Raw genomic sequence first — 50,867 nt, 5'->3', positions numbered from 1 at the left:
GGGGGGCGGAGGGCCTGACGGCTCTTCAGTTGGCCTGGCGGCCAACTACGGGCCTGACGGCCCGTTAGGTTGCTGTCGCCGTGCCTGGCGGCACGGCTGTGTATGTAGTGCGGGGGTTGGCCCTGGCGGGCCAACTTGTTTGGTTTCTGGGGGTGTTGGCGGGCCTGACGGCCCTCTCTCTCAAGAGAGAGTGTTCTGCCTGGCGGCAGAACAGGCGCCTTGGTGACGGCCCCTCCCCTGGCGGGGAGGGAAAAGTGGACTGGGTTGAAGGTGCCGGCGCCTGTCGGCGCCGTTGATGTCATAACGAGGTGGTTGCACAGATATCCGGGTTGGCTACGCTCCCCTGCCGGGGAGCCTGGGATGAGTGGTGTCAGCGCCCTTTCACATGACTGGGTGTCTGTTTTGTTTAGTAGGTGGGGAGTTCTCTGTCCCTTGCCTTTGTGCCGTTTGTGTACACGCCTGACGGCGTGCTGGCTAGTCGGCTTGGGCCCCTGGCAGGGGGACCAAGACTGCTCTGGTATGTGGTTGATGCGTCAGGGTGCGGGGTTCTGGGAGGGTGGGGTTATGGCTGGCGAAGGTTTGGTGTCTATGACGGTGAAGGTGTCGCTGGGCACGCGGTCTCGGCTGGAGGCCGTGGTGGCGCGTCATCGTGCTCTGCGGCGAGAGCTGGCGCGTGATGTCCGGTGGAGTGTTGAGGGTTTGAGCCGGCGTGAGGCTGATGTGGTGCGTGCCCGGTGGCGCGCAGAGGTGGTTGGGTTGCGTGCGAAGGGGCGGCTGCTGGACACGGTCGACTCGTTTGCCCTGTACGGGGTTCGTCACGAGCTGGCTGTGCGGGGGTGGGTGCGGGAGTGGCCGGAGGCAGGGGGTGGGGGTATGGGTCGTTGGCCGGGGGCTCGGGACGGGGGGTATCCCGAGGCTGTGTCGTTGCGGCTTCCTGCCGGAGTGGCCCAGCTCGTTCGAGCGGGGTGTTGGTCCGTGTCGGCCGAGGCGATCTGTGTGCTGAGGGATTGGCGCGACCGGAATCCGGGGGTGGTGATCACCCGGGCGGGGCGGGATTCGGGGGCGACGGAAGCCTTGGCGGAGTACGAGCGGTGGGCGGATCAGGTTGTTACTGTGGGTGACTTTCTGCGGGCTGGACTGACGTGGGGGCTGGTCCAGCATGGGCGGGATTCTTAGTTTGCAAACTTGAAAAGTGCTGCTCACTGGCTATTTTGCGATTGCTGGATCCTGTCCTTGAGGGCTATCTTCAAGTCTGCTGGTTCATCACATGCTGTGAGGAATTGGGAGGTTGCTGATGACCGCCTTGTACGAGGACTGGGGGCAGGTGCCATGGTCCATGGCATCGAAGACTCAGCTGCTGGCAGCTGATCTCCCCCGGGAGCCTGCGGGAATGGCGAGCGGCCGGGTGCGGGCCTATCGCCGCGGACGTCGCTCGGTGGTGGACCTGTACCGAGTGGAGGCCACTCAGCCGACTGCTGCATCCGCGCGGCAGTTGGAGGCTGCGGCATGCCGGCGCACCGGTGTGGCCCACGTGTGCGGCGAGTGTGGCGCTCTCGGCGATCGGCCTCTCGTCGGCCGTGACGGGGACAGGCTGTGCCCGATGTGCCAGCGGATGCGTGACGTGGCAGCGTTCCAGGTGTCGTTGAGAGAGCGGCGTGGGGTGCTGGCCCGGTGGGCACGGGGCGTGCTGGAGGATTCCCGGCTTGCGGTGGTGTGGGTGGAGATGCTGGAGGGCGGCCGGACGGCATCGGGGCGAGCGCGTCCTGCCGCTGCGGCTCATGTCACGGCAGTGGACTGGCAGGGTGCAAAGCTGGTGGACGTGGTGGTGCGGCTGGCTAGCACCAGGAGCCGTGAGGTACCGGAGGGAGCGTGCCCTCCTGACGCAGGGGTGAAGGCGCTGGAAAGTGCGCTGGGAGGGTTGCGAGTGCTGGCCTGGACGCAGGCGCAGGTGTCGGCGCTGACGCGCCGCTTGGACTCGATGGGGTGCCCGTTGCCGCTGACGGTAGTCAGCGATCTGCCAGGAGCCGACTGGGACGGGTGGCAGACGTCGCTGCGCGATCGTGTCGCGCAGTGGCGGGGCCAGTTGGACCCTGCGTCGGGGGTGTTGCTGCCGGCGTGGGAGCCAGGGCGGGCTGACCGTCTGTGGCTGCTCCTCGCGCGCATGGCGGTGTCCCGTGAGTTCGCCAATTCTGAGGAGACTTCGGCGGTGAACTGAAAGCCACGCTACAGACGGCCACCGACAATCACCGACCGTTTCAGGAGCCGGGGCGAACTCGCGGGATCCCGCAACGGACTAGGTGCTGGCCCAGTAGTCCTTCAGCATCTCGCCCGGCCATTCAGGCTCGCGCACATCGCCCCGGGGCCCCATCTCCTGGAAGTAGGGGGCCAGATCGTAGACGGGGGTGCCGTCGACCGCGTCCAGATCGGCGACGTGGAGGTCTAGGCCGTCAACCTTGATGAGCCTCGGGAAGGACGTCGCGAGCTGGTTCGGCCGCCGGTGGTTGCGGTGCGCGAACGTACCCGAGGGCTCCCAACGCGGATCGTTGCGCGGGCTGCGCGCGTGCAGGGCGACGTCGTCTGGGGAGGCCTTGCTGAAGTGCCAGGTGACAAGCAGGTGGGAGAACTCTTCAAGGCCCCGGACGACATCGAGGGGGTACGCCGCGTTGAGTCGGATGATGGACTGGACGCCGCCCCAGTAGTCGTCTGCTACTTCCGTACGGCCTCCGACAACCATGCCGATGGGTTCGATCTGCAGCGTCATCGCGTTCCCCTCATCCCTGGTGGCGTGATCAATCTACGGTGCGCAGGTAGTCGGCCGCCCGGGTTTCGAGCTCGGCAGCGACGGGGATGCCGCGGCGCCGGTACGGGGTGAGGAGCTGCCGCATCTCCACCACGCGCTGCCGGGCGCGACCGGAGTAGATGCCGTCTTCCATCGCATCAAGGGCCCGCGACCATGTCGCGCACGCCTCTTCCACGTTGCCAGCGGATATCTGAGTGGCTCCCAGGTATCCGAGCGTCACGGCGTGCGTGCGCTTGAAGGCCGGCCCGCGGGTTCGGACACTGCGCCCGAACTGGCCGACCGCGCCTTTCTTGTCCTTCAGGTCGCGCAGCGCGCAGGCCGTTTCGTGGGCCAGCGACGCCTCTCCGAAGAAGAACGTGCGGTCTGGCTCCTCGATGCCGTCGTGCGCGCTGCGCAGGTCGTCCTCGGCGCGAAGCAGCATCTTCGCGGCGGCCTGTTCCTGTCCGGTCGCGGCGAGAGAGCGCGCGTGGACGACGCCCAGCAGGGCCCGCTCGCGCGGGGTTGCCGACTGGTACCGCTGGCCGGCGACCGACGCGGTGGAAAGCTCCAGTGCTTTGTGGGGCAAGCTGAGGTCGAGCGCCTGGTGTGCCATGGCGCGAAGGATGTGCCCGGACAGGGGGGCGTCGCCTGCGCGGGCGGCGAGCTTCAGGCCAAGGGCGAAGTAGGGCTCGGCGAGGTCGTGTTCCCCGTTGTCGAACGCCATCCAGCCGACGAGGTAGGCGGCTTCGCCCGCGGCGCAGTACATGGCGCGGCGGACGCGGTCGTTGGGGAAGGAGCCGACGAGGTAGCGGTTGACGTCGGAGTGGAGGTACTCGACGAGTGCGGTCCGGCCGTGGCCGCCGCCGCGCCGCTGGTCGATGCGGGAGAACGCGAGGGTCATCTCGCGCACGCTCTCCACGTCGCCGCGGCTGACCCGCTGTCCCTTCCGCTGGCCCTGTGGTGGCTCCTGCGCCATCTCGGCCCACCAGGCGTCGGCGGGTAATGCCAGGGCTGTCACCGAGTACACGCCGCCACGGAGCAGACTGCGCCGGTCCGGATCCAAGTCGGTGCTCCCCAGGTCGTTCAGCGCGATCACAGGATCGACGCGCCAGTCCAACGCCCCTTGCGCTGGTGAGGCGGGCGCTGCGAACCCGGCTTCGGCGGGTGTGACGACACGCTTCAGGCAGCGGGACAGTGCCTCACACATGATTATGGGCGCGCGCCCGGAGGGCTGATGGCCGGCCACCCAGTGCTGGACGTGCTGCCGCGTGAGGCTGGTGTACTCCGTCGCGTTGTTCTCGTGTGCGACCCGCACGAAGGCGCTGGCGGCCTGAGCCCGTGACCAGCCAGCTTCCTGCAGTAAGGCGTCGAACCGTTCATTCCGATTGCGCGCCATGATGATCCCCCGCCGCACTGATGATCTTGAGTCACGTTTGTCACCTGGCTCGCGGTACTCCCGCGCCCTACCCAACCTATGGCCCAACTGCCCGGCAGGTGAGGGCAACTGGCTCAAAGTCCCCGCCCCCGGGGAAATAGCGTCACCCGGACGTGAAAACGATCTTGTGTCACGTTTGGCAGTCGCGCCACCCCCGACCGGTACCCGCGGGGGCGTAATCACGGTTCGCTTTACGTAATCACCTAGTGACTCATCCAGGGGGCCTGACTGCCGAACCGCCCGCCCCGGTGGGGCCGCTCGGCAGCCGACGGAGCCCCCGTCGTAAAGCAGGGAGCCACCCCGTGAACCGCCCAGAACAGTCCCCCGCCATCGAGCCGCAGGTGGCCGGCACCGCGACCGAGCTCCCACCGATCGTGGTCGACGCGCCCCGCCTGGAGCAGCGCTGGGCGCTTGCCGCCAACGCGGGGGCCGGGCCGAACGCCCGGCTGCGCATGCGCCCGTGGCTCACGGTCGCGCGCTGGGACGGCAACATCGATGCGGCCGCGCGGGTCGCCGACAGGCTTGTCGACAACGCGGTCCGGCACGGCGAGCCCCTGCCCGGCGGCATCGTGCTCCTGCGGGTGTTCGTTCTCCCCGAGACCGACGAGCTGGCCATCGAGGTCCAGGACGGGCGCCCGGAGTTCCCCGGGTTCGAGCAGGTGGCCACCCAGAGCGGTGAGGCCCGCAAGGCGCCGCCGGGACTGTGGTGGGTGCGCCACTACCGCGGCCAACTGGCGTTCGACGTCATCCAGGACGGGGACCTGACCATCGGCAAGACGGTGCAGGCCATCATGCCCACGATCTGGGACGGTGCCCGGTGACGCATACGCCTCTCCCCCAGCGCACAGCGAACCGGCGCGGCCGCGTATCGGCGGAACCCGTGGAGTTCGCCGTTCAGCGCCTGGACGCCGGGGACGTCGCGCAGGACATGCAGGACCTGGCCACTCGGGTGCGGAGCCTGATGGATCTCCAGCAGGGTCGGCGGCTGCGCTTACCGTTAGGCGGCCGGTTCTTCGACGCGGTCATGACTGCCTCCGGCCCCGAAGCCCACGCCGTCGTGGACCTCTTGGACGAAGTCCAGCGTGTCTGCGGCGCACGCTTCGGCACCCGCTCCTGCGGCCCGGTGATCGACGACCCGGAACGGGACCGGTTCATCTGGCTCGTGCAGCCGGGCACGCACGCGGTCTGGGACAACGACTTCGGCATATGCCGGGGCACACCCCACGAACTCACCCTGCCTTCCATGCAGCAGACAGGGCCGCCCGGCCCGTATTGGCTGCGCCCGTTCCGCGGTGACCGCCTCGTGCCGCACTGGCCCCTGGCCGATCTCCTCGACCGGTTCAAGCCGGGCCCGGTCCCGCACGAGGCGCTCCTCAGGACCATCTCCTGATCCCCGCGTGCGGCGGCGCACGCCCTGAGCCCGCCGCCGCACGCGGTCCAACTCCCCTGCCGGCGGGCCCAGACCTGTCCCCCGGCGGCAGGGGCCCGACCGTGAGGGGGAACGACATGCGCGAGCTCGTCGCCACACCGTTCGCAGACCGCCGGCTCGTCCTGCGTCGAGGCAGCCCGAAAGCCGTACAGCTCCCCCACTCCAGATTCGAGGAGTTGCGCGCGCTGGCCGCCGTCCCGGGCAGCGTGCCTGGGTGGCTCGCCGATGCCGTGGCTGCGCAGTGGCAGATGGACGTTTCCGGGCAGGCCCTCGGTGACGTCCTCCTCGTCCGTGAGCCGGGACCGTACGCGTTCAGCCGGGCGACGTGGGAGATCAATCTCGGCTGCGACTACGACTGCGAGATGTGCTACCTCGGCAAGAAGCGGTTCGAAGGCCTCGACATGGACGGCAAGCGCACCCTGTTGACGGTGATGCGGGACGCCGGGGTGATCTGGCTCCAGATCACTGGCGGGGAGCCGCTGATCGATCCGGACTTCCCCGAGTCCTACCGGTTCGCCGCCGAGCTGGGCATGCAGCTCGAAGTGCTGTCCAACGGCTCACAGTTGCGCAGGGACCGCGTCCTGGACATGCTCCGCGCCTACCCGCCGACCAAGCTGACGCTGAGCCTGTACGGCGCGACCGCGGACACGTACGACGCGGTGACCCGCCGGCGCGGTGGCTTCGACCGGTTCTGCGAAGGCGTGGACAAGGCTCTCGACGCCGGGCTTCGCCTCGACCTGAGCCTGATCATCGTGCAGACCAACGCGCACGAGGTCGACGCCATGCGGGCCTGGGCCAAGGATCTCGGGGTGCCGTTCCGCGAGTACGCCAACATCTCGCCCACGATCCACGGCACCCCGGAAACCCTGCCGTCCCAGTCTCCCGAATACCTCACCGACCGGAAGCCGTTCACCGGCTGCCCGGCGGGCGTGACGTTCTTCCACGCCGACCCGTTCGGCCGCGCCTCGATCTGCAAGGTCGGCCGCGAACCGAACATCAGCCTGACCGCCGAAGGCGTGCCAGGCCTTGCCCGACTCGGCCAGATCGCCGAGTCCCTCATGCTTCGCACTGGAGGATGCAGCGGCTGCAAACTCTCATCCTCCTGCCGCGTGTGCCGACCGATGGCACGGGTCTTCCAGGAGGCGAAGGCACCACTCAGGAACTACTGCCAACACGGAATGAGGTCGTCATGACCGCTGTCCTCGTCGAGATCACGCCCAAGACCGCGCCCGATGCCCCCGACCCGGCCGGGATCGTTCTCGTCAGCGACGTCGCCGAGCTGACCGCGAGTGTGGAGTCCGGCTGCAACGACGACAACCCGTACAAGTAGCTCAACCCGTTGGGGCCGCGCTCCGCGCGCGGCCCCAACGCCCGTACCTCTGGAGAACTCATGCCCACTCCGCGTATCACCGAGCTGCCGGAAGCAGTGCGCTCGCTGATCGAGAAGGCCGGCGGCCGGATTGTCGACGTCGGGACCGTCCACGGCGGTCTCAACAGCTCCATCGCCGTCATCGTGCGGACCAGCACACGCGCCCTGTTCGTCAAAGGCCTGCCGCTCTCTCACCCCCGCGTCTGGACGCAGCAACGGGAGGCGGACATCGCCCCGTACGTCCGCGGCATCGCCCCCGAACTGCACTGGTTCGTGGAAGCCGACGGGTGGAGCCTTCTCGGCTTCCAGCATGTCGAGGGAGGGCACGCCGACTTCGCTCCCGGCTCGCCCGACCTGCCGGCCGTCTCCGCGGCCATGGCGCAGCTCGCTGAGATCCCGGCCCCCAACATCGAGCTGAAGTCGATGCCGCACCGGCTCCGCGGCTACGTCGAGGACCGGGCCGACCTGATGTGGTTCGAGGGGAACAGCCTCCTTCACACGGAGTGGAACCCGCAGAACGTCCTCGTCACGGATGCCGGCGCCCGGTTCGTCGACTGGGCGTGGGCATCGACCGGCGCGGCGTGGATCGACCCCGCACTGTGGCTGCTGTGGCTGATCGCCCACGGCCACACCGCGGACCAGGCCGAGGACGTGGTCTCCGCGCATCCGGCGTGGAAGCTCGCCCCGTCCCCTGGGCTCGACGCCCTCGCCCGAGTCCAACAGCGGCTGTGGGACTCCATCGCGGCCCAGAACCCTGACGAATGGGCACAGCCGATGCAGGCCGCAGCCCGGGTCTGGAACATGCACCGTCAGCACCAGCACTGACTCGATACAGCCCCGCTCGACCGCCCCCGAGGCGGACGAGCGGGGCTTTCCGCTGCCCGGAAACCCGCGCGCACGTGTGGATCGTCGCTGCAGAGATCAAGGTGCCGACGCCCGTACGAGGACGTCTGACGAGCTCCCGCGCCGAACCCGTGCGCCTCTATCTGCGGTGGCGCAGGTCCGCGTCACTGCCGGACAGCCCGTGGTGCTCCCGCGCTGGAGGGCGGTGGTGCGGCAATCGGCGCTGGCATCGAACGCACTTGGGCTATTCGCCGCAACGACCGCCTACGCACCGCCCGCCAGGTCGTGGACGGCACCCCCTGCCCGTCTCCAAGCCGGAGACGGGAGGCGGCTTTCCATGCGGTTCCCTGACGATCAGCGGCCGGTGCCGTCTGCGCTACCGCACCACCGAGGCGGTGACCTGTGATGCACATCTACCGGACCGCCCTCCTCGGCGTCGGCCGTGCGGGCTCCCTTGACCCCGATGTCCGCTTTGCGGCGCGTGATGCGGTCATTCTCCTAGCACTGTTGGGGTACGGGGCGAACGCTTGGCGGCTGTCGCGTGAAGGGGCTGGCTGTGGTGTCCCGATGCGCGCCGCTGCAACTCGCGCTCCAGGGCGGCGCCGGGGGGACGTGTCCGTGGCGGGCTGTGGACGCGTTGGGGCAGGTCACTGGGGGTTACTGTTCAGTTCGTCAGGTGACTGTCAGTGGCGGCCTCTACCGTGTGGTGGGTGAGTCTGACACAGATCGGCCCGGTGTATTCCGGGCGGGCCAGTGCGGTACGTGCTGGCGAAGTGGTCCTGAGCCTGGTGGCGTCGGGGTTGGTGGGGATGCGGGGCTGGACGGGGGTGCGGCGGCTTCAGCATCCCTATGACCGCAGTCTGCAGTTGGGACTGGACCGGCTGGCCGCCCTGTGCGTGCGGGCGGGCAGGGATGCTCCCGTCGGTGTGCAGGATCTGGTGGGAGTGTGGTGCGCCGAGCGGTCGATGAACCTATGGCCGTTGGAGTTCGATCCCGATGCGCAGGTGGATGGGGAGCGGCTCCTGATCGGTGGGGAGCCGAGCGAGTTCTGTCTGGAGTGGGCGGTATCGGCCCAGGATGTGGTGTCCGAGGTCCACGAGAGCGCGCTGGTCAAAGAGATCAAGAAGATGGCTGCCCAGTTGGGGCGGCCGGAACTGTACGCGCGGTGGCGTCTGTTCGTCACCGAGCATGCGGTGCTCAGGCCGGACGCGTTCGTGGCGGCGAAGAACGCTGTGCTGGAGGTGCCGCAGTGGGCGACCTGGGTCGAGGAGTCCTACGGGCGGGTCACGGCCGAGATGACGGTCGGCGGGCGGGTGGCCGTGTGCGGCGGCTGCGGTCAGTGGATCTCCCTGCGGGCGGACGGCCGGGTGCGTTGCAGGGTGTGGCGTTGCGCTCGGCGGCCCGATCTGCCGGAGCCGAACTGGGTGGAGGCGCAGGGGGCCTGGCGGCTGGAGCCGGAACTGGTGCGGTTCGTGGCGCTGCCGGGCCGGCCTGAGCTGGATCTCGCGCGGCAGCTGGCGGCGCGGGGGGCTCGGGTGGTGCTGTATCCGAAGCTGGACGCGCTGGACCTGGTCGCGGTGTGGCCCGACGGCTACAGCGTCGGGGTGGATGTGAAGGACTGGCGCAGCCCTTATCTGCTGGCCAGGCGGATCAAGATGTTCCCCGCGTGGGGTGCTGATGATCCGCACGCGTACGGCCGGGGGTGTCTGGTGGTGCCGTACGACCGGGTGCGTGCCAATCCCGGCTACATGAAGATCCTCGCGCGGCGCAGCGAGGCGTTGAGGGCGCAGCCTCAAGTCGAGGTGATCTCGGACAGGGATCTGGTGACGTCCTGCCCCGATCTGGGTGTGATGGGGGAGGTCGTCTGTGGCCCGTGATCGCAGTGGCTGGTACAGGGGGCTCGGGCAGAAGCTGAAGCGGGCGGCCAGGAGCAACGGCCTGGGCCGTGTGGATGTGCGGCTGGTGGCGTCGGTGGAGCTCGGGCTGTTCGCGCTGGAGTCGTGGGCGGCGGGTGCGGCGGCCGGGGATGCGTGGGCGCTGATGGGCGGCTACGAGTTCCGCACGCGTGAGCAGCGGGCGGTGGCGAGTTCGGCGGCGTTGCGGTGGCTGGTGAGCGAGCTGAAGAGCCAGAGCGGCTGGGGCAAGGCTCTGCGGTCGTATCAGGCGTTGCCGGAGATGCTGCGGATGTTCGATGTGAAGGACCCGTCGCAGCCTCCTGAGCGGCGGGCGTCGCTGTCGGTGGTGTCGGACCGGGAGCAGGTGTATGCGCAGGCTCTGGCGGGGTTGCCGGAGCATCGTGACCTGCGGGTGGCGGTGGCCGAGGAAGGTGTGCGCTATCGCATGGGGCGTGCGGACGCCAGTGTGGTGGTGCCGGAGGGGGTGACCCCCGCGCCCGCGCGGCGGCATCCCGTGGGGCGGCGGCGCAAGCAGGTGACCTTGCGCTGGTCGGCGCTGACGGCGACCGCCGATCTGATGGACGCGCAGGACGTGCGGTTGGGGCTGCGCAACAACTGGCGCGGTCGGATCGACGATCTGTACCTGCTGGTCCGTCAGAGCGACGGCCGGCTGCGGAAGTCGAAGAAGCTGGTGCTGGCGGATGTGATGCACGTGGTGGGCATGCCGGCCGTCGGCAAGACCACGCTGATCACGGTCGCGGCGGTGTGGGCGGGTGCCGAGCCGCACCGGCGGCACACGCTGACGGTGGTCCTCGGGGATGTCGTGGCCGTTCTCGACATGGTCACCGCGCTGTGCCGGTACGGGGTGAGGGCGGCGCCGATCCTGGGTGCGGCCAACCGCGGCCGGCATCTGCAGCAGGTGCACCGCCCGGCAGACGTGCAGGCCCGGGGACTGGTGCTGTTGGAGGATCCGCGGCTTCGGTGGATCTCCACCCAGTGCGTGCTGCAGGGGCTGGCGGAGCTGACCGAGCCGCTGGCGCTGAAGGACGCCCCGTGTGGGCGGCGACTGTGGCCGTGGCACACCGAAAACGGTGAGCAGCAGCGGGAAGCGGCGGTGGACTGTTCGCTGCTGCCGGTGTGCGGGCGGCACGAGGCTGCGCGGGAGTTGGTGGAGGCGGCGGTGTGGGTGGCCACGCCCGCCAGCCTGATGCACTGCCGGGTGCCCGGGCAGCTGTCGCGGTACGACATGCGGTACCTGGAGCTGGCGTGGCAGCGCAGCGACGCGTTCGTGGTGGATGAGGCCGACCGGGTGCAGATCCAGTGGGACCAGGCGTTCAGTCCTTCGCAGGCGCTTGCGGGGCCGGGTGAGGATGCCTGGCTGGACGAGGTGAGGCCGCTGTTCGAGCGGCACATGCGCCATACCCGGGGCCAGCACCTGTTCAGCGAACCGGTGCGGGACTGGTCCGTCGACATCAGTACGGCGGGGCTTTTGGTGACCCATCTTCGTGGTCTGCTGGCCGAGCACAGCCATGTGCGGGAGTGGCTCGGCCAGGGCTACTTCAACGAGTGGCGGCTGGCGCTGGGGCTGGCCGGTGAGATCGCACACCGGCCACGGAAGCAGGACGGTGCGCCCCGGCGGGAACAGCCGGCGTTGTGGGAGTCGGACACGGAGTGCTTTCAGCGATGGCGGGCTGTCTTCTCGGCGTGGCTCGACAACCCGGCCGGCCGTTACCAGGGGAAGGATGCGTCGGTTGCGTTCCTGCGGGACCTGACCGCACGCGGCTACCAGCGGCCGAATCTGGTGACCCAGGACCTGGTGGAGTGGCTGCGCGGACTCGAGGACGTCGTGCTAACCGGGGAACAGGCGCTGGAGCGGCTGGCGGTGCGGTTCCAGGTGACCATGGTCGTCGCCCTGCTCGCCGAGAAGCTGGCGCTGCTGACCCGTGCCTGCTGGGAGGTGGAGATGGAAACCGGGCTGGAGGCGATGGGCTCCAGCCTCGTGCACCGTCCGCCAGCCGAGTACCTGCCGCTGGTGCCGGATTCCCCGATGGGCAACCTGCTGGGCTTCCAGTACCGGGAGCACGAGGGCGAGCTCGAACAGATCGGGACCCTGTCGTTCTTCCGCTGTTCGGGGATCGGCCGGTGGCTGCTGCTCAACCTGCCGCACCTGTATGAGGGCGCGGCCGGTGAGGGCGAGCCGGGGCCGGCGTGTCTGCTGTTGTCGGCGACCAGTTGGGCGGGGAACTCGCCGCGCTATGACGTGCAGGTGCCCGTTGCGGGCGTCCTGGCCTCCCGCACGGGCGACAGGGTGCCTTTGCACGAGCGGATCATGCTCAGGTACCTGCCGGTCAGGATGCCGTCCTCCAGCGGGGCGTCGTTCGCGGTGAGGGTGTCGGGCAAGCAGGGCGAGGAGCGGCTGGAAGCGCTGCGGGAGCTGCTGGCGGGGCTGTGCCAGCGGCAGCAGGGGCTGCGCGGGCCGCGTAAGAGCCTGCTGGAGGAGATCCGGGACGAACTGCCCGAGGGTCGTCGGCGGGTGCTGCTGTTGGTGGGCAGTTACCGCGAGGCTCAAGCGGTGCTGCAGCATCTGCTGCGGATCCAGCCCGAATGGGCCGACCAGATCCTGCAGATGGTGCCCGACGACGAGTCCGGCAGTCATCACTGGAGCGGGCAGACCATCGCCCGCGGCAAGGTGCACGCGATGGCCCGGCAGAAGGATGCATGGATCCTCATCGCGCCGCAACTGGCCATCGAGCGTGGCCACAACATCCTCAACGACGCCCACGTCGCCGCCCTGGGCGCGGCGTTCTACCTGGTCCGCCCTCACCTGCACCCCGAGGACCTCGGCTACCACGTGCAGACGATGAACCGGTGGGCGGTGGAGGAGATCCGGCGCTCCGTCCCGTCTGCCGGCCCCGACACGACACTGGGGGAACGGGCGGCCATGTTCCGCGAACTGGCCCGCCGTGCCTGGCTCAACCTTTTGGAGGGCACGCTGCAGTACACGGCAACCGATCCCGGCTCGGCCCAGCGGCGTGCCATGGACTGGACGAACATCGTCCCGCTGGACCAGATCATCGGCCGGATGCTGCGCGGCGGGGCAACGGCCCGGGTGTATTTCTGCGACGCCGCCTTCGACCCCGGACACGACGACAGCATGCTCGTCGGCATGCTCGACGCCCTCGACGAAGCCCTCGACGGGCCCGACGCGGCAATCGCCGGACCGCTGTACCAGCCTCTTCGACAGTCCCTGCACACCCTCGTGGAGCAGCACCGTGCGCTATGACTTCCTTCAGCCGCTTTCTCTCGTCCTGCAGTCCTTCGCCGGTCATGAGCTGGCGCAGTACTGGACGTGCGAGTTTCCCGCGAAATGGGCGCAGCCCCTGCGCGAACACGTCTTCCGGCCGGCCACCGCGGAGGGTGAGGCCGAAGAGGAGAAGCGGGCCATCCCCCTGTGGGCGGTCAACAGTGCGATCGCTGCGCTGATGCCGCAGGTCCTCACCCACGACGCCCGGGCGCGGCGGGGTCAGATGTGGCTGGCGTGGTCGGCGAATGCAGCCGAGAAGACGCCGGACCGTGCTCTGCTGGTGGAGTTCGTCAAGGGCGGGCTGATGGCAGCCGCGCAGCACCGCAACGAGCTGGCGCGGCGCCGCGGGCGCCCTGAGGTGATCGAAACTGCGGTCCTGGCCAGGATTCTGGACACCTTCAGCGGGCAGGATCTGACGTTCACGCGCAGGACGCTGGACCTGGGACCGGGCCTCGATCTGCAGAGTGCCGACTACACCCTGGTACCGCACGCGCTGGCCACCTATCTGTGCCTGGCGGACTGGCACGTCGTCCACGGCGAGCCGAAGAGCGAACCGGCCGGGGACGAGGGCGGTAGGGACGAAGCCAGCGGAGAGGAGGCCCCGGACGGTGTGCTGGTGCGGGCGGTGCACACGACCCGGTGGCGGCGCACCGCCGCCCGGGACGGAGCGGAACTGGTGTCCTGGCCGCCGTATGTGTACGAGAGCAAGGGCGGGCTGCGGTATCCCTGGTCCTACACGCTGCGGCTGTCGGTGCAGACCAGGGCTCTGGAGGATGTGGTGCGGCCGCGGCTGCACGTGCGGGTCGGGATGCGCCGCTGGGCCCGGTACAACGTGTTCGACCCTAAGCGGACCATCGGCCTGCACCTGCTCTCCCCCTCTCCGTGGGCGGATGCCAGCAGCCCGTTCGGGCTGGCTTCCATGACCTGGAATCCCGGCCCGGCGGGTAAGAAGCAGGGCGCCATGGAGTGGGCGGACGGCCTGGTGCCCACGCTGAAGCGTCTGGGCTCGTTCGGCTTCCTGCCCGACCCCGCGAAACTGGCCCGCGACCCGCTGGGCTTCCTGGAAACGGGCACCGGCGACGACGGACTGCCCCGGGATCCCGTCGCGGGTGTCCCCTACCGGCCCGGACTGGGAAAGAACACCGGGCACGCCGTCGGCGACGGCGTCTCCGCCAAGGACAAGTGGCGCATCTTCAGCCAGCTGGTGCCCGCACTGAAGGGCTTCGCGACGGTGGACGAGCCGCACGTGCGGGTGCCGATCCCCGCCCGTACCCGTCTCAGTGCCGAGGCGTTGCTGCGCGTCGACCGCGGCGCGCTCGCTGCGGCCGCCGGGCCCCGGATCGAGGTCGTGCTGTGGTGCGACACCACCACCATGCGCGACGAGGCCCTCGCCGCGCTCGCGCTCGCGCTGGACCTGCCGCTGGATGCGGCGGACCAGCCCGGGCAGGTGGAGGCGTGGCAGCAGACGTACGCGCTGCCCGAGCTCGAGGTGCTGGTGCGGGTCGAGCCGGTGGGGGCGCTCGCCGACGACCTCGAGGTGAACGAGAAGATCAAGCGGCGCAACGACCGGCTCAAAGACGCCGGCATCGGCCGACAGGTGCAGGTCCGCGGTCGGCTCGGGCAGCCCGGGCCCGGGGTGACGTCCCGCTTCGTCCTGGTCGAGATGCGCGGCGCCGACGGGTTCACGTCCGCCGACCATGATCCGAAGATGGCCGTGCGGGCCGGTGCGGCCGGCTGTGATGCGGTCACCCAGAACCTGCTGCCACCTTCCGTGTCCGCGGCCGAAGCCGGCCCCGGTGAAAACGAGGATGCCGGGGGCGGCACGCCAGAGGAGCAGAAGAGCGCCACGAGCCAACGGGAGCGCGCCCGCAGGGCTGTCGGTGACCTGCTGATCCGGCAGAGCGGGCTGATCCGGCATCCGGACCGGCAGGGCACCACGGAACACGAGCTGACCAATGTCGCCTGCCTAGGGCTGTGGGTGGTGCGCCGCACCGGTGACTTCAAGGCCGTCATGCCCCTGGCCGTGGCGAGCGTGCCGGACCGGCCCCACGTGATGGTGCGTCTGCCCCATTCCAGGTGGCTGACCCACCTCCAGGCATCCGTCCAACTGGCCGCCTGGAGCAGCACACGCACCTTCGAGAAACAGGAGATCCAGGACTTCTTCACCGACTGTGTGGCCGAGTCCAGCGACGGCGGGGATCTCGCGCTGTTCACCCTCGCCCAGAACATCCGCACGGCGTGCCCGGCACTGACCAACCCGAACCTGGTCGCGGACCGGCTCGCGTTCCACCCCGATCGGCCTCTGGACGCCGGACGGCACAAGGGGCTGCGGCACGTCCGGCTGCGCACCAACGTCCGTAACGAGAGTGCACAGCACTTCGCGTACGGGGCGAAGGGCCCCAAGGAGCGGGTGGGAGTGGGGGGCGGACTGTGGGCCAGCAAGGACAACGACCGGTTGTTCTTCGCCACCGCGGACAAACCCAAAACTGCGGGGCCTGGCAGCCCGGGCGGCTCCAGGCTGGAGTGGCACCATGGCAAAAATCGCGACAAACAGATCGTTGCGAAGATCGACACCTGCAAGGACGTGTGGAATCCGCAGCTGCTGGAACTGCTCGTGGCAATCAAGCGGGATGACGACCCTGCCGAGGCCTGGGCAGCCTTGGCCCATCAACGGCGTTCAGCGGCCGCGCACTTCGCCGATCCGGTGACGCTGCCCATCGAACTGCACCTGGCCTACAAGCTCGGCAGCGCGCTGTTGCCCTCTCACCAGCTCGAACCGATCGATCAGCCGGAATCCTCGTGACACCGCCGCCCGCACCGCCCACGCCGCACGGCGAGCAGCCGGGCGGGGCGGGCGGCCGTCCGCAAGGTCTGAACGAGCGCCAACGGACCTATCTTGAGGTGCTGTTCACGATCGACCAGGACAACGAAAGTGCGCAGAACCGCCGCTGGCACGCCGCCCGGGAACGCCAGCCGGCCGAACAGTGGCGGTGGATCACCTACGGCATCGACCACCCGGCGGCCGAAGCCACTGCGGTCCAGCAGCAACTGGGACAGCAGCATGTCCTCGACGCAGGCGCCGGAGCGACACTGGCCGCACTACAGCGGCGAGGACTGATCGAACTGCGGCGAGTGGCGGTGGACGGCCCCGCCGGCCCGCTCTGGCACACCCAGGTCCGGCTCACCCGCTCCGGTCGCGCCGCCGGACGATCCTTGCAGCCGGCGCCACCCGAGCAGGCCACCGGTCCCTCACTGCTACCGGCATGGCTGCAGGCGGCGCTCGAAACCGTCGCGGCCGCCCCGGGACAAACCCTCGCCAAGATCACGATTGGCCGTGTGGCGGCCCGTCGGCTGGGCCCGGCCGGGCACGGCTACATCGAGGACGCCAGTGCCTGGCAGTACCGCCTCACCCCGGCCGGCCGGGCGTACCTGGCCGCGTCCTGGGGCCGTACAAAAGGCTGATCAGCTCCTTTCCGTCGCGGGCCAGGGGCTGGTCATCGCCGAAAGCGGCATCCTGGCCTGTCCAGAACAGAAGTCGCACAGTCTGTAATGAACCGTTCGACGATGGCCGGGAAATTGTGCAGAAGGCCTATACCGAGGGCCCGGTGGCATCCGGGACGGGCGAGAAGTGCTATCCCGCCCCGGAGCCTGGGTGAAGGTGTTATGCGACCGGGCGGCGAACGTGGACCTGCCTTGATCCCGCTCAGGTGCGGGGGCCCGAGGAGCGGCCGAGAAGCACGGCGAGCGCGCGGAGGGCCGCCTGCCGGCGACTGTGCGTGCGGGCGTACGCGGCGGTAAGGGCGAGCCAGGTGATCGGGAAGGCTCGGGTGGCCAACAGTGCAGTGGCGAACGGGCTGTTAAGCAGGGTGAGCAGGTGATGGGACATCGGTGTGGCCTCCTTGGGCGCCAGTGGGGCTTCGGTGGCCCTATTGAGTTGCGTCCGGTGGGTTTCCGGCGATGTCCTGGCCTGTGGATGGGAGCCGTCTAGGCTGGTCAGGGATGGTCTGGCGAGTTTTCCGGCGCAGGGGGCGGCGGACAGCGTGAAAGGGATTTCGGGTGGAGCGGGGCTCGGCGATGCAGGCTTTCGCGGCAATGCTGAAGAGCCTGTACGAGGGCGCGGGTTCACCTACGTTGGCGGCGTTGGTTCGGCAGGGGAAGCGGCATCGGCCAGCTGTGGCGTTGAGTACGTCCTCGCTGAGTGCGTGGCTGTCGGGCCAGTCCGTTCCGTCGCAGCGACCGGTGGTCGAGTTCTTGGTCGCCCACCTGAGCCAGCAGGCTCGCGAGGCGGGTGGCGTAAGGGCTCCTGCCGGGTGGAGGAAGCTGTGGGAGGGTGCGAACGAGGAGCGCCGGCAGCGGCGCGGCGGTCGTCCTTCCCGGCCTGTTGCGGGCGGTACCGAGGTGCAGGTGCCTGTCCTGGGCCGCTTCGTGGCCGAGTTGCGGGACGCGGACGCTTTCGGTGAGTGGGAGGTGCACCGTCCCATCGAGGTGACGGCGACGGTGCCGGGGGCGCTGCCTCTGTATGTGCGGCGCCCTCACGACGAGGCACTGCGTTCGGTGGTGGCGCAGGCGGCCGGGGGCGCAAGCCGGATGGCAGTGCTGGTGGGTGAATCCTCCTCGGGCAAGACGAGGGCGTGCTGGGAGGCGGCGGCGGAGCTTCCGGCCGGGTGGCGGCTGTGGCATCCGCTCAATCCGTCACCGGCCCAGTCGCTGGTGGACGGGTTGCGGGAAGGGATCGCCGCGCGCACCGCGATCTGGCTCAACGATCTGCAGTGGTACATCGGCCCGCAGGCCGGCGCCTTGGGCGAACAGGCGGCGGCCGGTCTGCGGGCGCTACTCCAGAACGGTGCCAGCACACCGGTACTCGTCCTGGGGACTGTCTGGCCCGAGTTCTGGGCCGTGCTGAGCGATCAGGGCAGACGGACGGAACATCCGCAGGCGCAGGCATTGCTCGAGGGTAAGGGGGTGTTTGTGCCGGCCGCGTTCGGGGCGCAGGAGCTGGAGGATGCGCGGACGGTGGGCGGCCACGATCCACGGCTGGCCGACGCGCTGACCCACACGGTGGACGGGCGGATCGCCCAGTACATGGCGGGGGCTCCTGCTCTGCTCGAGCGTTACCGGACCGCGCCGCCCGCGGCACGGGCAGTGATCGGCGCGGCCGTGGACGCCAGCCGACTGGGCGGGGCAGGGCTGGTGGGCGGGGATTTTCTTCAGGCGGCCGCCGAGGGCTATCTCGGGGACGACGACTACGACGCGCTCGGTGAACAGTGGCTTGAGGACGCCCTGGCCTACACGCAGCAGCCCGGCAAGGGAGTGCGCGGGCTGCTGAGCCGGGTGCGGGCCCGTCCGGGAACGGGTGGCGGGGACGGGTGGCGGCTGTCCGACTACATGGACCACGTCGGCCGCAGCGAGCGGCGGTTCACCGCTCCCCCGGCCTCGTTCTGGCGTGCCGCACGCGAGCATCTGCCCCAGCCCCACGTCGTGCGGGCGGTGGGGCGGGCTGCTGAGGCGCGCTGGCGTGATGCCGAGGCCGCCAGCCTGTATCAGCGGGCGCTGGATCTGGGCGATCTGAAGGCAGGGCAGTATCTGATCTGGCTGTGGCAGGAACGCGGTCGGGCCGAGGAGGTTCGCCGGGTGCAGGAGCAGGCCGCGCTCGCCGGGGACGGCGAGGTCCTGGAGGAACTGCTGGAGCCGATGCTGGAGCAGGAGCAGTACCAGCAGGCCGAGCAGTTGCTGCGGGAAGCCGCCGGTCGTGGGAGCCCCGCCGCTCAGCTCCACCTGGCCCGCGCGCTGGTGCTGGACGGAGAGAGCGCGGAGGCGGAACGCTGGTACGCCGAGGTCGCCCAGTGCAGTGATCCGGAGATCTTGCGTGCCTATGCCGGCGACCTGCGCGAGCGCGGGAATCTGGACGGTGCGCGGGCGGCACTACGAGCGGCGGGCGACCGCCACGCCATGAGCGAGCTGGCCACCCTTGCCACAGAGCCGGCCGAGGTCGAGGAGACCGCCCGGGAGGCCTTCGCCGCCGGCGAGGCCACTTTGTTGAAGGACCTGGCTGAACGGGCCGAGGCCGACGGGCGCGCCGCTGACGCGACCCGGCTGTACCAGGACGCGATCGGCATCTTCGAACGCCGCCGTAGCCAGCGGGAGGAGGGCATGAGTCTCATCGACTTCGAAGCAGGTCCTCACTCCCTGCTCGACTACCTCGACCCTGCCGTACTGCCCATGCCGCCCGGGGAGACATGGGCACTGCGCCAGCTGGTGGCCCTGCTGGACGCGACGCAGGGCGCGGCTGCAGGCGACGCCGCGCTCGGTGAGGTTGCGGACGCCGGGAATTCTTGGGCGTTGGAACGGCTGCTGCGACGACTGCGCGAGCGCGGACATACCCCGGAGGCACAAGCGCGGCTGGACCGTGAGGTCGAGCGGGGCAACCCGTGGGCGCTGTGGGTACAGGCTCACCGCGCTGTGCAGGATGAAAAGGTGGCGGACGACGTTCGCCGTGTGCTGCTGGAGCGTGCGGCAGCTGCCCGGGTGGGACAGGCTGTACGGGCGCTGATGGAGCGAGCCGAGGAAGCCGGGCGAGCAGAGGAAGCCGATCAGTGGGCGCTGCACGGCGCTGCCCGCGGCTACACCGCCCCGTTGTGGGAGCTGGTCCGAGGCCGCGAGCAGACAGGACGAGCCGAGGAGGCCGAGCGGCTTGCCTGGAAGGCCCCGGCCAGCCAGCGGTCGTGGACGCTGCGTCGCCTGGCACAGGGTCGTAGCCCTGAGCAGGCCATGCCGTTGCTGCGGCGTGCCTACGACGAGGCCCTTGGATGGGCGCCGGGACTGCTCGCCGAACGGCTGGAGAAGACAGGCGAGTTCACACAGGCCGAGCATTTCGCGCGGCAGGCTGCCGATACGGGTGACCGGCAGGCGCTGGAGGAACTGGCCGGACGACGCAAAGACGACGATCCCGGCCGGCAGTGGCAGACGATACTGGCGAACGGGCTGACAGCCGAGGGGGCTCCCTCCGTCTCATGGTGACGTGTCCGGCTCATGTACGGCCCTATGCGAACAGGGACGAGGCGAGCCGAACCACGTTAGTGGTGGCCATTCGTGGTTACGTGCCCGCTGGAGTTCTCGTGCTGGCCGATCGTTCCCATCACGATGAAGACATGTGGTCACGCTTCGCATTCGCAGTGGTGCATCGTCACAGTTGCCGGTTCGAGATCGCGTAGCCGATGCCTGCCAAGGCTGCATCCGCAGCGGATCCTTCCTGGACCACAGGCGCTGCCCGCGGAACCGAATCGCTACGGGAATCCCCCTGGACTAGAGCCAAATCAGCTTGGTGAGCAGACGGCTGGGCCGACCGGGGATAATCTCCGAACCGTGACGCAGAGAGATCCTTCAGCCGAAAACTTGCTCATCGCAGACTGCCCGGTGTGCCGTAAGAAGGTACTTGCTGAGGTCCACGGCGAGGTGGTGGAGCCGCCGGACGATGAAATCGGCCGAGAAGATCCCTGCCGGGTGCTGTTGGTCGCTTGCACTCTGTGCCGGACGGCCATGGTGTTGGCCAGCGACTACCTGCACGGGCCGAACGAGTGGGAGAGTCCGGAGAACGTCTGGCCTAACGGTGCACCCGCGGTGGACGCGCCGTATCGGGTCGTACGCGCGTTCCAGGAGGCGTACCGGTGCTTCCATCAGGCCAATGCCTACGCGGCAACGGCCACAATGGCCCGCAGGACACTGGAGTTGGTCTGCAAAGACCAGGGGGCAACCGGTGGCAACCTGGCCCGGATGGTCGAGTGGCTGCAGCAGAACAACAAAATTGAGGGCCGGCTTCTGGACTGGGCCACCGCCTTGCGATTCATCGGGAACGACGGGGCCCACGGCGACACCGTCAACCGCCAGGATGCCGAGGACGCCCTGGCTTTCACCGAGGCACTGCTGGAGCACATCTACGTGCTGACCGTCCAGTACGAGAAGTTCTCAGAGCGCCGGCAGAAGGCAACGGACCGCAAAGCAGCCCGGAAGGCGACAGCGCCTGTGCCTCAACCGGTGGCGGGCTAGCCGAATCCCGGGACTGACAAGCCACCTCAGCCGGTTCCTGGCCAGGCCGTTCGGAACGGACCTTTCCAACGGCGCGGGACGGGAGTCAGTGCCCGTGGCAAGCCATTCAGAAAACGAGCGTAGCTCGGATCCATCACCAGCCAAGTGAGTCCAGTGCTGCCCGCCGCTGCGGGCTGAGGTTGGAGCGGCGGCGGCGCAAATTACTTAGCCACTGCCCCAGCCGTACGTTTTCGCCGTCGATCTCCTCGATGTGCCGCTGGGGAACGTCGAGATGGCCTTCGCGCGCCCGGAAGGCACGTGCGGCGGCGAGCCCGCGTTGGAAGGTCCGCTCGCGAGCTGGGAGGCGGTCCTTTGCGGGGGAGGTGGATGTATCGGCCAGCCCCAACTCTGCTAGCAGTGACGTCTGTTCAGGGTGCATCTGGCCGGAACGGGCGCGTTGTGACTCCAGCCAGCTCTCTGTTTCGGCGGCGGCCTTGTTGGCTGCCAGGCTCTGACGGGCGGCGTGGTAGGCCCGTTGCCAGGTGATCGGCCAGGGCGGGTTCCACCATCGGTCCAGGGCGGTGAGGGCGGTGGCGCGCTGGTCGGTGAGGGTCTCGGCGCGGGTGCGCTGGGTGGCCAGCCAGCGGCCGAGGGGGAAGCCGTCGTGGATCTCGTCGACGGGTGCGGCGAGGTGGCCGTGGTCGGCGGCATAAGCAGCAGCGTGGGCCAGGCCGCGGTCGAAGGCCTGCTGGCGGGGGTCCCAGATGATACCGAGGCGTTCGAGGACATGGACGCGTGCAGGGTCGAGGGTGCCTTTGGCGTGGAGGTGGCGTTGCCAGGTCAGCCAGCGTCCCAGGGGGTAGCTGGTGGGGTCTTCGTAGGCCTGAGGGACGTCGAGGTGGTGGTGGGTGTGGTAGTAGCGGCGGGCTGCGGTGAGGCCGCGGCGCCATTCGGCGCTTTTGGGGGCGAGGACGCGTAGGGAGAGGGCGAGGGCGACTTCTTCTGTTTGGGTGGGGCGGTCGAAGCGAAGCCAGGCTTCGGGGTCTTCGCCGGGCATGGTGGGGCGGTGGGTGCGGGGGTCTGACAGGCGGGCGTCGAGGCGGTCGTCGTGGGCGCGCAGGGCTTGGATGGTGCGCCACAGCGGGGTGTAGGCGTCGGCGCCGAGGAGGTCGTCGGGGTCTTCGTCGGGGGTGAGGTAGACGGGGACGACGAGGGTGGCCTTCTTGCCTGCGCCGGGTTTTTGGCGCAGGGCGCGGCCAACGGCCTGGACGGTGTCGACGGGACTGTTCTTGGGGTCGGCGAAGACGACGGCGTCGATGTCGGGGACGTCGATGCCTTCCCCCAGGACGCGGGCGTTCGACAGGACGGCGGGGGTGTCGGGGCTGGTTTGGGAGGTGAATTCGAGGAGGAGGCGGCGGCGGACCTGGGGGGCGTGGCTGCCGCTGATCCAGTCCGCCCACAGCCCCTGGGGCCGCAGGTCGGCGGGGAGGGTGGCGGCGGTGTCGGTCAGGGTGGTGGCGAAGGCGCGGGCGTCGGCGACGCGGTGGTGGAAGGTGAGGATGCGGCGCAGCCGGTGGTCGTGGATGGCGCGCAGGACGGCGACCTGGCGTCCGGCCAGGCGCAGTCCGTCGACGCCGGCTCCGGCCCCGGTGGCGAGCCAGTCGCGCAGGTCCGTGTCGGTGACGACGGGGACGAGGATCTGGTAGTCGGCGAGCAGACCGAGGTCGATGGCGTCGGAGAGGTTGAGGTGGTAAGCGACGGGACCGAAGAGGTCTTCGTCGTCCATGGAGGCCACTGCCTCCGCCCCGTCGCCGTCCGAGGCGTCGTCGGGGTCCCAGATGCGGGGGGTGGCGGTCAGGTAGAGGCGGCGGGTGGCAGGGACCTGGTCATCGTGGTGGACCGCGGCCCACGCTTTGCCGAGTCGGCCGGCCGTGCGATGCGCCTCGTCGATGACGATCAGGTCCCAGGAGGGCAGTTGGTGGTCACGGTGCGCGGTGACCACTGCGGTCAGGGAGGCGTAGGTGGCGTAGACGGTGACCGGGCCCGGTCCCGTCGTGCGGATGTGGGCGGCCAGTTCGCCGGGGTCGGTTGTCATGGGGACGTCGGCGCTGACTGGTTCGTGGTCGAGGGCCTGGCGGGCGGAGCAGACTGCGATGGTGGTGCCTTTGCGTCCCACAGTGCGCCAGGAGCGAATCGTCTGGGCCAGCAGGTCCAGTGTCGGCAGCAGCACGAGAACACGGCCGCGGGGAGCGGTGCGGGCGGTGGTGCGGGCGGCGATCAGGGTCTTGCCGGTGCCGCAGGCGGCGATCACGCTCGCGCGAGGGTGCTGGGCGAGGGTGCGGACGGCTGCGCTGACGGCTTCCTTCTGGTGGGGGCGCAGTTCGAGGTGTGTGGTGGCCATGGATGGACGCCGCTCCGGGGCATGAGCTGGTGAGGGGGTCATTGGGTGTTGCGGGGAGATCTTCTTTGCAGTGCGGGGCAGTTGGTGGATTCGCGTGCGGGTGTCTGCGGCTCAGCCTGCTGATGCCACGCGTAGGGCGCGGCTGAGCAGGACGGGGTTGCCCAGGTGGCGGCGTAGTTCTCTCTCCAGTCCGGCGACCGGCACCAGGTTCTGCGGGGCCCGGGTGTCTTTGTACTCGATGCTGGCGTACCGGGGCAGGACGACCTGGGAGAGGTTTGCCAGTTCGATCGCGTCAGGGATGGTGATGTCGGCGGCGCATTCCAGGCGTACGACTCCGGCCCATGGTGCGCCGGGTGTGCACGGTAGGCGCAGGTACCAGGCGTGGCGGACCCAGGAGGTGCCCATCAGGAACACTGGGCTGCGTTCGCTGGGCGCCAGGGTGGAGATCATGGCGTGGAGGTCGGGCGGCAGGTAGGCGGTGCGGTGGGATTTGATGAATCCCAGGGCGCGTGGCAGGTGGGTGCGGCCGCGCAGGGGGCCGTCCACGACCAGTAGGTCCGAGCCTTCGGGGACGCCGTGGCCGGTCAGGGCGGTGCGGGCGTGGGTGGCGACGAGGACCTCGAGATCGGCGAGTTGGCCTTGCAGCGCTGTGGAGAGCAGCACTGCAAGGTTCTGGTCCTGGTCGTCAGGGGTGATGTGGGCTTTGTAGGTTCCGGCTGCGGTGGGCACGTCGAGCGCGTTGGTGGCGGTGGTGAACAGGCCACGTCGGTAGTCGATGGTCAGCAAATGTGCGCCATGGTCGGGGCAGCAGCAGACGGTGCCTGCTGCGTAGGAGGCGCACAGGGCCATCAGGGCGTGCCGGGCTGTGTTGCTGGGGTGTGCGGCTGGTTCGGCGGATGGGGGCTGTTCGATCCAGATGCGTGCCTCGACGCGGCGCACGCCGTCGACGAACAGGACAGCGCCGGGGGTGGATACCTGGGAGGGCGAGATGGGTTTCCAGTCGGCTGGGGCGAGTTCGATGTGGGGATTGACTGCGGCTGTGGAGTCGCTGATGCCGTTTTCGGCGTTCTCGACGCTGGAGCCGTAGGTGGGGTCCCAGCCGTCGACGTGGAACCGCATGCGGGAAGCCTGTGCTGTGCTGGTCATGTGCCCTGCCGGGTGATCACGGAGGTGTGGGCGTCGCGCTGGACGTGGAACTGGACGGGAATCTGTTCGGCGAGTGCGGTGACGTGGGTGATCACTCCGACCATCCGGTCTCCCTGGGAGAGGTTCTGCAGGGTGTCGGCGACGGTCTGGAGCGAATCGGCGTCGAGGGTGCCGAATCCTTCGTCGAGGAAGATGGATTCCAGTTTCGTGGCGCCGCCCAGACCGGCCAGTTGGTCGGAGAGGGCCAGTGCGAGGGCCAGGCTGGCCTGGAATGTTTCGCCGCCGGAGAGGGTGCGCACCGATCGTGAGGAGTCGGCGTCGAAGTGGTCGATGACCTGGAACTCGCCCTTTTGATGGTGGAGGTCGAAGCGGCCGTCGGACAGTTGGCGCAGCGACTGGGAGGCGCCAACGACCAGGGTGTCGAGGGCTGAGTTGGCGAGCCACTGGGGGAACTTGTTGGATCGCATCAGTCGGGCGAGCTCGGCGGCCACCTGTTGCCGGGTGCGGGCGGCGTCGATCTTGTCTCGCATCGAGGCGGCGTCGGCGCGGCTGCGTTGGATCATTTCTACCTGCCCGCGGGCGCGTTCGGCTGCGACCGCCACCATCCGCGGGGCCTGTACGGCGCGGTCTGGGCTGTCGCCGAGGTCGTGGGGGTCCAGGCCGTCATCGCGCAGCAGCCCCTCCAGGCGGCTCACGAGTTGTTCGGCTTCGTCGTGGGCGCTCTGGGCGTCGGTGCGGGCGCGCTCGGTGGCGTCTTGTCGGTCGCTGACCCCGCGGTCGGCCCAGGCGGTGAGGGTGGACCAGGCGGCGGCGAGGTCTGTGGTGTCGAGGCTCGGTGGGTTGAGCGTCGCCACTGCATCCCGGGTGGCTGTCAGCTCGGATCGGGCGCTCGTGGTGCGCTCTTGCCACTGCTTTTGCTCGGTTGCCGCTGCCTTGGCTGTCTCGCGTGTGTGGTTGGCGTCTTCGGTGGCCGTCTTGACGTTGTCTTCGAGACGTGTGCATTCCTCGAAGAGTGCTGGCAGCTCGTCTTCTGGAGGTGCTTGGCCCAGGAGTGTGTTCAGTGCGCTCAGGCGGTCGGTCAGGGTGGCCTGCTCGCGTTCGGCGGTCGCGGCGTCCCGGACGGCTGCGGTGTGGGCGGTCTGGGCCTCGGCCTGCGCGCGGTCGGATGTGTCCAGCGTGGTGGTGGCGTCCGCGTGGGCCTTTTCGGCGTCGGCAGTGGCGGCGGCGGCAGCTGCGAGGTCGTGTTTCCCGGTGGAGATCTGGGCGCTGGCCCATGCCTCCAGTTCGGCCCAGGCCGCGGTCAGGTCATCGGTGTCGACGGCCGGCGGGCCGAGAGCCGCCAGCGTGCCCAGCGTCGAGTGCAGGGCGCTGCGGGCCGTCTCGAGTTCTCGTTGCAGCGCGGCGGCAGCCGATGCGGCGGAATCGTGCGCGGTTTCGGCTTGGTGTACGGCGTCGCGGGTCTGCTGTTCGTCAGCGGTCAGCTGGGTTCGGGCTGCGGTGAGTTCGGCGAGACGGGCTCGGTCGGCATCGGTGTCGCGGTCGCTGCCGACGGGGCGGTCGGGCAGGAGCGTGCCCAGCCTCTCATCGAGCAGGGCGTGCTTTGTGGCCAGGTTGTCCACGGTCCGTTGTTTGTCGGCGAGCGTGGCCTTGGCGTTCTCGTATTGGGCCTGCAGGTCGCGGTGTTCGGCTTCGGCGGCAGCCCGCGCCGTCTCGGCGGTGTGGACAGCGGGGTCGGACAGCGGCGGCGGGAGGGTGGTTACGTTCTGCTCGCAGACTGGGCAGTCGTGGCCCACCTGAAGCTGGGGGCGCAGCTGCGCGGCACCGGCGAGAGTTCGGGCTTCATCGACTGTGGAGGTGGCCGCGTTCAGGCGCGTATGCGCTCCGGCCGCCGCCTCCTCGGCCTGGCGGGTCCTCTCGAGATGCCTGTCCCGTTGGCTGGTGGCGTCCGCGAGCAAGCCGGTGACGTCGAGGAGCTGGTCGAGCGTCTGGTGCGCCTGGACGAGTTGGCTGCCATCGCCGGCGGCGGTCAGTGCGCGGGAAGCTTGTTCGTGCCGGTTCCGGGCTGCGGTCAGCTGCCTGGCGGCGGCTTCGGATTCGTCGGAGTGAGCTGTTGCGCGGCTGGTCAGGTCGGTGACACCGCCGGGGGTGCGGACGGCGGTCAGCGACTGTTGGCGGTGCTGCAGTTTCTCGTGTGCCTGTCGGGCCTGGTCGTGGAGTTCCCGGGTCTTCTCCGTATTTCGGCGGGCCGCGGCGACGGCGTCGGCTGACACCTTCAGCCGGTCTTGGCACTGCGCCAGCTTACCTTGGGCGTGCTCGGCAGCGGCGATGACGGTGTCGCGGCGCCCGGCCAGGGTTGCCTTCTCTGTGTAACGGTCGCGGGCGAGGGCCAGGCTGGCTCGCTGGGGGCCCGACTGGGCCGCCTTAGCGGCGTCGAAGAGCGTCTGCGCTGCGGCGTCGGCGGCGTCACGGGCCTGCTGGGCGACAGTTTGCGCCTGGGTCGCTTGGCGCTGCAGCTCTTCAATGCCCTCAGGGGTGTGGATGGAGGTCAGCAGACCTGTCTCGCTGCGCAGCTTGCCGGCGCGGGCGTCGGCTTCGTGTGCGCGAGTGCGTACTTCGGTGACACGGGGCACGAGTTGGTCGACGGTGCCGGCCAGCCGTTCAAGAGCGGCAAGACGGGCCTGCGCGGCGGCTTCGGCTTCGGGGGTGGCATCGGCGTGACGGCCTAGCTGGTCGTCGAGGACCTCGATCTCCTTGGCCGCTTCGACCGCCTGGGCGCCGGCACGCTTGCCGATGCCTTCGTACTGGGCGGCGCCCAGGAGCTTGAGCAGGATCTGCTGCCGGGCACCGGCGTTGGCGGACAGGAACCGGGCGAAGTCACCCTGGGGCAGGACGACGCACTGGCAGAAGTCATCGAAGGACAGCCCGAGCAACTGTTCGATAGCAGTGTTGAGTTCCTTGATCTCCCCGGCCAGCACTTCCGGCTGCGGCCCGTCTGCCTCGACCGCGACGACCGTGGGGTCGGTGAACTGCACCAGGCTGACGGACTTCTGCTGGATCTGCTGCCCGATGCGGCGGACCTCACGGGCGACCTGGTAGCGCTGCGACCCGACGTCGAAGGTGAGCGAGACCGTGCAGCGGTTGCTCGTGGGGGCGAGCGCGTAGGAAATGGCGTTGATGCGTCCCCACCGGTAGGCCGACCCGTACAGGGCGAAGGTCAGCGCGTCGAGGATGGTGGACTTACCTGACCCGGTGGGGCCGACGAGGGCGAAGTAGTCGGTGTCGGTGAAGTCGACGACGGTGTGGGTGCGGAAGCCGGCGAAGCCGTTGAGCTCCAGACGAACGGGACGCATCTGAGGATCCTTCGGGCAGGGTGGAGACAGGCCAAGGCTTCAGGGGCGGGCGATGGAGCGGGTCACGTCGTCGTGGAGCTGGTTGAACAGGGCTGTGACCCGGTCGTCGCTGACGCCGACGCTGTGGCAGTAGTCGGCGAAGAGCTGCGCGGGCGTTTTGACGGGCTGGTCGACGCTGATCCCCGCCTTGGCTCCGGTGTCCGCGTGATCGGGATGGATCAGGATCTGCAGGGCGTTGGGGAGGGCTTCGTACAGGTCGTCTCTCATGCCGGCGTAGCCGGGCTGGGTGACCACGAGTCTGAGGTAGTCCTCGCCGTAGCCGGCGGGGTCGGCGGTGAGCTGGGCGACGGTCCCTTCGACGGTGCGCAGTCTGCGGCCGGCGGTGACGGGAATGTCGGTGGTCTTCGCGGGGGTGCCGGGGGTTGCCTCGACGAGGCAGACGACGTGGGTGTTGTTCTGTTCGCCGAAGTCGATGGCGTAGGGGGAGCCGCTGTAGTGCACTGGGCAGGCGGCGGGGATGTGCTGTCTGCGGTGCAGGTGTCCCAGGGCCACGTAGTGGGCTTCGACGGGGAAGATCGCGGCGGGTACGTGATATTCCATGATCGATTGGGCGGGCCGCTCACCGCCGCCGAAGGCGCCGCCGGTGCAGGTCAGGTGGGCCATGACGATGTTGACGGCGTCCGGGGTGAACGCGGCTGTCAGATTGGTCAGGACGTCTCGGACGAGCTGGTCGTAGGCGCCGACGTTCTGCGACGGGGTATTGGCGATGATCTCCGCGGCACGGACGGCGTAGCGCTGGGACAGGAAAGGCAGGACGGCGACGTTGACGCGCTCGTTGGTGGACTTGGCGCGGAAGGTGTGCACGCCGCCGTCCGCGGCTGCTCTGGCCTGACCGTAGACGTGGATTCCGACGACGTCCATCAGCGGCTTGTAGGCCTCGAACGTGGCGCCATGGTCGTGGTTGCCGGCGATGAGGACGACCTCGATGTTCCGCCTGGCCAGATGGAGCAGGGTGCGCACGACAAGCTTCTGGGCGTCCGCGGTCGGTGCGGCGTTCTCGTAGAGGTCTCCCGCTATGAGGACGGCGTCGACGTCGTTGTCGACGGCGATCTGGATGATCTCTTTCAGGACGCGTGTCTGCTCCTCGAGCCGATTGCGGCTCTTGAGGGTTTTGCCGATGTGCCAGTCAGAGGTGTGAAGGAACTTCACGGTGGGTCCTTTGCGGGTGGCTGAAGCAAGAGCAGCGGGTCGCGCGGGCGTGCCGAGGAGTGCGGTGGCGGAGGTCAGTAGGGCGGTTCGTCGATGGCGCCGTCGTCGGTGTCGCCGGGCCACGGATCGCTCTCGGGCCGGGGCAGTCTGCTGAACGGGTCCGGGCGGGCCGCGCTGCCGGTGGTCTGGCCGGCTGCGGGGGCACCGCTGGTGAAGGCGGGGTCGGCGACCTCGGAGAGCCGGGTGGCCCAGGCGGGGAAGGGGAATTCGACGGCCAGGGGCACCGGGATCTCCGGCTGGGAGACGAACATGGTGCCGGGCCTGGCGAGGGTGGCGCGCTGGCGTTGCGAGGTGGGCAGGAAACCGTATTCGGGGCGGCTGGCCTCGGCAGGGTCGAGCCGTCCGACGATCTTGATCGAGGAGTTCGACACGATGCGCCGTTCCACCTCGGAGGCGGTCTGCTGGGCACCGATGAGGATGATGCCGAGCGAGCGGCCGCGTTCGGCAATGTCGAGCAGTACGTCCTTGATCGGGGATGATCCCTCGCGGGGCGCGTATTTGTTGAGCTCGTCGATCATCGTGAACAGCAGCCCGCCGGGGCCGGCTTGCTCCTTGCGGTCGGTCTCCGCGGCAAGGACGACACCGACGACGAACCTCTGGGCCCGCTCCGGCAGGTTGTGCAGGTCCACCACCGTGACCTGCTGCTGCGAGGTGTCGATGGAGTGAGCGGCAGGGCGGTCGGTGTCTGTGGTCAGGTCGCCGCGGAGCAGGGGCCCCAGTGGTCTTTGGGACGACCGCAGGCGGCGCACGAAGGCGTTCACCGTGCCCATCCCGATCGCCGGCCCCGCCCAGTCTGCGCGGGTGAGGTCGTCGGTGACCTTGCCGGAAATGAAGTTGATCATCTCTGCCCAGGTGCGGAGGGTGGTTCCGTCGATGACGACCGCGCCGTCGTTCCCCGCAGGCCGGGCTTCCCGACGCAGCCGGCTGGTGACCTGGTGTACGACGATCGTGTACTGGTTCTTCTCGTCTGTGACATCGGCGAACACGTACGGGAGCAGCTCTCGTTCGCAAAACTCGGCCAGGGTCCACCAGAAGGCGGTGACGCCGCTGGTCCTGCCGGTGACGTGGGGGCGGCCGGTGGTGTCGCCGGGCAGCGGCGGGGCGTAGAAGCCTGCCGAGGCGAAGGGGCTGGCAGACAGACCGAGTTGTGTGTACGCGGCGCGCAGCGTCTCGTCGAGGCGGATGTTGGGCTGGTCGACGAACAGCAGGTCCTCGCCCTTGACCGAGAAGATCAGGGCCTTGGCGTTGACCGCACGGGGTCCAAGGGCGCCCGAGGTGAACAGTGAGTGCATCAGGAACAACGCGAAGCTGGTCTTGGTCGCCACGCCCGAGATACCCGAGATCGATACGTGGGCGCCGCGGGTGCCGTCAAGGAACTCGAGGTTGAGATAGATCGGTGCGCCGTCACGGCCGATACCGACGGGGATACGCGCATCCATCCGGTCGAAGTACAGCGCGGCGTCCCGGGCGGCGCCCGCCGCCCGGATCGCGACTGCGCCGGGCCGTGGCGGGACGTAGCACTCGGGGTCGATGCGTGTGGTCGTGACTTCGGCGATCTCCTGCACGTTGGCCGGCAGGATTCCGTCGGCGATGAGGAACACGTCCGAGCCGAACGCGGCACCCTCGTGGCGGGCGACCACCTCGGTCACCACGCCGGAGGTAACGACGGTTCCGCGTCCGGGGATCTCCCGGCGGGTGCTGACCACATCGTCGAGCTGCAGATAGGCGTCGGGGGAAAGGGCGACGTGGAACTTCAAAGGAGTGGAGTCCTCGGTGCCTGCTACCTTCCCCACCTCGTCCTCGGCATCGTCGCCCGTGAACAGGCCTTCAGACGGCTGCCGTCCGGTCACGGGTGTGGAATCACGGCCGAATACGGTGCTGTCAGCGTTGGAGGGCTCGGAGGCGGTGTCGGTCATCGGCCGTTCCCTGCGTTCGGTCCTACGGTGTCGAGGCAACCCCGGCGACCGGCGGTGAAGCCGTACGCCGGAGCGCCAAAATTCCTGGGCAGCTCTATGAGCACAGACCGTAACCAACGGGCTGCGCGTTGCGGGCGGTTTTTCCGATAACGGAGTGAAATCAGAGCAGGCCCAAGGGCTGAGCACCGTGGGCCGGGGCGGAGAATCTCGCGCTGGCGGCAGCAACCAGCAGCGAGGCTACGCAGCACCAGACGTCGTACCCACACCTGCCGACACGGCAGGAGCCAGCGAAGGCTTCCACGACCCTTGAATGCCCTTCGAGTGAAGACGTCGCGGCCTTGGGCTGTACACAGACCCTGGCGTACGACCGCGGTAACGGAACAGCACGCGTGATCACTAGCCACTATTAGCTCACTCTTGTACCCCCAGCCCGCCGTTTTCGATGCCACCGGCATGACCGCACACGCCTGCAGCCGGATCACGTCACAAGATGGGTAGCCCCCTCGCATAGAGCCCGGCGAGTAGGTGGACTTGATAGTTCCTCCCGCCGATCGGCGCCAGCAGGCCGACGTCGACCAGGCTCTCCAAAAGTTGCTCTGTTCTTGCCTCACCGCGATCGAGGAGACGGGCCGCTTCAGGCAGGGGTACGAACGCGTGAGCAGAGGAGCTCAGCCGTCGGAAGGCACGGGCCTGTTCCGTATCCAACTGGCGATAGCTGTGTTCGATGACGGGTTTCACGGCCAGGTCGCCCGCCTGCAGTTCGTCCAGCCGGCTGTCCTCGTCCGCGAGCTTGTCCCTCAGGTCCGCGACCGTCCAGGTCCGACGTGCCAACAGGCGGCAGGCGGCGGCACGAATCGCCAGCGGCAGAAAGCCACAGGCCGCCACCACATACCGAGCGGCTCCGTGTTCCCCGACCGCCCGTCTTTGGCCGACGATTTGCAGGAAGAAGCGGAGTGCTTCGTCCGGGGACATCACGTCTAGCTCCACCAGGTGTGCACCGGTCAAGTCGATCATCCGCCTATGTGAGGTGACCAGTACGGCGCAGCCCTGGTCTGCGGGCAGCAGCCAGCGGACCTGCGCTGCATTCTGCGCGTGATCCAATACGACAAGCACGCGGCGGCCGTGCAGGGCAGAGCGATAGAGCCCAGAGCGTTCTGCGAGGCCTGCTGGAACAGAATGCTCTGCGACTCCGAGGGCGTTCAGTAGTGTGGCAAGGGCGGCGGACGACTGTATTTGGCGCAAGTCGATGTAGAGCTGGCCATCCGGGAAGTACTGCTCAACTGCCTTCCCAGCCTGCACAGCCAGGGTTGTCTTCCCCACGCCACCGGTACCGGAGATGGCGGCCACCGGCAAACTCGTGCCTGCTGCCGCAGCAGCCAACACGTTGACGAGCTCCTCGAGTACGGCTGACCGGCCTGTGAAATCCGAAACGGCAGGCGGCAGCTGCGCCGGGCGGATGAGGGCGGGGCTCATTCGAACTGCAGCGGGCCTCGATTCTGGCGTAAGACCGGGATCCGCCTGCAAGATACGCCGCTGGAGATCGGCAAGTGCCCGGCGTGGTTCGACTCCCAGCTCGTCGGAGAGCAGTCTGCGTGTGTCTGCGTACACCGCGAGAGCTTCAGCCTGCCGACCGCAGCGATAGAGCGCCAGCATCAAAAGCTCACGCAGCCGCTCGCGCAGCGGGTGCGCTCCCGTAAGCGCGGTGAGTTCGGAAACGGCCTCCGTGTGGAGGCCGCACGCAAGATCCAGGTCCACGCAGCTTTCAAGCATCTGCAGCCGCCACTCCTCCAGACGCGCGCGTTGAGTTTCCGCGTAGGGCCCAGGTATTCCGGCAAGTACTTCCCCCTCCCACAGGCCAAGGGCATGCCGCAGCAGGATCCGGGCACGGGGCAGATCTCCGTGGTCACGTGCTTTCTCCGCCCGCCACGCGAAATCCTTCGCTACGGCAACGTCAACGGCTTGGGCGGGCAGGCGCACGGCGTATCCGCCAGACTCACTGATCAGCGTCCCCGACCCCATCGCCTTGCGAAGTCGGGAAGCGTACGTGCGAACGGCGGCCATAGCCTGGGATGGCGGCACATCGCCCCACAACGCATCGATAAGCTCGCTTGCCGTGACAGTCCGCCCCTCCGCCAGCAACAGGACAGCCAACAGCGCCCGTTGCTGGGGAGAACCAGCTGGCAGCGGCTCGCCCTCCTGCCAGACGCGCACGGGCCCGAGCACCGCGGCATACAGCCCCGCAGCAGGAACCGAAGGCCGCGAGACGCCAATTGGCTTCACCTGCCCGCTCACCACCGGTCTCTCCAGGGGGGCAGAGAAAGGTTCTGCCGATTCCTTCCCTAGAGCACGTTGCCACGCAGCCACCCACAACGGATGGTCAGCCGATGCGACCAGGCACGCGGTAAGGAATCCGGTCAACTGGTGGACATCACGCGGCACCGTCCGGCCGAGCACGATGCGGTGGGCTGTGCTGTGAGGTAGTCGTCCCGTACCAGCGCGGCCCTCCATCGCCCGTACCGAAGGCCGCCCAGCAGATTCGTACAGCTCTCTCAGTCCGGCCCTGAGCATGTCGATGCCGTCGATGTCTTGCGGATCCGGCGAACCCCCGGCGGCTGCACCACGAAGGTTCCCCCTGCGGGCTTGGCGCCATAGCTTCATCGCCTCTTCCACCGATGCGCCGCAGGCCAATGCGTACGCGCGTACGCTCCGTTCACTGGGAACGGAGCGGCCAGAGGCCGCCCGCTGAAGCGTGGTCGTATGACAGTCCGCGCGGACGGCCATCTCGGCATAGGAGCAACCGCTGTCCGACCGTTGGTCACGCAACCACCGCGCCAACTTGACCAGTGCCCTGTTCGACGAGGCGATCGGCCTCTCCTTGCGCCCCACTGTCTTGTGGCCTCAGAAGGCAGCAACAGCGTGCGCAACACGCATTACCGTGCGGCCCAGGCGCCGGTCCCCTTCACGCAGAACAATCAGCGTGCTCGCCGCTACCAGACCGGCGCCGCCCAAAACGGCCAAGACCGACGACAGCTCCAGGCCGTATACGGACAGCACGCAGGCCAGGACCGCGATCACCACGATGACCACGGCATCGGGGAGTGCAGGCTTATGCCGGCACGACGAGTCGTGCACCACACAGTGCGCAGGAAGGAACGTTCGGGCCATGGTCTTTCTCCTGAGTTCAAGTACGCCCCACATGTAGCGGGCGGGTTGCGGGCTCCAAGATCCGTGCAGTCGATACGGCGTTTGCCGACGCCGAATCGCGTCTGCATCGTGCCACCCACCCCACCGTTCAGGGGATACCCTGAAAAACGTTGATGCGTCTCCGTCCACGCCGATGTGCACGATCGTCCAGGCACTGCAACCAGCAAAAACCCTGCCGACCAGCCTGATTACTTCCGGAGACAGGCTCCACGGACATCAGGCCGCATTTAAGATGTCGCGTCATCCCAATCGCGTTCAGCCGTCGTTCAGGACAACCCGGCACTCTTTGCGGAGCCGGATTGCTCCGGCGTCTCCTGAGAGTTGCGGGCTCCACACAAGGCGATCAGGGACTCAGCGTGATCACGTTGCCGCGTGAGACCGCCCAAGGCCGGCACTCTCCAAGAGAGCGCCGGCCTCGCCATTGCCAGCCATCAATGGGTACTGCCTCGAGCAGCATGCGGGCCGCTTGACGAACACCGCACCAAGCCCGACATCACAACCCGCGGCTGCAAACGGCAGAAGGGCGTACGGACGGCAGCGCCTGTCGGCTTCCAGGACCGGGCGCGCACCTCGACTCACTGCACCGGGCGCTCAGTCGTCGCGGTCGCGCCAGCCGGCTGGGAACGCCATCAGTCCTGTGCTGGGACAGCCTCCGCGTCCCGCGGTCGAAGAGGGGCCGAGCAAAAGACTCCAGCGATGCGTTTACGTCCGAAGAATGGCTCCGAGATTTCGGCCTGTTCGCTGAACAGATGCACGGCTAAGTCGGACATACGTTGTAGCATCTGCGGCCCGGCAACATCCGAGGACCGGACCATGCGGTCGGCTGGCTGGGACGACCGGTCATGGTCGCAGGCTGTGGCTACCCTGTCTCAATCATGCGGGCCGCGATAGCGCGAAAGGTCCAATGAGACGGAGCGTGCTAGCTGTCGTCAACTCGGCACTCTGACCAGGAGTTTTCTGGGCCACGGAGCACGGCAACTGTCGTCAGATTCGCATCGTTCTTGGCGTGTACCGCGCCTATTACAGGCAAAGTTGTCGCCCCCGCCTGCGAGGCGAGCAAGGTCAGGACCGCGCGGTCCTGAACGCGAGATACCGGCTGAAGGCTTCGTGGCTGTCGGGGGTGAAGCGCCACTCCAGCAGAGCCGACCGCAGCTCCGGCTCGGTCAGCCAGCCATGCCAGGCGACCTCATCAGGATCGGCGGCCACGGTGTCCGGCACCACGGCTTCGTGCACGCCGAGCCAGTGAGGGCTCAAACCGCTGCGGTTGATGAACGTGAACAGCAAGCGCGGCAGCACACGAATGCCCAGCTCTTCGGCCAGCTCCCGCGCGGCTGCCTGTTCATAGGACTCACCGACATCCACGGCGCCACCGACCACGACCTCGTAGAGCCCGGGGAAGCGCGACAGCTGCTCCGACCGCCGGTGAACGAGGATCCGCCCACGCTCATCACGGCACACCGTCACGGCGACCCGGTGCAGCCAACCCTCCCGGATGGCCTGCCGGCGGCTAACCGCCATCCCCAGCACACGATCTTGATCGTCGACACGCTCCACCAGTTCATCCACGCCCCACACCCTGGCAGAGCCCACCGACAACGTCGCCTCCCGGCGACTCGCGGAAACCGGACCGAGAGCGCCTACGCAAGGAGGCCGGACCCGGATGACGGCAGTTGTCATGCATATGCGACACCTATCGTGCTCTGGCTCATCCAAGTGGACCGCGCCGTCGTCGGGGTGCTGGAGGTCGCCTCACGCCTTGCGGGCGAAGGGGACCAGGTGGGTGGCGAGTTGGGTATGCAGAGCATCAACGCCCGTCGACCGCTCGCCCTCTTCGGACCCGCGTGCGCGTACAAGGGTCAGGCAGTGAAAAGCGGTGAAGGCAGCCCTTCTTGAAAGGCCTGCATGAGGCGGATAGGACAGAGCTGGGCCACCCGTACACAGGGCGGACAACGCACCCGGGCAGATCACCGCATCCCGCCGCACCCTTCGATGACCTGCAGGCCACTAGCCGGGCGGAGCTTCCAGTGCAGGTCTTCCGAGTACGGGCAGCCCCGCCATGCGGCAAGCATCCCGGCCGCCGTCAACTGATCCAGCAGGTCAGGGAGTTGTCCGGGCGAGAGACCGCAGCCCCGTGCCATCCGGCCAGGTTCGCTCCAGCCGTTGCCGGACGTGTCGGTGTGCGCCGCGAGGCAGGTGACAATCAGTTGCTGCAACGGGCCGCCCACTCCGGTCCGGGACGGATTGCCTGCACGCAAGGCCCAGTCCGCGGCCCGGCGCCGGTCCGGGCGGGCTGGTTCCTGACCGAGCAGAGCGGTATCGAGGAGTCGGACGGTGATCTGGCGGGATGCGTTCGGGGTCGCGATGTGTAGCCAGTGCGCCCGTTCCAGGTCGCGCCAGGGTTCTGGGGCGTCGAGGCGGAGGCCGCGCAGTACGCCTCTGGGCAGCCGAACGTGCAGGGTGTCGTCCGCACGGAGCGCACATTGGAGGGCGAGCAGGCGTGCTGAGGGTGACGCGTTGTCGGGGAGGGTGGCGGCCAGGTAACTGAGCATGTTGCGGACGCGGGTCTTTTCATCCGGCCCTCTGGGCGGCCGGTTGCGGCGTCGGGGCGGGCTGGGCTGCGGTGCCTGGGCGAGGGTTGTGTCGGGGACGACGGCCGCCCGCTCCGTTGCCGCGGCGCAGGCGGTGCAGGTGTCGGCAAGTCTCCAGATTCGTCCGCCGCGTTCGCAGGCGAGGAGGAGCCGGATGAGGCCGGCGCAGCCGCGGTGGCGTGGGTGCCAGCGGCAGCCGTGTTCGCGGCACTGGCAGGTGCGCAGGTGGGATGGTCGGAGGTCGCCGCGGGCGTGGCGTGCGAGGTGGGCGAGGGCTGCTTGGCGGGCGGAGCCGGTGGCGACCTGGCGGCCGGGATGCGGGCACTGCCGGCAGACGAGGGCGGGGCCGTCGGGGTGTGCGTGCAGTTCGACGGTCCAGGTGCCGGGTGGCGCCGGGCATGCTGTGCGCGGCCTCATGGGCGCGTGTTCCTCCTGTTGTGCTCGGCGCGGGCCGGTCTTGTGGCGGGGTGCGGGGCGGCGGCCACCCTAGTGCAGAGCTCTGCCCTTCTCGGGGTGTGCGCGACCTGCGGAAATAGGGCAGAGGTCTACACTGCCAGGGCAAGGGTCTGCACCGTCGGATGGACGAGTGACGATCTTGCCGCCCGACCCGGACCTCAACGCACTGCGGTTGGAGCTCGCGCGTCTGCGGGCCGCACGCGGGTGGAGCTACGACGAACTCGCGGCCCGTACTGGCCTGGCCAGACGCACTCTCATCGAGATCGAGCAGGGTCGCACCATCGGCACTCTGAAGACCTGGCACGCTCTCGCCCACGCGCTGGGCACACCGCTCGACGAGCTGTTCAGCACGCTGTGCCGCGGGCACGACCTGCCCGGTCCGGCCGGCGACTGACCCTTGGCCGCACGGCCTCGGCAGACCACCCGAACCGGCGAGAGCCACCGAACACGCAACCGCACGTTCGCACGCCCGTCTCACCAAATAGGGCCGACCAGGCGATCGTCCGGCGCCGTCGGCACGAATCCGACGTGTCGGCTGGCAGGTTCACCCGCATGCGCTCCACACCACCTTCCACAGCCCGGCACTGGGACGGCACCCCGATCTCCCCGCGCCGCCGCCGTCTCCTGCAGATCTCCCCCGACGGAACGAGCCGCCTGCTGCGCTGCGGCCAGCGCGACCGATGCCGCGAATGCGGCAACCGGATCGAGTGGTACCACCGCGGATTGGGCACACAGCAGCGCCCCGTCCGCCTCCATCCCGACGAACTGCCCATCGCCCAGGTGCCCGCCGCGTGCCGCTGGCACGTCAGCTCCGGTCTCGCCTACCCGGTCGATGACGGCAGCAACTGGTGCCGCCTGCCGCACGCGGCCGTCTGCCCTGCCCGGGATACGGACTCGACCCCTGTCGGCTTGACCGGTCTGCGCCGGGCCCTGGCCGTGACCACACGCCGTCTGATCGACACCGGCGTCTTCACCCCTGCCCCGGACCACCCGGCGCCCGCAACCGCGGGTGCACGGGCCTGCCGTCCGGCGCGGCCCGTGGTGCAGCTGCTGTACGTGCGCTATCTCGCGTCCCGGCCGGTGGAGGAGATCCGGTGCGTCACGCAGACCCGGCGACGCGATCGCTGTACCGGCCCACTCCTCACTCCCGGTGCCCCGGCCGGCATCTGGAGGCTGATGCCCGTCACCGCGGCGGGCGGCCAGCTGGCGCTGCCCACCGACGTTATGGCCGTCTACGACCTGAGCCGTGCCCCCTATGCCGAGCAGTTGCGCTGGCGCGCCCAGCACTGCCCGCAGCACGCCGCCACGCCCACGGCCGCCGACCTGGCGGTGTCCGACTGGGAGCCCTTCGATCCGCTGCGCCACCACGAACACGTCCACACCCGCCTGCCCACCAGTGCCCGACGGCCCGGGCCTCACGGCTGTGTGCGGCAGGCGGCCCGGCCCTGATGCCGCACCACGCCGTCGAAATCACTCTGACCAGACCGGCCACTCCGGGCGAACTGCGAGATGCACGCCGCGGTGGGGCCCTGGCGGTGAGCGCGGACCGGATCCGGCTGATGACGGTCCACAGCGCCCGCAGTCCCGGCGGCGCCCTGCACGCGGTGCGGCGCCGACTCGGTGCGCGCTTGCCTGTCGACGTCCTGGCCACGCACTACCCCGACCGGCACGGCCAGGTCCTGGTCAACGTCGACCTGCACTGCTCCGCCGACAAGGCGCTGCGCCAGGCGGCGGCAGTTCTGGGGCAACGGCCCAAGGACGTGCTCCGGCAGCGGGTGACCGTAGCTCTCGCCCGGGACGCCCAGGAACGCGCGCGGCGCCTGGAGATCCGGCTCGAAAGCCTGCTCGCCGACCACACACCCGAAGAAGTCCTGGCCTGCGTGGCCGGGTTCCTTGACAGCCACCGCCGTCCTGACACCCGCACAACGCCGTAACTCCTCCTGCCGCCGCTCCCGACGCGGCAGTTGTAGGCCCCTCCCCCGTGATCCTCTTCATCTCTCGCGGAGCCCTTGTTGCACACGCCTACCGACGAACAGGCCCACGCCGCCGACGCCTTCCGGGCCGGCCGCCATCTCGTCCTGCAAGCCGGCGCCGGGACGGGAAAGACCAGCACCCTCACCCAGCTCGCCGCCGACACCCAGCGCCGCGGCCGCTACCTCGCCTTCAACAAGGACATCGCGCGTGATGCCGCCACCCGCTTCCCCCGCACCGTGATCTGCAAGACCGTCCACGCCACGGCCTACGCCGCGCTCGGCCACCGCTACACGAGCCGGCTCAACAGTCCCCGCCAGCCGGCCTGGAAGACCGGCCAGGCACTCGGCATCACCCGCCCGCTCCGCATCGGCACGCACGAGATCGGCCCCCGGCTGCTGTCCCACACCGTGCTGCGCACCGTGACCCGCTACTGCCATTCCGCCGACCGCGCCCTGGCCCACCACCACGTACCCCACCTGCGCGGCCTGAGCAGCCCCGGCGAACAGAAGCAACTCGCCCAGGAGGTCCTGCCGTTCGCGTCCAAAGCCTGGGAAGACCTGCACCACCCCGACCGCGGTGTCGTCCGCTTCGAACACGACCACTACCTGAAGATGTGGGCCCTGACCGAGCCCAGGATCGAAGCGGATTTCCTCTTCCTCGACGAGGCCCAGGACACCAACCCCGTTCTCGAGGAGGTCTTCACCGCCCAGCGCAGCCACACCCAGCTCGTCATGGTCGGCGACTCCGCCCAGGCCATCTACGGCTGGCGCGGCGCCCGCGACGTGATGACCGGCTTCGACGCCACCCCCCTCACCCTCACCCGCTCCTTCCGCTTCGGCCCCCTCATCGCCGAGGAGGCCAACCGGTGGCTCACCCTCGCCGACGCCCCCATCCGCCTCACCGGCACCCACGACCTCGCCACCGAGGTCGGCAGTCTCACCCGCCCCGACGCGGTCCTGTGCCGGACCAACATCGGCGCCATGGCCGAGGTCATGCGTCTGCTCTCCGCCGGCCACCGCGTCGCCCTCACCCGCGGCGGGCACCAGTTGACCCAACTCGCCCTCGCAGCCCGCGATCTCCAGAGCGGCCGCCGCACCACACACCCCGAACTCGTCCTGTTCCCCTCCTGGGGCGAACTGCAGGACTACGCCGCACACGACCCCGCCGGACGCGACCTCCAGCCCTTCGTCGACCTCGTCGACACCCACGGAACCGACGCCATCCTCACCGCCGTCCACCAACTCACCGACGAAGCCAACGCCGACGTCACCGTCTCCACCGCACACAGCGCCAAAGGCCGCGAATGGCCCACCGTCCGGATCGGCGACGACTTCCCACCACCGAAAGACACCGACCAGAACGACACACAAGGACGCCCCGTCCCAGAACCCGTCAGTGACACCGACGCCCGCCTCGCCTACGTCGCCGTCACCCGCGCCCGCCACCACCTCGACCTCGGCGGCCTCGCCTGGATCAACAACCACCCCACCACATAGGTGGTGAGCACGAGACGACAGTGAGGCGGCTAAGGGCGTGCAGATCTTTAACTCGTAGCTTTCCGCTCGGTGGTTCGTTGGTCTGGCGTGAGCGGGCTGGAAGAGCAACGGGACGTATTGGCAGCGAAGTTCGAGGCGATTCTGCCGCATCTCGACGAGCGGCAGCGTCGCCTGTTGATAGGGGCGGAGGCCCAGTCTCTCGGTCACGGCGGGATCAAAGCGGTCGCTCGTGCCGTCGGTGTTCGTGAGGCCACGGTCTCGGCCGGAGTGCGAGAACTCGGCTCCCAAGATGTGCCGTTGGGACGAGTGCGCCGGCCCGGTGGCGGCCGCAAACGGGTCGCCGACTTGAACCCAGCCGTCCGCAAAGCGCTTCTCGCATTGGTCGAGCCCGATGTCCGCGGAGACCCCATGTCGCCGCTGCGCTGGACCACCAAATCCACCCGCAAACTCGCCGAACAGCTGACCCGGCAGGGCCACAGGATCTGTGCGGACACGGTGGGCGACCTCCTGCGCGAGGAGGGCTTCAGCCTGCAGAGCAACGCCAAGACCCTCGAAGGCAAGCAGCACACCGACCGGTTGAATCCGGTCAGTTCCACTACCTCAACGAACAGGCCCGCAACCATCAGAACGGCGGGGCTCCGGTGATCAGCGTGGACACGAAGAAGAAGGAACTGGTCGGCCCCTTCAAGAACAACGGCCGTGAATGGGAGCCAAGAGGCGAGCCGGTGCAAGTCGACACCCACGACTTCCCCGACCGCGAGCTGGGCAGAGCAGTGCCCTACGGCATCTACGACGTCACCGCGAACACCGGCTGGGTCAACGTGGGCACCGACCACGACACCGCCGCGTTCGCCGTCGAATCCATCCGCCGCTGGTGGAACGGCGCCGGACGAACCGCCTATCCAACAGCTGACCGGCTACTGATCACCGCCGATGCCGGCGGCTCCAACGGCTATCGCACCCGCACCTGGAAGACCGAACTCGCCCGGTTCGCCGCCGAGACCAAACTGACGGTCACCGTCTGCCACCTGCCTCCCGGCACATCTAAGTGGAACCGGATCGAGCACCGGCTGTTCTCCCACATCACCATGAACTGGCGAGGCAGGCCCCTGACCAGCCACGAAGTCATCGTCGAGTGCATCGCCGCGACCACCACCAAGACCGGCCTGACCGTGCACGCCGAACTCGACACCAACCCCTACCCCACCGGCATCCAGGTCACCGACGACGAGATCGCCGCCCTCCCCATCACCCGGCACCGCTTCCACGGCGACTGGAACTACACCCTCCACCCCCAGCACCCGTCAGACACCACGGCTGCCAACAGCACGTCAGACCGGACCATGGTGAAGAATCCACATGGCCTGTCCCGGCACTCGCTGCAGGACCCCGAACTGACCGGCATGCCCCGCCAACGGCTCGACAAGCTCATCGAAGTGCTGACACCTGCGCTGGAGGTTCAACGCGAGCAGGTACTCCGCACACGCCGCGGCCACGAACGCCTGGTCGCCCCCGGCACCGGCGCCAAAGCCAAGCTCACCCCGGCCGACCGGATCCTGGCCACCGTGCTCCACCTGCGCAAACTCGCCACCATGAACCTCCTCGGCCAACTCTTCGGTGTCACTGCCGTGACCATCTGCCGAGCAAGTCAGGAAGTCCGCCCACTGCTCGAAGCACACGGCCACCACATCAGTGCCTCAACCGCCCGCTTCCGCACACCAGCCGATGTCGCGATGTTCCTCGCTCCCGACCCCACCCAGACCAAGGTCAAAAAGACGAGTTAAAGATCTGCACGCCCTAAGCCGAGCGCATGAAGGTTCGACTGCTCAAGTGCGGCTACGCAGGGTTGCTACCGCTGTCCGCCTCCGCCCCGTCTTCTGCCTCAGTATCATTCGCATCTGCGCGAATGGGGCGGCTGTCTCAGCGCGGGCGCCAGGTGCGTACTTCCAAGTGGAGGATGTGGGCGTCGGGGTTGATGCGTCCGGTCTCGACGAGCCATTGGTGGACGGCGGCGGTGACGTCTCCGCCAGCTGCGTCGACACGGCGGGCGAATTCGGCTGCGTCGTGGCCGCCGGTCTGCGAGGAGCCGTAGGCGCGTTCTTCGGTGTGGTCGGCGCGTTGGGTGACGTCGCGGCGGATGCCGGGTGAGTCGGTGCGGCTGCCGGAGGGGTGCAGGTAGCCGGTTTTGGCGAGGCGGACAGTGAAGGCCAGGCGCAGGCCTTGGCGGGCGGCTTCGGCGATCAGGGGACGCAGACGGGAGGAGCCGGAGGCGATGGCCTGGGCGCCGACGCGGCCGGTGCCGGATCCGGTGGGGGTGATCAAGACGGCCTTGCTGCGGACTCGGGCGCGTGTGCCGCTGGCAGTGGTGCGGCGGTGGGTGTGGCGGGCGGCGATGGTGGTGAGTTCGGGCAGGTCGGTGATGCCGCCGGTCTGGACGGCGGTCAGGACCTGTTGGAGGGCGGGGACGAAGGCGGCGCCCTTGTTCTTTGTGTAGAACTGGGAGACCAGGGAGGGGTCGCGGCTGATGATGCGGGCGATGTCGCGTTTGGTGTAGCCGGCGGCTTGGAGCTGGTCGGCTAGTTGGGCGGCCTCGTTCAACTGGGCTTGCGCCGTCGGTTGGTTGTGGCGCGGGCGTGGCGGCATCAGGCCTGTCCCCCGTTCTGGGTCAGGGCGGTGCGTCCGACGTCGCGCAGGGCGAGGAGTTCTTCCTCGGTGGTGGGGGCTGTGACCGGGCCGGTGAGGTGGCCTTTGAGGAGGTAGTCGCCAGGCTGCTGGCGGTGCGGCCAGTGCTGGGGTGCAGTGAGGTAGAGGGCGTCGGTGCGGAAGGCGATCACGGTGCCGGGCTGGGTGTGCAGGGCGCCAGCGTAGGTGTCGTCGTCGCGGTGGCGCTGGGTGAGCAGGGCGGCGCGGGCGCCGGACCAGATCGCGGCGGCCCATTCGGGGTGTGCGTTGGGGTCGCGGCTGAAGCCCGTGGGTTTCTGCCAGGTGATCAGTTCATTGTCGAAGCCGATGATTTCGGCGTCCGGCGGGACATCGCGCTCCATGGTGCGCGGGGTGGTCCCGGTGACCATGCGGGGGCGTTGCGCGAAGGAGCCGATGCCGTACAGGAGGATGGAGCGCACGGCGCGGGAGGCGAGGTGGGCGGCGCGGGCCTGCTGGGGGTCGCCCTGGAAGTGGGCCTGGGCGGTGAGGTTGCTCCAGGTCTCTTTGAGTTTCTTGGCCCAGTCGTCGAGGGGTTTGCCGTCGTCCCAGAGGATGCCGTCGAGGATTTCGATCTTCCACGGCTGGATGGGGTTGGCCAGGGCGGTGTGGATTTCGGGGCCGCCGGCCCAGGTGGTGAACGTGTCGCCGGGGGCGGCCGGGTAGTGCCAGGCGCGGTCGCCGGGGGCAGGGGCGGGCAGGATGCCGACGTGGTCCCAGTTGTCGGGGACGGTCACGCGGACCTGCCAGTGTCCGCAGCCGTACAGGGCGCGCATCTGCTCCTTCTGAGTCCAGGAGGCGAAGGTTTGGGCGGTGATGCGGCGGGGGGTGCCGACCGGGGATTTCCAGGTGTGCTTGGCGTAGGCGAAGGTGCGGTCGTACTCGACGAGTTGGGGCAGCTGGTCGGGGACGCGGGGCGGGGTGAGCAGTTCGTTGCGGCCCTGGCCCGCGGTGGCGTGGAGCAGGCCGCGCAGCTCCTCCGAGAGCACGGGGAAGCCTTCGGCGTACTGGCCGCGGGTGGGGATGGTGCGGGTCCACAGGTCACGGCCGGTCTGCGAGGGGGAGCCCATGAGGACAGCGTCGTTCCAGTGGCGGCGCAGGGCCTGCCACAGCAGCACGAAGGCGTCGCGGACGGTGTGCGGGTCGTCGCCGTCGAGGTCGAACCACTCCCCCACCGAGCGGATCTCCACGTGCTGGTCGGCGTTCTCGCGCTGGTAGCGGCCGACAGGGTTGCGGGCGTGGACGAAGTGTCCGGCCATCCGGTCGCGGCCGCGGCCGGTGTCAGTGCGCCAGCCGGGGGTGGGGGCGTTGAGCCAGGCGGCGACGGCGTCGCGGAGGTAGGGGTGGCGGTCGGCGTCGCGGTGCCAGGGGTCACCGGCGGTGATGTAGATGCGTTCCACGCCTTCGGGGACGGTGTGGAAGACCGCGGTGAGGATGTCGGCGGCCGAGCGGCTGCCGAGATCGAGGCGGTGGGTCTGCTGGCGGTGGACCAGCACGCCGGTGCCGGTGTCGAGGAAGACGGTGGAGCGGGCTTGCTGGGTGAAGTTCGGGCGGGTGGAAGCCAGGCCCGTGGTGTGGGCGAACCAGGCGTCGCCCGTGCTGCCTTCGGGGATGGAGGGCAGGGCCGGCGGTGCGTCCAGTGCCACAGGCGTGGCCGGAGCATCGGCCTCGGGGGCGGGCTGCGTGTGGGCTGTGTGCATCGCGGGCGCCACGGCTCCGGACTGCGGAGTGGGCTCGGGCTCGGGGGTGTGCGGGGGCTCGGTCGCCTCGGGGGCTGGGGTCTGCGCCGGAGCGTTGCCGTTTCCGGCGAGGTTGTCGGGGGCCAGGGTGGGGGCGAGGGCGACGACGTCGGCCACGCTGAGTCCGGCTGCCGGGGCGATCCGCTCAGCCTTCGCTTTGCCGTAGGCAGCCAGGAGGGCGATCTGCTGGTCGCGCTGTGCTTCCAGGCGTGCAAGGGCGGCCTTGGCCTTCTTGATGTCGTCCCGCACCGCGCGCAGTTCGGCGAGAGCAGCGGTATAGCTCTGTGCGTCCATCAGGTTCCTTGTCCGGACGGCGATTCAGTCGGCGGTGTCGTGGAGACGTAGGCGATCGCTCCGCCTGAGTGTGAGGCGAGTGTGCTGCCGAGCAGCAGATCAGCGAGCTTACGGTCCGTGTTGGTGCTGGCGGTGACGTTCGTGGTGGGGGTGGCCAGGTCGGTGACGTATCCGGCCAGCCGGGCGTGTGGAAAGGCGTGACGGCCCTGGGCGTTCTTCTCCCAGGTTTCCAGGCCTGTCAGGACGGCCACCACATAGCCGGACAGGGTCACCGGCAGGACTCCGGCGGCCGCGACGCTTGCCGCATCGCAACGCCACCAGCCTCGTAGGGCTTTGAGGAGGTCGTCGGGGGTGAGGGACGCAGCGAAGCCGATCCAGTTCCGGTCCGGTTCCTGTACTTGCTTGGCCGTGTCGACCCGCAGGACGGCGAGTTCCGGAGCGCTCAGCTGGTCCAGTGGGGCGTGCTGGCGCTGGCTGAGGGCCTGGACCACGTCGAGCGGGACCATGACGCGCACCCCGCGGCGGCTCAGGCCTGGCAGCAGTCCGGCGCGCACGAGTCGGCGGAAGGTGGTGACGGCGCAGCCGAGTTCCTCGGCGGCCTGTCCGGTCGTCAGTAGCATCTCCACCACCTCGGTGCGAGATCTGATATCTGATTTGGCATGTACGTTAGCGGGTCTGGTGAAGGTCCGTCAAAGCACCTGCACAGAACCGAAGGCCGCCTCCGGCCAGCTGTGATCCGCGCGATGAGACGGACATCTGTCGGGGGCCGGCCCGCTGCGGGCGCGGGCGTAAGCGTTCGTTGCTGAGACGCCCAACACCTTCACTCCGATCACCCCGGCGGAGCCGTAAGCGCTCGTTTCCCAGACCCGGGCGGAGCGGGACACTGAAGTTGTGTCACGAGGACTCGGGCGAGTGCAGCGGGCCGTGCTGGCGTACGTGCGCAGCGAGCCCGGCGGCCTCAGCGACATCGACGGCACCCCGCTGGCCGCCTCGGTCACCGGCCTCGCCCGCGTCGTCTACGGAGTCGAGCAACCGAGCGACGCCCAACGTGCCGCCGTACGGCGGGCGGTGCGCAGCCTTGAGGTTGGCGGCCACGTCGAGGTCCACCGCCTGCGCGTCGGCCGCACCTACACCCAGCAGCGTGCCCATCCCCGCTTCTGGCCACCTCGCTACGACCGACGCCTGGCGGTGTGCACGGGCAAGGACGGCTGCCCGGGGTGCGCGACGGGCGACCGGCCGTCGATGTACTTCGACGCGGACGTCGTGGCGATGTTCATCGAGCACTACGGCACCCTCACCGAGGCTGACGGCCAGCTGTGGCGGTCGACCAAGCACGGCTGGCACCTGTACCCCGTCCCGCTGCCGCTGCCCCGGCCCCGGCCCTCGGACGACTACCGCACGTACGAAGTCGAGATCACCGAACTGTGCGTACGGCGGGCCCTGACCAACGAAGAGCACGCCCAAGCCGAACAGCGGGCGCAGGCCTTCATCCGGCCCCACGTCGCCGCCATCCGCACCGCGTTCCGGGACCGCTGAGCAGCACGGACGCGGGTTATCCACAGGTCAGTACGGACGTTGATGACGTCCAGGTTGACCGACGCCCCCAGAACTGCACGTTCTGGGGGCGCCTCCGGTTGACTTACCGGGTTGTCTTATTTCTTGGCGAGGCGGAGCTGGTTGACGCACCGCAGATCCTGCCGGTACTTCACCGCGCCCTGCTGGTACCAGAACCGGCATTGCGACGTGTCATCCGTCACCGGTCCGGTCACCTTGAACCGGACCATGGGATACCAGTGGGCCGGCTTGTGGGACTTCACGGGGAAGCTGTGCGTCCGGTCTGGCAAGCCGGTGACGTCGTCATCCACTGAGTTCACCTCGAGCACGCCAATACCGTATCCGTCGGTGTCCGTGGTGCTCACCACCTTGTAGCCGATCAGCTTCAGCCCATGAGGCAGGCCGCCTTTGATCCGCGCCTTGAGCACCGTCACCGATTCACCGCTGAGGTTGGTCACTTGGGGCAGGTTCAGCCAGTACTCCTTGCCGATCCGCAAACCGTTGGACCCCACGTCGGCCTGGGAGTCCATGCCGCCGTCGAGCGCATGACCGTCGTGTGCAGCCGTGGCATCTCGTCCCTGCGGGACGAGCCAGGCCGCCAGGGCTGCCACAACGACCAGCACCGCGGTTACGGCGATCAGCAGGCCGCGCCTACTTCGAGTAGAAGACGCCGGCGTGGCCACTGCTGATCTTTCCGCTCTTGCCCCAGAGCCAGTGCTTGCCGTGCTGGTCGCCGGCCTGGAGCTTCTGCTTGTGGTTGGTGTCATAGCCGGTCTTCGAGCCGAGTGAGATGCCGAATGCACTCACCGCGCCGCCGAACTTGGTGGACTTACCGCTGGAGAGACCGATTTGGTTACTGCCACCTCCCTCAAGGTAGGTCCGGTAGTCGGGATTGGACTTGCTGAACGCCGAAGCACCGTCCTTCGACGACACGTCCTTACCGACCTTGCCCGCCGCCCAGCTGGCGGGCACGTAGTACTTGCTGGCCTCAAGCGTGTACCAGGTGGCGTGCGCCACACCGCCACACACGGCCTGCTGCTTGTACTTCTTGTACAGGATCGGCACCGTGTACTGGTGCGAATACTTGGCCCTGAAGCCCCAGCCCAAGGAAGCGCCAACGCTCGTTGACAGGTCCTTGGACGTCCCGATGGTCCAAACGGAGCCGGTCTTGACCCCCATGTCAATGGAGCTGTTCATCGAGGATTCGTACTCGAACGACGACTTCGAGTCCCAACCGGAGTGCGCCTCGCCGACGACCGTGTACTTCGTCGTGCTGTCGTACTGAGTTTTGGTGTTCCAGCAGTTGCCGGAGTTCAGCGGCGTCTTCGGCGGGTTTACCGCTTCGGCGCTGACGTCGTGGCCGTTGATCAGGTAGGGGTTGTAGTCGGCGGCGAGGGTGCTGTTGTCGCTCTGCCACAGCGGCACCGTGTCCGGAGCCGGGGCCGGGTCGGCTTCGATCTTTGCGGCGAGCGTCTTGCTGTCCGTGGACGCCGCGTAGGTGTCCTGTGTCGTGCCGGACGCGGTGTTCGGGGCAAGGAAGGTGGTGTGCCCGTCGCCGGTCTGTGCGGACACCGTCGCGCTCTGCTGGGCCGTGGTGGTGGAGAGGACGTCCACGCCGAGCATCGGGGTGGCCGTGGTGGCGGTGACGCCTTCGGCAGTGGCTTCCAGGTTGAGGATGCCGCCGTTGGCGTCCTTGGTCTGCTGCACGTCGGCCGGGAGCGGGTCCGGAAGGGTGACGGACCAGGTGCCGTCGGCCGCGGTTGTCGCCATGCCGAGCCACGGCACCTGGGTCTGGCCGGTGACGTCGGTGAGGTCGTTCGCGGTCAGGGCGACCTGAAGGCCCGGTGCGGGCTGCCCGTTGCCGAGGGTGAACTTGCCGGTGACCGTGTTCGACGGGGTCTGGGGGGTGTCCGCCGGCGCTTCGACGGCTACCTCGCCCCCGGTCTCGTCCGGCGGGGTGGCGAAGTAGGGCGGTTCAGAGGGATCCGGGTCAGCGAGGCACGGTCCGGCGTCCGCCATGATCTCGCCGACAATTCCGGTGCGGACCTCTGGATCGAGCTGAGTCCACGGTCCCGTGGCGTACTTGGAGATCTGCCCGGTGGTGTCGGGATCGCTGGTGGTGGTCTGCGTGTTGACGGCGCCGGCCCCGGGACTCCAGGCCTGGCTGGCGGTCACACCGCTCGCGACGTCCGCCGCTGCGACGACTTTCAGCGTCGTGCCCGAGGGCAGCAGGGACGCCTTCTTGATCGTGCCGCCCGTCAGCCACGACAGGCCGGAGTTGACCATCCACACATCCGTGGCGTTGGCCATCCCCGTGGTCAGACTGGATCTGGTCGAGCCGATCTTCGTGATCGTGCCGTCACCCGTGGACGGGTTGGACTGCTGGTAAAAGTCCAGCGTGCCATCGCTCGCCAGGACCAGGATGTACGTGCCGTTCGTGATAATCCGTGTCGCGGTCGACCAGTCCATGGTGTACGTCTTGACCGCGGTCAGCAGCGATCCGCCAGTGGCGGTGTTGTCCTTGTAGGACTTGACCTGCCCGGAGATGTTGGCCTCGTAGATGATGCCGTTGCCGCCGCCGGTGAACACCTTGCTGGTGCTCTTCAGGTTCGCCGTGAGCTGGGTGTCGATCAGGGTGTCCGTGGTGCCGCTCTTGGGTCCCCAGTCCATGTACTTGTGCAGTACGCGCGGCGCCGCGATGTTGCCGGTGGTATTCGGCTCCCACACGTACGTCGGTACCGAGGTGAGACAGTCGGCGGCCGCAACCGGCTGTGCGCCGGCCAGCGGAACCACGACACTCCCCGCAAGGGCGGCGGCGATCATGACCGCATGCGTGCGGCGGGATATCCGGACTCTCATGGAGTCCCTTTCTGTGGTGCAAGTGATGGATGCTCAGCAGGGATCTGACCTGCTGGAACACCGGAAGTTGATCACATGTGAAGACGCTGTGTCACTAGAGTCTGTGTGGAACTTGTGAGTGATCTGTCGATCCGGCCCTCCCGAAATGGTCTATCTGGTAAGGCGACACTCGGATAACTTACTGAACGGTAAGGCGAGTTGATCCATCACGCGGGTGCCGTCATCAGGGAGACGGTGAAGATCGGCAAATTCTTCGCGCGGGACCGCTCCCGACCCGTGACGACCGCACAGCGCGTGGATTGCACCACCAAGACGCATCGCTCGCGCTGGCAGTACCCAACCAGCGGGCGCCTGCGTGTGATTTGACGTTCGCTGTACGGCTGTTGTCGTCTCTCGAGGCCGGAATCTTGCCGTTCACGCCTGCCTTCACAGGGTGTAGCCGTGGCTGACCAGGCATTTTTCAACCTCCGCCGTGGCGGTCACAGGCCTCTTGCCGGGCATCACGTCAGAGGGCTGTACTGGTAGTTGGTGGCGTGCAGGCCAGGACGGGGACGCGTGATCACCAGTCTTTCCGGCGTAGTCGCTTATCTGTGGACGTAACACCGTCCGCTATCGCCGCATCCGAAACGCTGTCGCGGAACGGCGATTCCTGTCTCCCGAGCAACACAGCGGCCCTGAACTGCGCCTTCGAGGTTGAAAAACACGTAATCAGAGGGCGTTTGGTGCCTATTTAGGACGCCCTGAGGCGTTCTAGTACTGCAACGGTGTTTGTTCTGAGTGCTGGGCAGTTTTCAGGGGCTGTGTCCGCGTCGTTTGTAGTGACTGGCGCGGGCTTGATGCTGGCG

General features: G+C 68.6%; 34 protein-coding genes and 1 pseudogene. 18 read left to right on the top strand and 17 right to left on the bottom strand.

The features are described 5' to 3' along the window. The first annotated feature begins 1,294 nt into the window (after positions 1–1,294). Positions 1,295–2,215 carry a hypothetical protein gene (locus ACZ6KY_RS38360; protein WP_469314886.1) on the top strand — a complete coding sequence of 307 codons (921 nt, stop codon included), beginning with the start codon at positions 1,295–1,297 and terminating at the stop codon, positions 2,213–2,215. Positions 2,216–2,293: 78 nt separating this feature from the next. Here the strand turns inward: ACZ6KY_RS38360 and ACZ6KY_RS38355 are convergent, their stop codons facing one another. Both ACZ6KY_RS38355 and ACZ6KY_RS38350 read right to left on the bottom strand, forming a co-directional pair. Further along, positions 2,294–2,761, bottom strand: coding sequence for an SAM-dependent methyltransferase (locus ACZ6KY_RS38355; RefSeq protein ID WP_445072280.1), 468 nt, complete (start codon positions 2,759–2,761; stop codon positions 2,294–2,296). 28 nt (positions 2,762–2,789) lie between these two features. Further along, a complete protein-coding gene (locus tag ACZ6KY_RS38350; protein WP_445072281.1) occupies positions 2,790–4,175 on the bottom strand; it encodes a Tat pathway signal protein in 1,386 nt (461 codons plus the stop codon). Positions 4,176–4,516: 341 nt separating this feature from the next. Between ACZ6KY_RS38350 and ACZ6KY_RS38345 the strand changes: the two genes are divergently transcribed. The 9 genes from ACZ6KY_RS38345 (at position 4,517) to ACZ6KY_RS38305 (ending at position 16,516) form a co-directional block, all read left to right on the top strand. Next, positions 4,517–5,035, top strand: a complete 519-nt coding sequence (locus ACZ6KY_RS38345) for a hypothetical protein (protein WP_469314885.1) — start codon at positions 4,517–4,519, stop codon at positions 5,033–5,035. Positions 5,036–5,094: 59 nt separating this feature from the next. Further along, the gene (locus ACZ6KY_RS38340) at positions 5,095–5,604 is read left to right on the top strand and encodes a hypothetical protein (RefSeq protein WP_469314884.1); all 510 of its coding nucleotides are present in this window, start codon (positions 5,095–5,097) and stop codon (positions 5,602–5,604) included. Positions 5,605–5,720: 116 nt separating this feature from the next. After that, entirely contained in the window at positions 5,721–6,836 is a 1,116-nt protein-coding gene (locus ACZ6KY_RS38335; protein ID WP_469314883.1) for a radical SAM protein, read from the top strand. Further along, a complete protein-coding gene (locus ACZ6KY_RS38330; RefSeq protein WP_369486200.1) occupies positions 6,833–6,973 on the top strand; it encodes a hypothetical protein in 141 nt (46 codons plus the stop codon). The genes ACZ6KY_RS38335 and ACZ6KY_RS38330 overlap by 4 nt, the downstream gene beginning before the upstream one ends. Positions 6,974–7,033: 60 nt before the next feature. After that, positions 7,034–7,837, top strand: a complete 804-nt coding sequence (locus ACZ6KY_RS38325) for a protein kinase family protein (RefSeq protein ID WP_469314882.1) — start codon at positions 7,034–7,036, stop codon at positions 7,835–7,837. A 728-nt stretch (positions 7,838–8,565) separates the two neighbouring features. Further along, positions 8,566–9,732 (top strand): pPIWI_RE_Y domain-containing protein, encoded by a 1,167-nt coding sequence (locus ACZ6KY_RS38320; RefSeq protein WP_469314881.1) that lies wholly within the window; start codon positions 8,566–8,568, stop codon positions 9,730–9,732. Further along, positions 9,722–13,033, top strand: a complete 3,312-nt coding sequence (locus ACZ6KY_RS38315; protein WP_469314880.1) for a pPIWI_RE_Z domain-containing protein — start codon at positions 9,722–9,724, stop codon at positions 13,031–13,033. Before ACZ6KY_RS38320 ends, ACZ6KY_RS38315 begins: the two co-directional genes overlap by 11 nt. Continuing rightward, positions 13,023–15,857 carry an RNaseH domain-containing protein gene (locus tag ACZ6KY_RS38310; RefSeq protein WP_469314879.1) on the top strand — a complete coding sequence of 945 codons (2,835 nt, stop codon included), beginning with the start codon at positions 13,023–13,025 and terminating at the stop codon, positions 15,855–15,857. The genes ACZ6KY_RS38315 and ACZ6KY_RS38310 overlap by 11 nt, the downstream gene beginning before the upstream one ends. After that, positions 15,854–16,516: a hypothetical protein gene (locus ACZ6KY_RS38305; RefSeq protein WP_369486603.1), complete on the top strand. Its 663-nt coding sequence runs from the start codon at positions 15,854–15,856 to the stop codon at positions 16,514–16,516. Before ACZ6KY_RS38310 ends, ACZ6KY_RS38305 begins: the two co-directional genes overlap by 4 nt. Positions 16,517–16,757: 241 nt before the next feature. Here ACZ6KY_RS38305 and ACZ6KY_RS38300 read toward each other — a convergent pair whose 3' ends face one another. Then, positions 16,758–16,940: a hypothetical protein gene (locus tag ACZ6KY_RS38300; protein ID WP_369486602.1), complete on the bottom strand. Its 183-nt coding sequence runs from the start codon at positions 16,938–16,940 to the stop codon at positions 16,758–16,760. Positions 16,941–17,458: 518 nt separating this feature from the next. Between ACZ6KY_RS38300 and ACZ6KY_RS38295 the strand changes: the two genes are divergently transcribed. Both ACZ6KY_RS38295 and ACZ6KY_RS38290 read left to right on the top strand, forming a co-directional pair. Continuing rightward, positions 17,459–20,071 carry a hypothetical protein gene (locus ACZ6KY_RS38295; protein ID WP_469314878.1) on the top strand — a complete coding sequence of 871 codons (2,613 nt, stop codon included), beginning with the start codon at positions 17,459–17,461 and terminating at the stop codon, positions 20,069–20,071. A 345-nt stretch (positions 20,072–20,416) separates the two neighbouring features. Then, positions 20,417–21,097 (top strand): DUF4145 domain-containing protein, encoded by a 681-nt coding sequence (locus ACZ6KY_RS38290; RefSeq protein WP_469314877.1) that lies wholly within the window; start codon positions 20,417–20,419, stop codon positions 21,095–21,097. A 133-nt stretch (positions 21,098–21,230) separates the two neighbouring features. On the opposite strand, the gene ACZ6KY_RS38285 is transcribed toward ACZ6KY_RS38290, so the two are convergent. The 9 genes from ACZ6KY_RS38285 to ACZ6KY_RS38245 form a co-directional block, all read right to left on the bottom strand. Further along, entirely contained in the window at positions 21,231–23,477 is a 2,247-nt protein-coding gene (locus tag ACZ6KY_RS38285) for a helicase associated domain-containing protein (RefSeq protein ID WP_469314876.1), read from the bottom strand. Between the two features lie 111 nt (positions 23,478–23,588). Further along, positions 23,589–24,623: a hypothetical protein gene (locus ACZ6KY_RS38280; protein ID WP_326782753.1), complete on the bottom strand. Its 1,035-nt coding sequence runs from the start codon at positions 24,621–24,623 to the stop codon at positions 23,589–23,591. Next, positions 24,620–27,973, bottom strand: a complete 3,354-nt coding sequence (locus tag ACZ6KY_RS38275) for an AAA family ATPase (protein ID WP_469314875.1) — start codon at positions 27,971–27,973, stop codon at positions 24,620–24,622. The genes ACZ6KY_RS38280 and ACZ6KY_RS38275 overlap by 4 nt, the downstream gene beginning before the upstream one ends. 39 nt (positions 27,974–28,012) lie before the next feature. Beyond that, on the bottom strand, positions 28,013–29,182 hold the full coding sequence (locus ACZ6KY_RS38270) for a metallophosphoesterase family protein (RefSeq protein WP_469314874.1): 1,170 nt from the start codon (positions 29,180–29,182) through the stop codon (positions 28,013–28,015). Between the two features lie 74 nt (positions 29,183–29,256). Next, complete coding sequence (locus tag ACZ6KY_RS38265) at positions 29,257–31,158, bottom strand: ATP-binding protein (RefSeq protein ID WP_469314873.1); 1,902 nt, start codon at positions 31,156–31,158, stop codon at positions 29,257–29,259. A gap of 483 nt (positions 31,159–31,641) precedes the next feature. Then, on the bottom strand, positions 31,642–34,044 hold the full coding sequence (locus ACZ6KY_RS38260; protein WP_469314872.1) for a BTAD domain-containing putative transcriptional regulator: 2,403 nt from the start codon (positions 34,042–34,044) through the stop codon (positions 31,642–31,644). Between the two features lie 12 nt (positions 34,045–34,056). Continuing rightward, a complete protein-coding gene (locus tag ACZ6KY_RS38255; protein WP_469314871.1) occupies positions 34,057–34,323 on the bottom strand; it encodes a hypothetical protein in 267 nt (88 codons plus the stop codon). A gap of 1,101 nt (positions 34,324–35,424) precedes the next feature. Beyond that, positions 35,425–35,880, bottom strand: coding sequence for an NUDIX domain-containing protein (locus ACZ6KY_RS38250; RefSeq protein WP_469314888.1), 456 nt, complete (start codon positions 35,878–35,880; stop codon positions 35,425–35,427). 446 nt (positions 35,881–36,326) lie between these two features. Then, a complete protein-coding gene (locus ACZ6KY_RS38245) occupies positions 36,327–37,367 on the bottom strand; it encodes a hypothetical protein (protein WP_469314870.1) in 1,041 nt (346 codons plus the stop codon). A gap of 169 nt (positions 37,368–37,536) precedes the next feature. On the opposite strand from ACZ6KY_RS38245, the gene ACZ6KY_RS38240 reads away from it, so the two are divergent. The 5 genes and pseudogenes from ACZ6KY_RS38240 (at position 37,537) to ACZ6KY_RS38220 (ending at position 42,660) form a co-directional block, all read left to right on the top strand. Further along, positions 37,537–37,800: a helix-turn-helix transcriptional regulator gene (locus ACZ6KY_RS38240; protein WP_469314869.1), complete on the top strand. Its 264-nt coding sequence runs from the start codon at positions 37,537–37,539 to the stop codon at positions 37,798–37,800. Between the two features lie 158 nt (positions 37,801–37,958). Beyond that, entirely contained in the window at positions 37,959–38,855 is an 897-nt protein-coding gene (locus ACZ6KY_RS38235) for a DUF6083 domain-containing protein (protein WP_469314868.1), read from the top strand. Between the two features lie 86 nt (positions 38,856–38,941). Continuing rightward, positions 38,942–39,340, top strand: a complete 399-nt coding sequence (locus tag ACZ6KY_RS38230; RefSeq protein WP_469314867.1) for a hypothetical protein — start codon at positions 38,942–38,944, stop codon at positions 39,338–39,340. Between the two features lie 78 nt (positions 39,341–39,418). Further along, positions 39,419–40,876 carry a UvrD-helicase domain-containing protein gene (locus ACZ6KY_RS38225; RefSeq protein WP_469314887.1) on the top strand — a complete coding sequence of 486 codons (1,458 nt, stop codon included), beginning with the start codon at positions 39,419–39,421 and terminating at the stop codon, positions 40,874–40,876. Positions 40,877–40,963: 87 nt separating this feature from the next. After that, positions 40,964–42,660: pseudogene (locus ACZ6KY_RS38220) on the top strand (ISAzo13 family transposase). A gap of 136 nt (positions 42,661–42,796) precedes the next feature. Here the strand turns inward: ACZ6KY_RS38220 and ACZ6KY_RS38215 are convergent. Genes ACZ6KY_RS38215 through ACZ6KY_RS38205 form a run of 3 tightly spaced genes read right to left on the bottom strand, consistent with a single transcriptional unit; the run spans position 42,797 to position 46,229 of the window. Next, the gene (locus tag ACZ6KY_RS38215; protein WP_469314866.1) at positions 42,797–43,519 is read right to left on the bottom strand and encodes a helix-turn-helix domain containing protein; all 723 of its coding nucleotides are present in this window, start codon (positions 43,517–43,519) and stop codon (positions 42,797–42,799) included. Further along, positions 43,519–45,609, bottom strand: coding sequence for a coiled-coil domain-containing protein (locus ACZ6KY_RS38210; protein ID WP_469314865.1), 2,091 nt, complete (start codon positions 45,607–45,609; stop codon positions 43,519–43,521). Before ACZ6KY_RS38210 ends, ACZ6KY_RS38215 begins: the two co-directional genes overlap by 1 nt. Further along, entirely contained in the window at positions 45,609–46,229 is a 621-nt protein-coding gene (locus ACZ6KY_RS38205) for a helix-turn-helix domain-containing protein (protein WP_469314864.1), read from the bottom strand. Before ACZ6KY_RS38205 ends, ACZ6KY_RS38210 begins: the two co-directional genes overlap by 1 nt. Positions 46,230–46,500: 271 nt before the next feature. On the opposite strand from ACZ6KY_RS38205, the gene ACZ6KY_RS38200 reads away from it, so the two are divergent. Beyond that, positions 46,501–47,145, top strand: a complete 645-nt coding sequence (locus ACZ6KY_RS38200; RefSeq protein ID WP_469314863.1) for a hypothetical protein — start codon at positions 46,501–46,503, stop codon at positions 47,143–47,145. Positions 47,146–47,261: 116 nt separating this feature from the next. Here the strand turns inward: ACZ6KY_RS38200 and ACZ6KY_RS38195 are convergent, their stop codons facing one another. Both ACZ6KY_RS38195 and ACZ6KY_RS38190 read right to left on the bottom strand, forming a co-directional pair. Next, on the bottom strand, positions 47,262–47,846 hold the full coding sequence (locus ACZ6KY_RS38195) for a hypothetical protein (RefSeq protein ID WP_469314862.1): 585 nt from the start codon (positions 47,844–47,846) through the stop codon (positions 47,262–47,264). Next, on the bottom strand, positions 47,815–49,986 hold the full coding sequence (locus tag ACZ6KY_RS38190) for a hypothetical protein (RefSeq protein WP_469314861.1): 2,172 nt from the start codon (positions 49,984–49,986) through the stop codon (positions 47,815–47,817). Before ACZ6KY_RS38190 ends, ACZ6KY_RS38195 begins: the two co-directional genes overlap by 32 nt. Positions 49,987–50,867: the final 881 nt, after the last annotated feature.

This window comes from Streptomyces sp. NPDC042002 (assembly GCF_055588305.1).
Note: the sequence above shows the minus strand (reverse complement) of the source record. Positions and strands in the feature narration are given on the sequence as shown.

Bases quoted from the DNA above. Each gene is read 5' to 3' on its own strand.
- ACZ6KY_RS38360 (WP_469314886.1), top strand. From the start codon at position 1,295: ATGACCGCCTTGTACGAGGACTGGGGGCAGGTGCCATGGTCCATGGCA.
- ACZ6KY_RS38355 (WP_445072280.1), bottom strand. From the start codon at position 2,761: ATGACGCTGCAGATCGAACCCATCGGCATGGTTGTCGGAGGCCGTACG.
- ACZ6KY_RS38350 (WP_445072281.1), bottom strand. From the start codon at position 4,175: ATGGCGCGCAATCGGAATGAACGGTTCGACGCCTTACTGCAGGAAGCT.
- ACZ6KY_RS38335 (WP_469314883.1), top strand. From the start codon at position 5,721: ATGCGCGAGCTCGTCGCCACACCGTTCGCAGACCGCCGGCTCGTCCTG.
- ACZ6KY_RS38330 (WP_369486200.1), top strand. From the start codon at position 6,833: ATGACCGCTGTCCTCGTCGAGATCACGCCCAAGACCGCGCCCGATGCC.
- ACZ6KY_RS38325 (WP_469314882.1), top strand. From the start codon at position 7,034: ATGCCCACTCCGCGTATCACCGAGCTGCCGGAAGCAGTGCGCTCGCTG.
- ACZ6KY_RS38300 (WP_369486602.1), bottom strand. From the start codon at position 16,940: ATGTCCCATCACCTGCTCACCCTGCTTAACAGCCCGTTCGCCACTGCA.
- ACZ6KY_RS38285 (WP_469314876.1), bottom strand. From the start codon at position 23,477: ATGGCCACCACACACCTCGAACTGCGCCCCCACCAGAAGGAAGCCGTC.
- ACZ6KY_RS38280 (WP_326782753.1), bottom strand. From the start codon at position 24,623: ATGACCAGCACAGCACAGGCTTCCCGCATGCGGTTCCACGTCGACGGC.
- ACZ6KY_RS38275 (WP_469314875.1), bottom strand. From the start codon at position 27,973: ATGCGTCCCGTTCGTCTGGAGCTCAACGGCTTCGCCGGCTTCCGCACC.
- ACZ6KY_RS38265 (WP_469314873.1), bottom strand. From the start codon at position 31,158: ATGACCGACACCGCCTCCGAGCCCTCCAACGCTGACAGCACCGTATTC.
- ACZ6KY_RS38255 (WP_469314871.1), bottom strand. From the start codon at position 34,323: ATGGCCCGAACGTTCCTTCCTGCGCACTGTGTGGTGCACGACTCGTCG.
- ACZ6KY_RS38250 (WP_469314888.1), bottom strand. From the start codon at position 35,880: ATGGCGGTTAGCCGCCGGCAGGCCATCCGGGAGGGTTGGCTGCACCGG.
- ACZ6KY_RS38245 (WP_469314870.1), bottom strand. From the start codon at position 37,367: ATGAGGCCGCGCACAGCATGCCCGGCGCCACCCGGCACCTGGACCGTC.
- ACZ6KY_RS38235 (WP_469314868.1), top strand. From the start codon at position 37,959: ATGCGCTCCACACCACCTTCCACAGCCCGGCACTGGGACGGCACCCCG.
- ACZ6KY_RS38215 (WP_469314866.1), bottom strand. From the start codon at position 43,519: ATGCCGCCACGCCCGCGCCACAACCAACCGACGGCGCAAGCCCAGTTG.
- ACZ6KY_RS38210 (WP_469314865.1), bottom strand. From the start codon at position 45,609: ATGGACGCACAGAGCTATACCGCTGCTCTCGCCGAACTGCGCGCGGTG.
- ACZ6KY_RS38205 (WP_469314864.1), bottom strand. From the start codon at position 46,229: ATGCTACTGACGACCGGACAGGCCGCCGAGGAACTCGGCTGCGCCGTC.
- ACZ6KY_RS38190 (WP_469314861.1), bottom strand. From the start codon at position 49,986: ATGATCGCCGCCGCCCTTGCGGGGAGTGTCGTGGTTCCGCTGGCCGGC.